Source organism: Pseudomonas sp. EA_65y_Pfl1_P113 (genome assembly GCF_963970525.1).
GTDB lineage: Bacteria > Pseudomonadota > Gammaproteobacteria > Pseudomonadales > Pseudomonadaceae > Aquipseudomonas > Aquipseudomonas tritici.
Map to the genome: position 1 here is coordinate 115,343 of NZ_CAXAQM010000011.1, position 57,671 is coordinate 173,013.

Annotated in this window: 46 protein-coding genes and 3 pseudogenes (2 of these 49 running past the window's edge); 32 read left to right on the forward strand and 17 right to left on the reverse strand. The window is 60.8% G+C overall.

Going from position 1 to position 57,671, the window contains the following annotated elements; all coding sequences use genetic code 11:
* Positions 1–910, reverse strand: partial view of a sodium/proline symporter PutP gene (gene putP, locus AACY52_RS12980; protein WP_339415593.1) — the 5' portion only. The gene continues 575 nt to the left of window position 1, outside the view; 910 of the gene's 1,485 nt are visible here — the first part of the coding sequence; the start codon lies at positions 908–910; the stop codon falls past the left edge of the window.
* Positions 911–1,371: 461 nt separating this feature from the next.
* Here putP and putA point away from each other — a divergent pair, with 461 nt between their 5' ends.
* Together putA and AACY52_RS12990 are read left to right on the forward strand one after the other, a co-directional pair.
* Positions 1,372–5,325: a trifunctional transcriptional regulator/proline dehydrogenase/L-glutamate gamma-semialdehyde dehydrogenase gene (gene putA, locus AACY52_RS12985; RefSeq protein WP_339415592.1), complete on the forward strand. Its 3,954-nt coding sequence runs from the start codon at positions 1,372–1,374 to the stop codon at positions 5,323–5,325.
* Between the two features lie 158 nt (positions 5,326–5,483).
* Positions 5,484–7,286: an acyl-CoA dehydrogenase gene (locus AACY52_RS12990; protein ID WP_339415591.1), complete on the forward strand. Its 1,803-nt coding sequence runs from the start codon at positions 5,484–5,486 to the stop codon at positions 7,284–7,286.
* Here the strand turns inward: AACY52_RS12990 and AACY52_RS12995 are convergent.
* Together AACY52_RS12995 and AACY52_RS13000 are read right to left on the reverse strand one after the other, a co-directional pair.
* Entirely contained in the window at positions 7,283–7,576 is a 294-nt protein-coding gene (locus AACY52_RS12995) for a cell division protein ZapA (RefSeq protein WP_314566837.1), read from the reverse strand. The two genes, AACY52_RS12990 and AACY52_RS12995, sit on opposite strands and share 4 nt — an antisense overlap.
* Positions 7,573–7,803, reverse strand: a complete 231-nt coding sequence (locus tag AACY52_RS13000; protein WP_339415589.1) for a hypothetical protein — start codon at positions 7,801–7,803, stop codon at positions 7,573–7,575. The genes AACY52_RS12995 and AACY52_RS13000 overlap by 4 nt, the downstream gene beginning before the upstream one ends.
* A 293-nt stretch (positions 7,804–8,096) precedes the next feature.
* Here AACY52_RS13000 and AACY52_RS32230 point away from each other — a divergent pair.
* The 5 genes and pseudogenes from AACY52_RS32230 to selO all read left to right on the forward strand — a co-directional run.
* Positions 8,097–8,852 (forward strand): annotated as a pseudogene (locus AACY52_RS32230) (MCP four helix bundle domain-containing protein); the annotation flags it as partial.
* Complete coding sequence (locus AACY52_RS32235; RefSeq protein WP_370468024.1) at positions 8,844–9,707, forward strand: methyl-accepting chemotaxis protein; 864 nt, start codon at positions 8,844–8,846, stop codon at positions 9,705–9,707. The pseudogene AACY52_RS32230 and the gene AACY52_RS32235, both read left to right, overlap by 9 nt.
* A 232-nt stretch (positions 9,708–9,939) precedes the next feature.
* The gene (locus AACY52_RS13010; protein ID WP_339427267.1) at positions 9,940–11,682 is read left to right on the forward strand and encodes a potassium/proton antiporter; all 1,743 of its coding nucleotides are present in this window, start codon (positions 9,940–9,942) and stop codon (positions 11,680–11,682) included.
* A gap of 52 nt (positions 11,683–11,734) precedes the next feature.
* Positions 11,735–15,118 (forward strand): mechanosensitive channel MscK, encoded by a 3,384-nt coding sequence (gene mscK, locus AACY52_RS13015; RefSeq protein ID WP_339415586.1) that lies wholly within the window; start codon positions 11,735–11,737, stop codon positions 15,116–15,118.
* A gap of 48 nt (positions 15,119–15,166) precedes the next feature.
* Positions 15,167–16,630 carry a protein adenylyltransferase SelO gene (gene selO, locus AACY52_RS13020; RefSeq protein WP_339427268.1) on the forward strand — a complete coding sequence of 488 codons (1,464 nt, stop codon included), beginning with the start codon at positions 15,167–15,169 and terminating at the stop codon, positions 16,628–16,630.
* A 5-nt stretch (positions 16,631–16,635) separates the two neighbouring features.
* Here the strand turns inward: selO and AACY52_RS13025 are convergent, their stop codons facing one another.
* Positions 16,636–17,037, reverse strand: coding sequence for a transcriptional regulator (locus tag AACY52_RS13025; RefSeq protein ID WP_339415827.1), 402 nt, complete (start codon positions 17,035–17,037; stop codon positions 16,636–16,638).
* Positions 17,034–17,329, reverse strand: a pseudogene (locus AACY52_RS13030) (type II toxin-antitoxin system HigB family toxin). The gene AACY52_RS13025 and the pseudogene AACY52_RS13030 overlap by 4 nt, the downstream one beginning before the upstream one ends.
* A 235-nt stretch (positions 17,330–17,564) precedes the next feature.
* On the opposite strand from AACY52_RS13030, the gene trxC reads away from it, so the two are divergent.
* The gene (gene trxC / locus AACY52_RS13035) at positions 17,565–17,999 is read left to right on the forward strand and encodes a thioredoxin TrxC (RefSeq protein ID WP_339415583.1); all 435 of its coding nucleotides are present in this window, start codon (positions 17,565–17,567) and stop codon (positions 17,997–17,999) included.
* 124 nt (positions 18,000–18,123) lie between these two features.
* On the opposite strand, the gene AACY52_RS13040 is transcribed toward trxC, so the two are convergent.
* On the reverse strand, positions 18,124–18,894 hold the full coding sequence (locus AACY52_RS13040) for a ParA family protein (RefSeq protein WP_339560541.1): 771 nt from the start codon (positions 18,892–18,894) through the stop codon (positions 18,124–18,126).
* A 304-nt stretch (positions 18,895–19,198) separates the two neighbouring features.
* Here AACY52_RS13040 and AACY52_RS13045 point away from each other — a divergent pair, with 304 nt between their 5' ends.
* From AACY52_RS13045 to AACY52_RS13140, 20 genes are read left to right on the forward strand one after another with little or no spacing between them, the layout of a single operon-like run.
* A complete protein-coding gene (locus AACY52_RS13045) occupies positions 19,199–19,918 on the forward strand; it encodes a beta-ketoacyl synthase chain length factor (RefSeq protein WP_339415581.1) in 720 nt (239 codons plus the stop codon).
* Positions 19,894–20,706 carry a 1-acyl-sn-glycerol-3-phosphate acyltransferase gene (locus AACY52_RS13050; protein ID WP_339427271.1) on the forward strand — a complete coding sequence of 271 codons (813 nt, stop codon included), beginning with the start codon at positions 19,894–19,896 and terminating at the stop codon, positions 20,704–20,706. The genes AACY52_RS13045 and AACY52_RS13050 overlap by 25 nt, the downstream gene beginning before the upstream one ends.
* Complete coding sequence (locus AACY52_RS13055; protein WP_339427272.1) at positions 20,684–20,953, forward strand: phosphopantetheine-binding protein; 270 nt, start codon at positions 20,684–20,686, stop codon at positions 20,951–20,953. The genes AACY52_RS13050 and AACY52_RS13055 overlap by 23 nt, the downstream gene beginning before the upstream one ends.
* A 9-nt stretch (positions 20,954–20,962) precedes the next feature.
* A complete protein-coding gene (locus tag AACY52_RS13060) occupies positions 20,963–21,217 on the forward strand; it encodes an acyl carrier protein (protein ID WP_003187949.1) in 255 nt (84 codons plus the stop codon).
* The gene (locus AACY52_RS13065) at positions 21,214–21,759 is read left to right on the forward strand and encodes a hypothetical protein (RefSeq protein WP_339415578.1); all 546 of its coding nucleotides are present in this window, start codon (positions 21,214–21,216) and stop codon (positions 21,757–21,759) included. Before AACY52_RS13060 ends, AACY52_RS13065 begins: the two co-directional genes overlap by 4 nt.
* Positions 21,756–23,426 (forward strand): AMP-binding protein, encoded by a 1,671-nt coding sequence (locus AACY52_RS13070; protein ID WP_339415577.1) that lies wholly within the window; start codon positions 21,756–21,758, stop codon positions 23,424–23,426. Before AACY52_RS13065 ends, AACY52_RS13070 begins: the two co-directional genes overlap by 4 nt.
* A complete protein-coding gene (locus tag AACY52_RS13075; RefSeq protein ID WP_339415576.1) occupies positions 23,419–24,153 on the forward strand; it encodes a glycosyltransferase family 2 protein in 735 nt (244 codons plus the stop codon). Before AACY52_RS13070 ends, AACY52_RS13075 begins: the two co-directional genes overlap by 8 nt.
* Positions 24,150–25,085, forward strand: coding sequence for a glycosyl transferase (locus AACY52_RS13080; RefSeq protein ID WP_339415575.1), 936 nt, complete (start codon positions 24,150–24,152; stop codon positions 25,083–25,085). Before AACY52_RS13075 ends, AACY52_RS13080 begins: the two co-directional genes overlap by 4 nt.
* Positions 25,069–26,610 (forward strand): aromatic amino acid ammonia-lyase, encoded by a 1,542-nt coding sequence (locus AACY52_RS13085; protein ID WP_339415574.1) that lies wholly within the window; start codon positions 25,069–25,071, stop codon positions 26,608–26,610. The genes AACY52_RS13080 and AACY52_RS13085 overlap by 17 nt, the downstream gene beginning before the upstream one ends.
* Positions 26,603–27,031, forward strand: coding sequence for an acyl-CoA thioesterase (locus AACY52_RS13090; protein ID WP_339427274.1), 429 nt, complete (start codon positions 26,603–26,605; stop codon positions 27,029–27,031). The genes AACY52_RS13085 and AACY52_RS13090 overlap by 8 nt, the downstream gene beginning before the upstream one ends.
* Positions 27,025–27,708: an outer membrane lipoprotein carrier protein LolA gene (locus AACY52_RS13095; protein WP_339415572.1), complete on the forward strand. Its 684-nt coding sequence runs from the start codon at positions 27,025–27,027 to the stop codon at positions 27,706–27,708. Before AACY52_RS13090 ends, AACY52_RS13095 begins: the two co-directional genes overlap by 7 nt.
* Positions 27,698–30,010: an MMPL family transporter gene (locus AACY52_RS13100; RefSeq protein ID WP_339415571.1), complete on the forward strand. Its 2,313-nt coding sequence runs from the start codon at positions 27,698–27,700 to the stop codon at positions 30,008–30,010. Before AACY52_RS13095 ends, AACY52_RS13100 begins: the two co-directional genes overlap by 11 nt.
* A 33-nt stretch (positions 30,011–30,043) precedes the next feature.
* On the forward strand, positions 30,044–31,291 hold the full coding sequence (locus tag AACY52_RS13105; RefSeq protein WP_339427276.1) for an NAD(P)/FAD-dependent oxidoreductase: 1,248 nt from the start codon (positions 30,044–30,046) through the stop codon (positions 31,289–31,291).
* Positions 31,288–32,022 carry a class I SAM-dependent methyltransferase gene (locus AACY52_RS13110; protein ID WP_339415569.1) on the forward strand — a complete coding sequence of 245 codons (735 nt, stop codon included), beginning with the start codon at positions 31,288–31,290 and terminating at the stop codon, positions 32,020–32,022. Before AACY52_RS13105 ends, AACY52_RS13110 begins: the two co-directional genes overlap by 4 nt.
* A complete protein-coding gene (locus AACY52_RS13115) occupies positions 32,019–32,501 on the forward strand; it encodes a hypothetical protein (RefSeq protein WP_339415568.1) in 483 nt (160 codons plus the stop codon). The genes AACY52_RS13110 and AACY52_RS13115 overlap by 4 nt, the downstream gene beginning before the upstream one ends.
* A complete protein-coding gene (locus tag AACY52_RS13120; RefSeq protein WP_339415567.1) occupies positions 32,498–33,664 on the forward strand; it encodes a beta-ketoacyl-[acyl-carrier-protein] synthase family protein in 1,167 nt (388 codons plus the stop codon). The genes AACY52_RS13115 and AACY52_RS13120 overlap by 4 nt, the downstream gene beginning before the upstream one ends.
* The gene (locus AACY52_RS13125) at positions 33,661–34,122 is read left to right on the forward strand and encodes a hotdog family protein (protein WP_339415566.1); all 462 of its coding nucleotides are present in this window, start codon (positions 33,661–33,663) and stop codon (positions 34,120–34,122) included. The genes AACY52_RS13120 and AACY52_RS13125 overlap by 4 nt, the downstream gene beginning before the upstream one ends.
* Positions 34,119–34,847, forward strand: a complete 729-nt coding sequence (fabG, locus tag AACY52_RS13130; RefSeq protein WP_339415565.1) for a 3-oxoacyl-ACP reductase FabG — start codon at positions 34,119–34,121, stop codon at positions 34,845–34,847. The genes AACY52_RS13125 and fabG overlap by 4 nt, the downstream gene beginning before the upstream one ends.
* Positions 34,847–36,073: a beta-ketoacyl-ACP synthase gene (locus tag AACY52_RS13135; protein WP_339415564.1), complete on the forward strand. Its 1,227-nt coding sequence runs from the start codon at positions 34,847–34,849 to the stop codon at positions 36,071–36,073. The genes fabG and AACY52_RS13135 overlap by 1 nt, the downstream gene beginning before the upstream one ends.
* A 26-nt stretch (positions 36,074–36,099) precedes the next feature.
* Entirely contained in the window at positions 36,100–36,543 is a 444-nt protein-coding gene (locus tag AACY52_RS13140) for a hypothetical protein (protein WP_339415563.1), read from the forward strand.
* Positions 36,544–36,700: 157 nt separating this feature from the next.
* On the opposite strand, the gene AACY52_RS13145 is transcribed toward AACY52_RS13140, so the two are convergent.
* The gene (locus AACY52_RS13145) at positions 36,701–37,594 is read right to left on the reverse strand and encodes a LysR substrate-binding domain-containing protein (protein ID WP_339415562.1); all 894 of its coding nucleotides are present in this window, start codon (positions 37,592–37,594) and stop codon (positions 36,701–36,703) included.
* 124 nt (positions 37,595–37,718) lie between these two features.
* Here AACY52_RS13145 and AACY52_RS13150 point away from each other — a divergent pair, with 124 nt between their 5' ends.
* The 3 genes from AACY52_RS13150 (at position 37,719) to AACY52_RS13160 (ending at position 40,978) form a co-directional block, all read left to right on the forward strand.
* On the forward strand, positions 37,719–38,996 hold the full coding sequence (locus tag AACY52_RS13150; RefSeq protein WP_339427277.1) for an MFS transporter: 1,278 nt from the start codon (positions 37,719–37,721) through the stop codon (positions 38,994–38,996).
* Positions 38,997–39,071: 75 nt separating this feature from the next.
* Positions 39,072–40,340 (forward strand): AAA family ATPase, encoded by a 1,269-nt coding sequence (locus tag AACY52_RS13155; RefSeq protein WP_339435790.1) that lies wholly within the window; start codon positions 39,072–39,074, stop codon positions 40,338–40,340.
* Complete coding sequence (locus tag AACY52_RS13160) at positions 40,337–40,978, forward strand: retron system putative HNH endonuclease (RefSeq protein WP_339427279.1); 642 nt, start codon at positions 40,337–40,339, stop codon at positions 40,976–40,978. The genes AACY52_RS13155 and AACY52_RS13160 overlap by 4 nt, the downstream gene beginning before the upstream one ends.
* A gap of 48 nt (positions 40,979–41,026) precedes the next feature.
* Here the strand turns inward: AACY52_RS13160 and hemE are convergent, their stop codons facing one another.
* The 10 genes and pseudogenes from hemE to pilM form a co-directional block, all read right to left on the reverse strand.
* Positions 41,027–42,094: a uroporphyrinogen decarboxylase gene (hemE, locus tag AACY52_RS13165; protein ID WP_339560542.1), complete on the reverse strand. Its 1,068-nt coding sequence runs from the start codon at positions 42,092–42,094 to the stop codon at positions 41,027–41,029.
* Positions 42,095–42,237: 143 nt separating this feature from the next.
* Complete coding sequence (locus AACY52_RS13170) at positions 42,238–43,656, reverse strand: FAD-dependent oxidoreductase (RefSeq protein WP_339415559.1); 1,419 nt, start codon at positions 43,654–43,656, stop codon at positions 42,238–42,240.
* A 32-nt stretch (positions 43,657–43,688) separates the two neighbouring features.
* On the reverse strand, positions 43,689–48,134 hold the full coding sequence (gene gltB / locus AACY52_RS13175; protein ID WP_339415558.1) for a glutamate synthase large subunit: 4,446 nt from the start codon (positions 48,132–48,134) through the stop codon (positions 43,689–43,691).
* 348 nt (positions 48,135–48,482) lie between these two features.
* Positions 48,483–50,036: an AAA family ATPase gene (locus AACY52_RS13180; protein WP_339427280.1), complete on the reverse strand. Its 1,554-nt coding sequence runs from the start codon at positions 50,034–50,036 to the stop codon at positions 48,483–48,485.
* A gap of 9 nt (positions 50,037–50,045) precedes the next feature.
* Positions 50,046–51,146, reverse strand: coding sequence for a 3-dehydroquinate synthase (aroB, locus tag AACY52_RS13185; protein WP_065875726.1), 1,101 nt, complete (start codon positions 51,144–51,146; stop codon positions 50,046–50,048).
* A 125-nt stretch (positions 51,147–51,271) separates the two neighbouring features.
* On the reverse strand, positions 51,272–51,790 hold the full coding sequence (gene aroK / locus AACY52_RS13190) for a shikimate kinase AroK (RefSeq protein WP_339415555.1): 519 nt from the start codon (positions 51,788–51,790) through the stop codon (positions 51,272–51,274).
* A gap of 4 nt (positions 51,791–51,794) precedes the next feature.
* Positions 51,795–53,051: pseudogene (locus AACY52_RS13195) on the reverse strand (type IV pilus secretin PilQ); the annotation flags it as partial.
* 138 nt (positions 53,052–53,189) lie between these two features.
* Positions 53,190–54,149, reverse strand: a complete 960-nt coding sequence (locus AACY52_RS13200; RefSeq protein WP_339415554.1) for a pilus assembly protein PilP — start codon at positions 54,147–54,149, stop codon at positions 53,190–53,192.
* Positions 54,146–54,700, reverse strand: coding sequence for a PilN domain-containing protein (locus tag AACY52_RS13205; protein ID WP_339415553.1), 555 nt, complete (start codon positions 54,698–54,700; stop codon positions 54,146–54,148). The genes AACY52_RS13200 and AACY52_RS13205 overlap by 4 nt, the downstream gene beginning before the upstream one ends.
* Positions 54,697–55,350: a type IV pilus assembly protein PilM gene (gene pilM, locus AACY52_RS13210; protein ID WP_339415552.1), complete on the reverse strand. Its 654-nt coding sequence runs from the start codon at positions 55,348–55,350 to the stop codon at positions 54,697–54,699. Before pilM ends, AACY52_RS13205 begins: the two co-directional genes overlap by 4 nt.
* 221 nt (positions 55,351–55,571) lie before the next feature.
* On the opposite strand from pilM, the gene AACY52_RS13215 reads away from it, so the two are divergent.
* Positions 55,572–57,671 carry the 5' portion of a penicillin-binding protein 1A gene (locus AACY52_RS13215; RefSeq protein WP_370468025.1) on the forward strand. Its footprint extends 360 nt past the window's final position, so 2,100 of the gene's 2,460 nt are visible here — the first part of the coding sequence; its start codon is at positions 55,572–55,574; the stop codon falls past the right edge of the window.

The window sequence follows — 57,671 nt, forward strand, 5'->3', positions numbered from 1 at the left end:
CTGCCACTTCCGGATGCGCCGAGAAGTAAGCGATGCCGAAGAAACCCACCGCCACGGTGCCGGCCAGGCACAGGATCATCCAGGTCATGGAGATGCGACGTGCCTTGGCAATTGACTTCACCGAATCCGCCGCCATGAAACGCGCAAGGATGTGCGGCTGGCCGAAGTAACCCAGGCCCCAGCCCATCAGCGAGACGATGCCGATGAAGGAGGTGTTTTTCAGCATGTTGAAGTTGTCAGGGTTCTTGGCTTCGATCGCCAGGAAGGCGGTGTCAACGCCCCCGGTGGCGAGCAGCACGATGATCGGCGTAAGAATAAGCGCGAAGATCATCAGCGTGGCTTGTATGGTATCGGTCCAGCTCACTGCCAGGAAACCACCGACGAAGGTGTAGGCAATGGTCGCTGCAGCACCGGCCCACAGCGCGGTCTCGTAGGACATGCCGAAGGTGCTTTCGAACAGGCGTGCACCGGCCACGATGCCGGAGGCGCAGTAAATGGTGAAGAACACCAGGATCACCACGGCGGAGATGATCCGCAGCAGGCCGCTTTTATCTTCGAAACGGCTGGAGAAGTAATCCGGCAGGGTCAGGGCGTCACCGTTGTGCTCGGTCTGGACCCGCAGGCGACCGGCGACGAACAGCCAGTTGAGGTAGGCACCGACGATCAAGCCGATGGCGATCCAGCTTTCCGACAGGCCGGACATGTAGATTGCGCCCGGCAGGCCCATCAACAACCAGCCGCTCATATCGGAAGCGCCGGCCGACAAGGCAGTCACCACGCTACCGAGGCTACGGCCGCCCAGGATGTAATCGGAAAGGTTGTTGGTGGAGCGATAGGCTATGAAGCCGATCAGTACCATTGCTGCGATATAGATCACGAATGTGATCAGGGTTGGATTACTAACGCTCATAAGAGTGACGCCCTGGCTTTGTTTTTATGTAGCGACGGTCTGTCAGACGACCACCCACTAAGAGTAGGTTAGACGTAGCTGCGTGCCGCGCATTTATGACTGACGTTTCCCCAGGAAAGCCGTCAGCCGATGAACCGACTCGCGGGAGTGGTTGCACCTTGGCCCCGAATGCTATTCAACAAACCAAATAAGGTGCAACCAGTTTCGCGAGAATAAGTTGCACCTTGATGCAAAAAGTGCAAAACACTCTGTTTTTGCTACTTTTCGGAGCAAGAACAGCCAATCTCAGAAGCAAACGCACCAAGACAGAGCCGATTCCGCCGGGGGCCATTTTATTTCATGTACCCGTGCGAAAATTTCATGCATAAAAAGGGTTGCACCCGGTTGCACCTCTGCATGCGCAAAGCTAATCTTGCCGCCAGCTGATGCCACTCGGTAGTGGCACCCATGAGGATAAAAAAATGGCTACGACCACCCTTGGGGTCAAACTTGACGACCCAACCCGCGAGCGCCTCAAGGCTGCCGCGACCTCCATTGATCGCACGCCGCACTGGCTGATCAAGCAGGCGATTTTCAATTACCTGGAGAAACTGGAGGGTGGTGCAACCCTGCCTGAGCTCAATGGCTTGAGCAGCAAGGACACAGACGACGCAGGCGAGGTCCAGAACGACCACGCCCACCAATGCTTCCTTGAGTTCGCCGAGAGCATTCTGCCGCAGTCCGTACTGCGCGCCTCGATCACCGCCGCTTACCGCCGCCCAGAGCCGGAAGTGGTGCCGATGCTGATCGAGCAGGCTCGCCTGCCAGCGCCTATGGCCGAGGCCACCAACAAGCTCGCCGCCTCGATTGCCGAGAAGCTGCGTAACCAGAAAAGTGCTGGCGGCCGTGCAGGGATTGTTCAGGGCCTGTTGCAGGAATTTTCCCTGTCTTCCCAGGAAGGCGTGGCGCTGATGTGCCTGGCCGAAGCGCTGCTGCGCATCCCGGACAAAGGCACCCGTGACGCACTGATCCGCGACAAGATCAGCACCGGCAACTGGCACCCGCACGTGGGCAACAGTCCATCGCTGTTCGTTAACGCCGCCACCTGGGGCCTGCTGCTGACCGGCAAATTGGTCGCCACGCATAATGAGGCAGGTTTGACCTCGTCCCTGAGCCGCATCATCGGCAAGAGCGGCGAACCGATGATCCGCAAGGGCGTCGACATGGCTATGCGCCTGATGGGCGAGCAGTTCGTCACCGGCGAAACCATCGCCGAAGCCCTGGCTAACGCGAGCAAATTCGAAGCCAAGGGTTTCCGTTATTCCTACGACATGCTCGGTGAAGCCGCGCTGACTGAGCACGATGCGCAGAAGTACCTGGCCTCGTACGAACAAGCCATTCACTCCATCGGCAAAGCCTCCCACGGCCGTGGGATTTATGAAGGCCCGGGCATCTCCATCAAGCTGTCGGCACTGCACCCGCGTTACAGCCGTGCTCAGTACGAACGCGTGATGGATGAGCTGTACCCGCGCCTGCTGTCCCTGACGCTGCTGGCCAAGCAATATGACATCGGCCTGAACATCGACGCCGAAGAAGCAGACCGCCTGGAGCTGTCGCTCGACCTGCTGGAACGCCTGTGCTTCGAGCCGCAACTGATCGGCTGGAACGGCATCGGTTTCGTGATCCAGGCCTACCAGAAGCGTTGCCCGTATGTGATCGACTACGTCATCGACCTGGCACGCCGCAGCCGCCATCGTCTGATGATCCGCCTGGTAAAAGGCGCGTACTGGGACAGCGAGATCAAGCGCGCCCAGGTTGAAGGCCTTGAAGGCTACCCGGTGTACACCCGCAAGGTTTACACCGACGTTTCCTACATTGCCTGCGCACGCAAGCTGCTGTCGGTGCCGGAAGTCATCTACCCGCAGTTCGCCACGCACAACGCCCACACACTGTCGGCTATCTACCACATTGCGGGTCAGAACTATTACCCCGGCCAGTACGAGTTCCAATGCCTGCACGGCATGGGCGAACCACTGTACGAGCAGGTTGTAGGCAAGGTGTCCGAGGGTAAGCTCAACCGTCCGTGCCGCGTGTACGCACCGGTGGGTACCCACGAAACACTGCTGGCTTACCTGGTACGTCGCCTGCTGGAAAACGGCGCGAACACCTCGTTCGTCAACCGCATCGCCGACCAGTCCATCTCGATTCAGGAGCTGGTGGCCGATCCAGTGGCCAGCATCGAGCAAATGGCTACGCTGGAAGGCGGCTTCGGCCTGCCGCACCCGCGCATCCCTTTGCCGCGTGACCTGTATGGCAGCGACCGCGCCAACTCGGCCGGTATCGACCTGGCCAACGAACACCGCTTGGCCTCGCTGTCCTGCGCCCTGCTGGCGACCGCTCACAACAACTGGAAAGCGGCGCCCATGCTCGGTTGCGCCTCCAGCAATGAAGCAGCGGCACCGGTACTGAACCCGTCCGACCTGCGTGATGTGGTCGGCCATGTGCAGGAAGCCACTGTCGAAGACGTCGACAACGCTATCCAATGCGCCATCAATGCAGGCCCGATCTGGCAGGCCACCCCGCCCGCCGAACGTGCCGCGATCCTGGAACGCGCCGCCGACCTGATGGAAGGCGAGATCCAGCCACTGATGGGTCTGCTGGCCCGTGAAGCCGGCAAGACCTTCGCCAACGCGATCGCTGAAGTGCGCGAAGCCGTGGACTTCCTGCGTTACTACGCCGTGCAAGCGCGTAACGATTTCACCAACGACGCCCACCGCCCACTGGGCCCGGTGGTGTGCATCAGCCCGTGGAACTTCCCGTTGGCGATTTTCAGTGGTCAAGTCGCCGCGGCACTGGCTGCCGGCAACCCGGTACTGGCCAAGCCTGCCGAGCAAACGCCGCTGGTGGCCGCCCAAGCCGTGCGCATCCTGCTCGAAGCCGGTATTCCGGAAGGCGTGCTGCAATTGCTGCCGGGTCAAGGCGAGAGCGTGGGTGCGCGCCTGGTCGGTGATGATCGCGTCAAAGGCGTGATGTTCACCGGCTCCACTGAAGTCGCACGCCTGCTGCAACGCAATGTCGCCGGTCGCCTGGATGCCCAGGGCCGTCCGATTCCGCTGATCGCCGAAACTGGCGGCCAGAACGCGATGATCGTCGACTCCTCGGCGCTGACTGAACAAGTGGTCATCGACGTGGTGTCCTCGGCCTTCGACAGCGCCGGCCAACGCTGCTCGGCCCTGCGCGTACTGTGCCTGCAGGAAGATTCAGCAGAGCGTGTGATCGAAATGCTCAAGGGCGCCATGGCGGAATGCCGCTTGGGTAACCCGGAGCGTTTGTCCGTCGACATCGGCCCGGTGATCGACGCCGAAGCCAAGGCCGGCATCGAGAAACACATTCAGGCCATGCGCGACAAAGGCCGCAATGTGTATCAGGTGGCTATCGCTGATGGCGAAGAGATCAAGCGTGGCACCTTCGTGATGCCAACCCTGATTGAGCTGGAAAGCTTCGACGAACTGCAACGCGAGATCTTCGGCCCGGTGCTGCACGTGGTGCGCTACAAGCGCAAAGAGATCGACCAGCTCATCGGCCAGATCAACGCTTCTGGCTATGGCCTGACCCTGGGCGTGCACACGCGCATCGACGAGACCATCGCCAAGGTGATCGACAACGTCAATGCCGGTAACGTCTACGTGAACCGCAACATCGTCGGCGCCGTGGTCGGCGTGCAACCGTTCGGCGGCGAAGGCCTGTCGGGTACTGGCCCGAAAGCCGGTGGCCCGCTGTACCTGTACCGCCTGTTGTCGACGCGCCCTACGGATGCCATTGAGCAATCCTTCGTACGCGGCGACGCATTGGCCGCGCCGGACGTGCGCCTGCGCGATGCCATGAGCCAGCCGCTGACAGCCCTGAAAACCTGGGCCGACAGCAATAAGTTCAGCGACCTGAGCGCCCTGTGCAGCCAATTCGCCGCGCAATCGCAAAGCGGTATCACCCGCCAACTGGCCGGCCCGACCGGCGAGCGCAACAGCTACGCCATCCTGCCCCGCGAGCACGTACTGTGCCTGGCGGACGTGGAAGGCGACCTGTTGACTCAACTGGCGGCGGTATTGGCGGTGGGCGGTTCGGCGGTATGGCCAGAAACCGAGCTGACCAAGGCGTTGTTCTCACGCCTGCCTAAAGACATTCAGGCGAAGATCAAGCGCGTGGCCGACTGGACCAAGGATGAAGTAGTGTTTGACGCGGTTCTGCATCACGGTGATTCCGACCAGCTGCGAGCGGTGTGCCAGCAAGTGGCCCAGCGCGGTGGCGCAATTGTTGGGGTGCATGGTTTGTCGCAAGGCGAAACGGCGATTGCGCTGGAGCGTTTGGTGATTGAGCGTGCGTTGAGTGTTAACACGGCGGCGGCGGGTGGCAATGCCAGCCTGATGACTATCGGTTAAGCAGCAGCCGCCAGTTTAAGCTACAAGCTGCAAGTAAAAGCACGCCGCTCTTACTTGTAGCTTGAAGCTTGTGCCGCCCCATCACCCCCATCTATCTTCCTTCCCCGTTTTTATCAGCGCTCCTAGACTGCGGCATACTTTTCTACAGGTAATCCGCCATGTCCGAGACGCTGCTCAGTTCCCGCAATCTGGCTTTCGAGCTCTACGAAGTCCTCGATGCAGAGGGCCTGACCCAGCGCGAGCGGTTTGCCGAGCACAATCGCGAAACCTTCGATGCGGCCATCAGCACCGCGCGCAACATCGCCGAAAAGTATTTCGCCCCCCACAACCGCAAGAACGACGAGAACGAACCGCGCTACGAGAACGGCGCAGCCATCCTGATCCCGGAAGTCAAACCGGCGGTGGATGCCTTCCTTGAAGCCGGCTTCCTCAACGCGGCCCGCAGCTTCGAAGCAGGCGGCATGCAACTGCCCACCCTGCTGTCTCAAGCCTGTTTTGCGCACTTCCAGTCAGCGAACGCGGCGTCCACTTCCTACCCATTCCTGACCATGGGCGCCGCCAACCTGATCGAAAGTTTCGGCACCGACGATCAGAAACAACGCTTCCTGCAACCGATGATCGACGGCCGATTCTTCGGCACCATGGCCCTGACCGAACCCCATGCGGGCTCGTCGCTTTCGGATATTCGTACGCGCGCGGAGCCTTCGGCTGACGGCACCTATCGACTCAAGGGCAACAAGATCTTCATCTCCGGTGGCGACCACCCGCTGTCGGAAAACATCGTGCACATGGTGCTGGCCAAGCTGCCGGATGCGCCCGCTGGGGTGAAGGGCATTTCGTTGTTTATCGTGCCCAAGTTCCTGGTCAACGACGATGGCAGCCTGGGCGAGCGCAACGACGTGCTGCTGGCGGGGCTGTTCCACAAGATGGGCTGGCGCGGGACTACGTCAACCGCGCTCAACTTCGGCGATAACGGTAGTTGCGTCGGCTATCTGGTGGGCAAACCGCACCAGGGTCTGAGCTGCATGTTCCAGATGATGAACGAAGCGCGCATCGGCGTCGGCATGGGAGCGGTGATGCTCGGTTATGCCGGCTACCTCTACTCGCTGGAATACGCCCGCGAACGCCCGCAAGGTCGCCTGCCCGACAGCAAAGACCCCACAACGGCTCCGGTCTCGATCATTCAGCACGCAGACATCAAGCGCATGCTGCTGACCCAAAAATCCTACGTGGAAGGCGCCTTCGACCTTGGCCTCTACGCTGCACGGCTGTTCGACGACACCACCACCCTGGAAACCGAAGCTGAGCGCAAGCACGCCCACGAACTGCTGGACCTGCTCACGCCTATCGTCAAATCCTGGCCTTCGGAGTTCTGCCTCAAGGCCAACGAACTGGCAATCCAGATTCTCGGCGGCCATGGCTACACCCGCGAGTACCCGGTGGAACAGTACTACCGCGACAACCGCCTGAACCCGATCCACGAAGGCACGCACGGGATCCAGTCCCTGGATTTACTGGGGCGCAAGCTCGCGCAGAACGGCGGCGCGGGGTTGAAGCAACTCATACGACTGATTGCCGAAACCGGTGCACGGGCGCAGGAATACCCAAGCCTGACCGCACTAAGGGAACCGCTGGAACAGTTGGTCAACCGCCTGCAAAGCGTCACCATCGGCCTGCTGACGGATCTCGCCCAAGGCAAGGTCAACAGCAGCCTGGCAAACTCGGCGCTGTACTTGAAGGTGTTCGGGCATACGGTGATTGGCTGGCGCTGGCTGGAACAGGCGATTCGCGCCGAAGAAGGATTGGCCAAGGGCAATGCGGCGGATGTGGCCTTTTATAAAGGCAAGCTCCAGGCCGCCCGGTACTTCCTGACCTGGGAAGTACCGAGCTGCCATCATGAACTGGCAATTCTGGAGGCACGCGATGACACGTGCCTGGGCATGCAGGATGAGTGGTTCTAAGGCGTACCGATCGCCTTGGAAATCACATCGACCGTGGCGCTGACTTGCTCTTGGTAACGGTCGAGTTCCTGCTGGTGAGCCTGCTGCATTTCGATCTGCTCGGCGCACAGGTTCAGCGCCGCCAGCACCAGTAGTTTGTCACCGATCAGGGTCGGGTACTTTTTCTTGGTGGTGGCAAGGGACGCCTTGAGCAGGGTCACGGCGTGCATCAGGGTTTTGTCTTCCCCGGCCGGAGCCTTGATCGAGTAATCCTCTCCGAGAATCGAAACGACCTTTATCCCTTCACTCATGCGTTGACAGGCCCTGCGCTCACACGCTCAACCAGCGCCTGGATACGGGCGGCGGTAGCGCCGTGCTTTTCTTCCTGCTCCATCAGGTTCAGTTGCAGGCTGTCGTTCTCATCCTTGGCGCGGGCCAATTCCGCTTTGAGGGATTCGGTGGTGCCCAGCAGATCCTGATTTTGTTGTACCAAGTCGCTGACGAGTTGTTCCAATTGGCTGAGGGATGCTTCTAACATTTTGATTTCTCTGGCTTTTCAAAGGGCGGTGACGATAAAGAAAATTCACCTCGGATGCCAGGGTTATCCCTGGCGCGCAGCCCGATTTTTAAGGGCCGGGCCGCACTTTCGAGCCTTAGTGACTGCAATTACCCGATCTGGTTCCTGAATCGGCCAAGACCCTCGTCAGGTGCGACAAAAACGCACACGCCCCTTTAGACTTTAGTCGTAAGACCGATAGAGAGGCACACACCGTCTCATGGTCGCACGGATCGCGCGTTCCCCCAGGATTCCCCCCCATGTCGCTTCGTAATATGAATATCGCTCCGAGAGCCTTCCTCAGCTTCGCGTTTATCGGCGCGTTGATGCTGTTTCTCGGTATTTTCGCGTTGAATCAGATGAGCAAGATCCGTGGCGCCACCCAAGACATCACCCTGTCCAGCGTGCCGAGCATCCGCGCCCTCGATGAATTCACCCAACTCACCTTGCGCCTGCGGGTGCTGTCCTATCGCTTGCTGACCAACCGCGAGCCGGACGTTCAGCAAAAGACCCTGGAAGCCTTCGAACTGCGCAACCAGCAGATCCGCACCGCGCAGGGCATTTACGAAAAACTGATCGACAGCAGTGAAGAGCGCTCGATCTACGACGAGTACATGCGCCTGCTTGCCCAGTACCAACAGATTGAAGCGCGCATGAAGAGCCTGTCGCGCGCCAACCAGATCGAAGAGCTGCGCACCCTGCTCAACACTGAGCTGTTGAGCAACTCCGAGCAGGTCAACACCGTGCTCAACCGCCTGCTGGACTACAACAACAAGGCCGCCCTTAACACCAACCAACAGGCCGAAGACCATTACAACATGGCCTTCAACTGGGTGATTGGGCTGCTGATTATCGCCACGACACTGACGATGCTGTTCGCCTGGCTGCTGACCCGCAGCATCACCCTGCCCATTTCCCAGGCACTGGAAGCGGCGGAAGAAGTGGCCGAAGGCAACCTGACGCGCCCGATCAAAGTCGACGGCAACGACGAAGCCGGGCGCCTGCTGGCCGCCATGGCCAAGATGCAGGACAAACTGCGCGACACCCTGCAACGCATCGCCGGTTCCGCTACCCAACTCGCATCAGCTGCCGAAGAGCTGAACGCGGTCACCGACGAAAGCGCCCGCGGCCTGACTCAGCAAAACACCGAAATCGAACAAGCCGCCACTGCGGTGAATGAGATGACCAGCGCTGTCGAAGAAGTCGCACGCAATGCGGTGAGCACCTCCGAAGCTTCGCGCAACGCCACCACCTCTGCCGGTGATGGCCGTGATTTGGTGCAGGAAACCGTCAGCGCCATCGAACGCATGAGCGGCGACGTACAGGCCACCGCCACGCTGATCGGCGACCTGGCCAATGAGTCGCGCGATATCGGCAAGGTGCTCGACGTGATTCGCGGCCTGGCGGACCAGACCAACCTGCTGGCCCTTAACGCTGCGATTGAAGCGGCGCGCGCCGGTGAAGCCGGACGAGGCTTTGCGGTGGTTGCCGACGAAGTACGCGCACTCGCCCATCGCACCCAGCAGTCGACCAGCGAAATCGAGCGGATGATCGGCAGCATCCAGGCCGGTACAGAGCATGCGGTGGATTCGATGCGCAACAGCACGGAACGCGCTGAGTCGACCCTGAACATCGCCAAAGGCGCGGGGATGTCGCTGGACACGATCAATACCGCGATTGTCGAGATCAACGAGCGCAACCTGGTCATCGCCAGCGCGGCGGAAGAACAGGCACAAGTGGCGCGGGAAGTGGACCGTAACCTGGTGAACATTCGCGATCTGTCGGTGCAGTCGGCGACCGGTGCCAGCCAGACCAGCGCGGCGAGCAGTGAGCTCTCACGGTTGGCGGTGGACTTGAATGGGATGGTGGGGCGATTCCGCCTCTAACTGACTCGCCTCAGTCAAAATGGGGGAGCGGGCTTGCGCGCGAATGCAGTGGTTCAGTCAGCCTATCTTTAGCTGATGTACCGCATTCGCGAGCAAGCCCGCGCCCACATTAGATCTACATGAATCAGAAGAACCTTTTTGACAGCGCAGCAATTCAACAGGTTAGAATCGCTGGCACGCAGACTGCATGGTCAGTTTGCGCCCCGTCTTGTTTGCTCATGGAGTACTGCCTTTGAATGCGACGACCATCAACAGCCTGTTCTTGATCGGCGCGTTGCTGGTGAGTGCGAGCATTCTGGTGAGTTCTCTTTCGTCCCGCCTGGGGATTCCGATCCTGGTGATCATCCTGGCCGTGGGGATGCTGGCCGGCGTTGATGGCGGCGGCATCATTTTCGATAACTACCCGACCGCCTACCTGGTGGGCAACCTCGCCCTGGCGGTGATCCTGCTCGATGGCGGCTTGCGTACCCGGGTCGCAAGTTTCCGTGTGGCACTCTGGCCGGCGTTGTCACTGGCCACGGTGGGGGTGTTGATTACCACCGGCCTCACCGGTATGGCTGCGGCCTGGCTGTTTGACCTCAATATCATCCAGGGCCTGTTGATCGGTGCCATCGTCGGCTCCACGGACGCCGCAGCGGTATTCTCGCTGTTGGGCGGTAAAGGCCTCAACGAGCGGGTCTCCGCCAGCCTGGAAATTGAATCCGGCAGCAACGACCCGATGGCGGTGTTCCTCACTGTCACGTTGATCGACATGATTGCCAGTGGCCAGACCGGCCTGCACTGGAGCCTGCTGACGCACCTGCTCCGCGAGTTCGGCATCGGCGGTATCGTCGGCTTGGGCGGCGGCTGGCTGATGCTGCAGATGGTCAACCGGATCAGCCTGGCCAACGGCCTGTACCCGATCCTGGTGATCGCCGGCGGCCTGTTCGTCTTCGCCCTGACCAACGCCCTGCACGGCAGTGGCTTCCTCGCCGTTTACCTGTGTGGCCTGGTGATCGGCAACCGCCCGGTGCGCAGCCGTCACGGCATTTTGCATATGCTCGACGGCATGGCGTGGCTGGCTCAGATCGGCATGTTTTTGGTGCTGGGCCTATTGGTCACGCCCCACGAATTGCTGCCCATTGCCCTCCCGGCGCTGGGCCTTGCACTGTGGATGATCCTGTTTGCGCGGCCGCTGTCGGTGATGGTTGGCCTGCTGCCGTTCAAGGCGTTTCACGGCCGCGAAAAAGCCTTTATCGCCTGGGTCGGCCTGCGCGGTGCGGTCCCGATCATTCTGGCGGTGTTCCCGCTGATGGCCGGCCTGCCGCATGCGCAGCTGTACTTCAACCTGGCGTTCTTTATCGTGCTGGTCTCGCTGCTCGTGCAGGGCACAAGCCTGCCGTGGGTGGCCAAGCTGCTCAAGGTCACCGTACCGCCGGACCCGGCGCCGATCTCCCGTGCGGCCTTGGAAGTGCATGTCACCAGCGAGTGGGAGCTGTTCGTCTACCGCCTGGGCGCAGAAAAATGGTGCATTGGCGCCGCCCTGCGTGAGCTGAAAATGCCTGAGGGCACGCGGATCGCCGCCCTGTTCCGCGGTCAACAACTGCTCCATCCGTCGGGTAGTACGGTGCTGGAAGTCGATGATTTGCTCTGTGTGATCGGCCACGAACACAACCTGCCGGCCCTGGGCAAACTCTTCAGCCAGGCGCCGCAACGCGGTTTGGATTTGCGTTTCTTCGGCGACTTCGTACTGGAAGGCGACGCCCAGCTGGGCGCGGTTTCCGCCCTGTACGGCTTGAAGCTGGAGGGCATCGACCCGGACATGCCGCTGAGCCGCTTCATCACCCAGAAAGTCGGCGGTGCGCCAGTCGTAGGCGACCAGGTGGAGTGGAACAACACCATCTGGACCGTCGCTGTCATGGACGGGAACAAGATCGGCAAAGTCGGCGTCAGATTCCCCGAAGGAAGTCGCCCGGGTCCCGGACTCTTCCTCTAAACTGCGGGGCGACAGCTCGCCCCCATTTTTTCATTTCGCTCGACCGGTCTCTATGCCAACTCTGCGCACATTTCTCGCCACTGCCCTGCTGGGCTTGACCCTCTGTGTCGGTACCGTCCACGCGGCCGACCCGCCCAGCGCCGACGCCATCCAGCAAACCCTGGACAAACTGCCCGACCGTAAGCTGCCCGACGCCGATATGAAAGCGTTGCAGGCGATCCTGCAACAGACCCTGACGTACCTGGACAATAAGCAGGACTATGAGCAGCGCCTCATCGACCTCAAGCGCCAGCTGGAAGACGCCCCGCGCCAGACCACAGAGAACCAGCGCGAACTGACGCGGCTCAAGGCCACCAAGGTCGTCCCGGTCGCCCAACGCTACGCCACCCTGCCGGTACCGCAGCTCGAGCAATTGCTGGTGCAGCGCAGTACCCAGCAGGGCGACCTGCAAAAAGAGCTGGCCGACGCCAACAGCCTGTCCATCGCCGCCCAGACCCGGCCCGAGCGCGCCCAGACTGAAATCAGCAGCAGCCAGACGCGCATCCTGCAGATCAACTCGATCCTCAAGGCCGGCAAAGACAACGGCAAAACCCTCAATGCCGATCAGCGCAACCAGCTCAACGCTGAACTCGCCGCCCTGAACGCACTGATCCCCTTGCGCCGCCAGGAACTGGCAGGCAACAGCCAACTGCAAGACCTGGGCAACAGTCAGCACGACCTGATCCAGGAAAAAACCGCGCGCCTGGAGCAAGAAATCCAGGACCTGCAAACCCTGATCAACCAAAAGCGCCTGGCCCAATCCCAGCAGACCGTCACCCAGCAATCCATCGAAGCGCAAAAAGCTGGCGGCAGCAGCCTGCTGGCCACGGAAAGCGCGGCCAACCTCAAGCTCTCCGACTACCTGCTTAAAAGCACTGACCGCCTCAACGACCTGACCCAGAAAAACCTGCAAACCAAGCAGCAACTGGACACAGTCACCCAGAGCGATTCGGCCCTGGACGAGCAGATCAACGTGCTCAAGGGCAGCCTGCTGCTGTCCAAGATCCTCTACAAACAGAAACAGGCGCTGCCGCGCCTGACGGTAGACCGTGACCTGGCGGATGACATCGCCAACATTCGCTTGTATCAGTTTGAGGTCAACCAGCAGCGCGAGCTGATCAGCTCGCCCAGCGCCTATGTGGATAACTTGCTGGCTAACCAGGCGCCAGAAGATGTCACCCCGCAACTGCGCCGCACGTTGCTGGAACTGGCCATCACCCGCAGCGACCTACTGGAGCGCCTGAGCCGAGAGCTGAGCTCGCTGCTGAATGAATCCATCACGTTGCAACTGAACCAGAAACAACTGCTCAGCACCGCCACCGCACTGCGGGCGACGCTGGATGAGCAGATGTTCTGGATCCCCAGCAACAAGCCGCTGGACACCGAGTGGCTGGAAACTGTCCCGGCGCACCTGAGCAAGCAAGTCGCCACCCTGCCCTGGGCCTCCAGCATCAGCGAATTGTATGACGGCCTGACCCAGCGCCCGCTGCTGTTCCTGCCACTGCTGCTGGTGATCGGTGCCCTGCTGTGGCGACGCAAAGCCCTGTATCAGCGCCTGAGCAAGGTCCACCTGGACATCGGCCACTTCAAGCGCGACAGCCAGTGGCACACGCCGCAGGCCATCCTGATCAATATCCTGCTGGCGATGCCGGTGGCGCTGGGCCTGGCGCTGTGCGGCTATGCACTGCAAATTGACGCCCGTGGGCAGAACGCCAACCTCGGCGCAGCGTTGCTGCAAATCGCCCAGGCCTGGCTGGTCTTCTACACCGCTTATCGCATCCTGGCGCCGGGTGGCGTGGCGCAATTGCACTTCCGCTGGGAAAAACCCCAAGTCGAATTCCTGCAAGGCTGGATACGCAAGCTCGGTCTGGTGGTGCTGGCGCTGGTGGCCGTCGTGGCGATCGCCGAGCACCAGCCGGCGGCGCTGGCGGACGATGTGCTGGGCATTGGCGTGGTGCTCACGTGCTATGCGCTGATGGCCTGGTTGCTGGGTCGCCTGCTGCTCAACAGCCCAACCCATGAAAAAGCCTCACTGTTTCGCAAGGCCATCGGCCTGCTGTTTACCGCCTTGCCCGTCGCCCTGTTTATCGCCGTGTGCTTTGGCTATTACTACACCGCGCTCAAGCTCAGCGACCGCTTGATCAACACCCTGTACCTGCTGATGTTCTGGCTGGTGATCGAGGCCACCTTTGTACGCGGCCTGGGCGTTGCGGCGCGGCGACTGGCCTATGCGCGGGCACTGGCTAAACGCCAGGCCGCCAAGGAAGCCGGTGAAGGCGAAGCGGTGATCGAAGAGCCGACCCTGGACATCGAGCAGGTCAACGAGCAGTCGATGCGACTGATCCGCCTGGCCTTGCTCGGCGGCTTTATCGCGGCGTTGTACTGGGTGTGGTCGGACCTGATCTCGGTATTTTCCTACCTGGACAACGTCACCCTGTACGAATACACCAGCGGCACGGGTGCGAATATCAGCATGGTGCCGATCAGCATCGGCGATTTCATCGGCGCGTTGATCATCATCGGCATTACCTTCGCACTGGCGCGCAACCTACCCGGTCTGCTCGAGGTGCTGGTACTGTCCAAACTGGAGCTGGCCCAAGGCAGCGCCTACGCGACGACCACGCTGTTGTCGTATGTGATTGCCGGCATCGGTTTTGTCTCCACCCTCTCCACCCTTGGCGTGAGCTGGGACAAGTTGCAATGGCTGGTGGCGGCGCTGTCCGTGGGGTTGGGCTTTGGTATGCAGGAGATCTTCGCCAACTTTATCTCCGGCATCATGATCCTGTTCGAACGCCCGGTGCGCATCGGCGACACCATCACCATCGGCAACCTGTCGGGCACGGTGAGCAAAATCCGCATCCGCGCCACGACGATCACCGACTTTGACCGCAAGGACATCATTGTCCCGAACAAAACCTTCATTACCGGGCAACTGATCAACTGGTCGCTGACCGATACCATCACCCGGGTCACCCTGAAGCTGGGCGTGGACTACGGCTCCGATCTGGACTTGGTGAAGGAGTTGTTGCTCAAGGCTGCCAGGGAAAACCCACGCGTGTTGAAGGAACCGGAACCGCTGGTGTACTTCCTCAACTTCGGTGAAAGCGCCCTCGACCACGAACTGCGCATGCACGTGCGCGACCTGGGCGACCGCAACCCCGTGCTGGATGAGGTCAACCGCTACATCAACCGTGAGTTCAAGAAACAGCACATCAACATCTCGTTCCGGCAGATGGAGGTATACCTCAAGAACATGCACGGCAAGGAATACAAATTGGTGCCTGCCGAAGACGAGCACAAGACCATGGCCGTGCCTGCCCCTGAGCAGGACGCCCCCGAGCCGCCACCCGGCAAAGTCGACGATGCGCCGGAGCCGCCGCCGAGCAAACTCGACTAACGGTGCTATCCCCAGCAGAATGCCAGGACATTCTGCTGGAGATGGCCGGTGAAAGCCCTCGACGAACTGACCTTCGACAACCGCTTCGCACGCCTGGGCGACGCGTTCTCAACCCACGTACTGCCTGAACCCCTCGACGCACCGCGTCTGGTAGTGGCGAGTAACGCTGCCATGGCATTGCTCGACCTCGACCCGGCCGTGGCCGAAACGCCGGTGTTTGCCGAGCTGTTTGGCGGGCACACGCTGTGGGCCGAAGCGGAGCCACGGGCGATGGTCTATTCCGGGCATCAGTTCGGTGGCTACACCCCGCAATTGGGCGATGGCCGTGGGTTGTTGCTGGGTGAGGTGTATAACGAGGCCGGCGAGCACTGGGACCTGCACCTCAAGGGTGCCGGTATGACGCCTTACTCACGCATGGGTGATGGGCGCGCCGTGTTGCGGTCTTCGATCCGCGAGTTTTTGGCCTCCGAAGCGCTGCATGCGCTGGGTATCCCCAGCAGTCGCGCACTGTGCGTGATCGGCTCCGATACCCCGGTGTGGCGTGAGAAGCAGGAACGCGGCGCGATGGTGCTGCGCATGGCGCCGAGCCATATCCGCTTCGGGCATTTCGAGTATTTCTATTACACCAAAAAGCCCGAACAGCAGGCGCTTTTGGCCGAACACGTATTGAACCTGCATTACCCCGAGTGCCGCGAACAACCAGAGCCTTACCTGGCCATGTTCCGCGAAATCGTCGAGCGCAACGCCGAATTGATCGCCAAGTGGCAGGCGTATGGCTTTTGCCATGGCGTGATGAATACCGACAATATGTCGATCCTGGGCATCACCTTCGACTTCGGACCGTTTGCGTTTCTCGATGACTTTGATGCGCACTTCATCTGCAACCACTCCGACCATGAAGGACGTTACTCCTTCAGCAACCAAGTGCCGATTGGGCAGTGGAACCTCAGTGCATTGGCACAGGCGTTGACGCCGTTTATCAGCGTCGACGCCTTGAAAGAAACGCTTGGGCTGTATCTGCCGTTGTATCAGGCGAATTACCTGGATTTGATGCGTCGCCGCATGGGGCTGACCACCGCTGAAGACGATGACCAGAAGCTGGTGGAGCGCTTGTTGCAACTGATGCAGAACAGTGGCGTTGATTACACGCTGTTCTTCCGCCGCCTGGGAGATGAGTCGGCGGCGCTGGCCGTGGCACGACTGCGCGACGACTTCGTCGACCTCGCCGGGTTTGATGCCTGGGCTGAGCTGTACAAGGCCCGCGTTGCGCGGGATGGGGAATATAGCGAAGAGCAGCGCCGCAAGCGGATGCACGCGGTGAACCCGCTGTACATCCTGCGCAACTACCTCGCGCAGAACGCAATCACTGCGGCCGAGTCGGGCGATTACAGCGAGGTGCGGCGACTGCACGAGGTGCTGAGCAAGCCGTTTGGGGAGCAGCCTGGTATGGAGCAATACGCACAGCGGCCGCCAGATTGGGGCAAGCATTTGGAGATTAGTTGTTCGTCGTAAACGCCTCAGATAAAGGTTTCTACTGATACGCCGAAGCGTTCAGCCAGCCAACGAATTTGCCGTATGTTGAGTTGGCGCTTTCCGCTCAACACCTCAGAGACGACCGATTGGGCGCCGACGCCCGGCAGGTCGCTCTGAGTGAGATTGTGTTCGCGCATCATGTATCGCAGCACATCGGCGCCGCTGGCGACGGGCATTGGGCGATGCTCATGATCGTAGGCTTCGATCCAGTCGCTGAGGATATCTACCAAGCTCATCAGCGGACTGTCCTCATTTTCGCCGATCAGGCTCAATAACTCGTCCAACCCACATACCAGAGCGTCGTAGTCTTCCTCGTTTTCTGGTTTGCGCATCACGGGTGAAACAAATTGCCAGTGTTCGGCAGCTACTCGCATAAGCGCGCTCATCTGTTGTTTTCCTTCCATTTATCTTTCTCATAGTCGCGGTGATCAAGCAGATGCTTGATGTAGATGCGCTGCGCCCGATACTCCACGCCAGCAATCAACCTCAAGTTGTTGCCTCCAATATCGAAAATGTGAAACTCCCCGACCTTATCCGTGGCAGGGAACATGGCTTTCATCGCCGCGAAATCTTTGGGGTAATTTCGCCTCATTACCCGATACCACTGATCCAACGCTGTTGCTGAACGTGGCCACTTTTCCTTCGCTTCCCAGATCCTTTCTCGCTGATCACTCGCATGCAACATCCTTATCGCATCTTGCTATGAAGGTTAAACCCGAATTCCGAATATCTCAATTTGCGATAATCGCAAACAGACCGATGGTTCAAAACAGAACAGGCTCTGACAGCCTAGACAGCTGCCCACATCAGCACGGGCAAAACTGTGAGTGGATGAGTCCCCCCTCTCCCCGCCTTGATAAACACCTCGCCCGACTCCAGATACAGTCCATTGGCCACATCGAAGGAGCCCACCATGTCCGAACCTCTTGTAATCCCCTGCCCTCATTGCAACGGCCTCAACCGCATCCCCGGCGAACGCCTGAGTGACGCGCCCAAATGCGGGCGCTGCAAGCAGCCGGTGTTGTTGAGCAAGCCTTTCGAGTTGAAGCAAGGCGACTACGCCAGCCAGATCAAGGGCGACCTGCCCTTGCTGGTGGATGTGTGGGCCGACTGGTGCGGGCCGTGCAAGTCATTCGCGCCGGTGTTTGAGCAGGCCGCTGGGCAGCTGGAGGGCAAGTGCCGGTTGGCAAAGCTCGACAGTGAGGCCAATCAGCAGTTGTCGGCGCAGTTGGGGATTCGTTCGATTCCCAGCTTGATTCTGTTCAAGAATGGCCGCGAAGTGGTGCGTCAGAGCGGGGCGTTTCCGTTGCCGCAGTTGATGAGTTGGTTGCGTAGCCAGGGCGTCTAAACACGGTCGAATGTGGGAGCTGGCTTGCCTGCGATGACGGTGTGTCAGGCATTCTCTCTATTGAATGCTCCGGCCTCATCGCGGGCAAGCCCGGCTCCCACAAGGTTCTACGTTGCCTTTCAGGTCACGCGTTTTCCAGCAGGTTATGCAATTCCACAAACTGCTGCGTCAGCTTATGCCGAGGGTCGAGATGGATCAGCGGCTTGTTCTCCTGATGCGACTCACGCATGCGCACGGAGCTGGTCAGGTACACCGACAGCACCGGCAACCCTTCTGCAATCAACTCATCGAGCATCTGCTGCGGCAAGCTCGCACGCGCCTGGAACTGGTTGACCACGATACCTTCCACTTCCAGGCCTTCGTTGTGGTCTTCCTTCAATTCTTCGATTTCAGCCAGCAGGCCGTACAGTGCCTGGCGGGAGAAGCTGTCGCAATCAAACGGTATCAGCACGCGATCGGCAGCAATCAGCGCCGAAACCGCATAAAAATTCAGCGCCGGCGGCGTATCCAGGTAAATCCGGTCGTAGTCTTCGCTCAGTTCGTCCAACAGCTTTCGCAGCTTGTTGATCTTGTGCTTGGCTTCAAGCTTGGGCTGCAGGTCTGCCAATTCCGCAGTGGCGGTGATCACATGCAGGTTGTCGAAAGGGGTTTCGTAGATATCGACTTTGTTTTTCTTGGAGAACGGCCCGGAAGACAGGGTTTGCTTGAAAAAATCCGCGATACCCATGGGGATGTCGTCGCCGGTCAGCCCGGTGAGGTATTGGGTTGAGTTGGCTTGTGCATCGAGGTCCACCAACAGGGTTCGATAGCCTTCACTGGCGCTGACCGCCGCCAGGTTGCAGGCGATGCTGGACTTGCCAACGCCGCCTTTTTGATTGAACACCACGCGCCGCATGGAAAAACCTCCGTGTATCAATGAATGCAGGAGTGTAGAGGGCTTAAGCGAATGTTCGCTACCTCGTTCATCCATCCCCGACAAACGAACAGGAAGGGCCCGACAATCCAAATCGGCGTGGGGTAAAGGACAATCTGTAAATCATCCCAACCAAATTGTTATCAGCCGTGAACAATTTTTTACCAATATTTGCTAGAACCCCACGGCACCCGGATAATGCGCGCCATTCGGCTATTGCTCCCTGTCCCGGTATTCGGGGCCACAAGTCGCACATGGAAGCCCGCAGGGGCGGGATACTTTCTCAGTGATCACTTTCAACATCGCCCAATGGCGCGCCTGGGCCCCTGGACTGGAAAGCACGGATGAATGGCGTGCCTGGTGCCAGGCCCCGGTGTCTCTGCCTGTCAGCGAAGCCTGCCCCGACGTCTCGTTCCTGCCAGCCATGCAACGCCGCCGGCTGAGCCGCCTGGCGCGCATGGCGTTCAGCGTAGGCTGGCCGCTGGCCGAGGGCTTGCAGGACTTGCCACTGGTGTTTGTTTCCCGGCATGGCGAGACCCCGCGCACCCTCGACATTCTCAGCGACCTGGCCAACGACCAGCCACTGTCGCCAACCCAGTTCAGCCTGTCGGTGCATAACGCGGTGATTGGCCTGTGGTCGATCCTGCGCAATGAAACCAGCGAAATGACCGCCCTCGCGGCCGCGGGCGATGGCCTGGAACACGGCATGCTCGAGGCCGCCGCGCTGCTCAACGAAGGCGCGCCGGCCGTTTTGCTGGTGATTACCGAAGAACTGCCGCCCGAGGCCTACGCCAGCTGGATCGTTGACGCACCCTTTCCTTACGCCCTCGGCCTGTTGCTGACACCGGGCGACGAGTGGCAGTTGGAACTCAGCACCCGCACTGTCCAACTCACTCAAACCCAGTGGCCCCATGCCCTGAACCTGCTGCGCACCCTGCTCACCGAACAGGTCGCCTGCCAACATGCCTGGAAGAACCGCGTATGGAACTGGCAACGCAAACCCTGAACGACAAACCGCGAGACGCCTACTATTGGCGTCTGTTCGCCACCGCTGCCAGTTTCGCGCTGTTTGGCTTCGGAGGGCTGTGCCTGCGGTTGCTGGTGTTTCCCCTGCTCAGTTGCCTGCCAGGCAGCGCAGCAAGCCACAGGCGCCGCGCCCGCCACACCATCAGCTGGCTGTTCTGGTTCTTTATTCGCTTGATGCAACGCGCCGGCGTGCTGACCTATAGCGTCGACGGCGCGGAAAAACTCGGGCGCCCGGGCCAGATGATCATCGCCAACCACCCGTCGCTGATCGATGTGGTGTTTCTGATCGGCCTGGTGCGCCAGGCCAATTGCGTGGTCAAGCAGAGCCTGTGGCAGAACCCCTTTACCCGCGGGCCAGTGCGCGACGCGGGCTACATCAGCAACGACGGCAGCGCTGAAATGCTCGATGCCGCCGCCGATGCCCTGCGCGCAGGCCAGACCCTGATCATTTTCCCCGAGGGCACCCGCACCACACCCGGCGCGGCGCCTGCCTTTCATCGCGGCGGCGCCGCCATTGCGCTGCGGGGTGCGACAATCATCACCCCCGTGGTGATCAAGGTCAGCCCCACGACGCTGACCAAGGCCGAACCCTGGTATCGCATCCCGAAATGCCGCGTGCACTTCAGTTTGCGGGTGGGTGCCGATATAGAACCACAGGCGTTCGCAACACTGGGCCCCGCGCCCCAAGCCTCACGCAAGCTCAACGATTACCTGCACGACTATTTTTTTAAGGAGCTCGCCGAAGATGAGCGACAGACACTGCCTTGAGCACGACATAAAGATGCTGATCATCGAGGCCCTGGGCCTTGAAGACATCAGCGTCGACGACATCGGTAGCGAGCAAACCCTGTTCGGCGAAGGCCTCGGCCTGGATTCGGTAGACGCCTTGGAACTGGGCCTGGCAATCCAGAAAAAGTACGGCATCAAGATCGATGCCGACGCCAAGGACACCCGCAATCACTTCACCAACGTGGCCAGCCTTGCGGCGTATGTCACGGACAGACAGGCAGCTTGAGACCGGACCATGCAAACTCGTGACGATATCTTCAACACCTTGCGCGATGCCTTGGTGGAACTGTTTGAACTGCCGCCGGAACGCGTCACCCTTGACGCCAACCTGTACCAGGACCTGGAAATCGACAGCATCGACGCCGTCGACTTGATCGACCATATCAAGCGCCAGACCGGCAAGAAGATCGCCGCCGAAGAATTCAAGGCGGTACGGACCGTGAACGACGTGGTTGAGGCGGTTTACCGTCTGGTCCAGCCGGCCGCATGAGCCGGCTGATCGGCCTTGGCCTGTTGCTGGCGGGGCTGCTGTACCCATTTGCGGTGTATTACGGCACCGAGCACTTTGCACCGTGGCAATTCGGCCTGCTGCTGGGCGGCCTGTGGCTGCTGCGTGGGCTGACCGGTGCCCGACGCCCCGGCAGCCGCTGGATGGCGTTGGCGATCATCGTGTTTTGTTTAGCGCTGGCCTGGTTCGATAACCCGCAACTGTTGCGCTGGTACCCGAGCCTGGTCAGCGCGTTCATGTTGTCGCTGTTCGGTTTGAGCCTGAAATACGGCCCACCGATGGTCGAGCGCCTGGCGCGCATGACCGATCCGGTGTTGCCGCCCCACGCCATTGTGTATACCCGCCAGGTTACCGTGGTGTGGAGCGTGTTTTTTCTGTGTAATGGCCTGCTCGCCACTGCCCTCACCCTGTGGGCGCCGCTGAGCTGGTGGACGTTGTACAACGGCTTGATCGCCTACGGGCTGATGGGGCTGTTGTTTGCCGTGGAATGGCTGGTACGACAAAGGGTTCGAGGCCGCGTATGAATGGGTTGAAACTTGAGCACTTGCTGCTTGAGCCGCTGCAACAGCGTTTGGTCACCACCGAGCCTGAGATGAGTCATGCACAGCTGTGGGAGCAGTCCCTGAGCCTGGCGGCGGGCCTGCAAGCGCGGGGTACCCAGCGCCTGGCCGTGTACCTGGAAGATGCCGGCCTGCTGGCAATTGCTCTGCTGGGCGCATGGCGGGCCGGGGTCAGCGTGCTACTGCCCGCCGATTTGCAACCTCAAACCCGCCAACGCTGGGACGAGTCCGTTGATGCCTGGCTGACCGAAGCGGCTGACCTGGACGCGCTGTTTCAAACACCACTGCGCCCAGCCGCCCTTGATCTGGACAGCTGCCAACTGAGCCTGTGCACCTCCGGCTCCAGTGGCGAACCCAAGCGCATCGACAAGACGCTGCGCCAGCTGGCTAACGAAGTTGAGGCGCTGGAAACCCTGTGGGGCCCGGACCTTAAAGACGCCTGCATCATCGGCAGCGTGGCCACTCAACATATCTACGGCTTGCTGTTCCGAGTGCTCTGGCCGCTGTGCGCCGGGCGCACCTTTGTGCGCAAGCAGTTGGCTTTCCCTGAAGACATGCAGCGCGCGAGCCGCGAGCACGGACAATTTGCCTGGGTCGCCAGCCCAGCACTGCTCAAGCGCATGGGCGATAACCTCGACTGGCCGGCACTGAGCCAGGTGTCGCGGGTGTTTTCGTCCGGCGGCGCGCTGCCAGTGGACGCTGCCGGCAGCCTTTACGACCGTTTGCAGCAGTGGCCCACGGAAATCCTCGGCAGCTCGGAAACCGGCGGCATCGCCTGGCGCCAGGGTGCGCAGCCTTGGCAGCCGTTTGCCGACGTGCAACTGAGTCAGGATGCAGACGGCGCGCTGCGCATCGCCTCAAAGTATCTGCCTGAAGGGCATATCGAACAGACCGCCGACGCCGCGCGCATTCACGCCGATGGCCGTTTCGAACTGCTGGGCCGCTTGGATCGCATCGTCAAACTGGAAGAAAAACGTATTTCCCTGCCCATGCTAGAACACGCACTGATGGCCCATCCGTGGGTCGCCGAAACCCGCCTGGGCGTGGTGCAGGAAAACCGCGCCTCCCTCGGCGCCCTGGTGGTGCTGAGCGACGAGGGCCTGCATGCCCTGCGCAATCAGGGCCGGCGCACGCTCACCCAAACCCTGCGCCAACACTTGAGCCAGCATTGCGAAGCGCTGGCTCTGCCGCGTCGCTGGCGTTTGCTGAGGCAGTTACCGCTGAACAGCCAAGGCAAGCTGCCCCAGGCCGACGTCGAGTCGCTGCTGTTGGCGCCGCGCCCCAAGGCGCCCGACGTACTGGAGAAAGTCGAAGCCAACGGCGAATGGACCGCACAACTAAGCGTCCCGCCGGACCTGGCCTATTTCAGCGGGCACTTCCCGGTCACGCCGGTGCTGCCGGGCGTGGTGCAGGTGGAATGGGCGTTCAACCTGGGCCAGCAACTGCTCGATTTGCCGCCGACCTTTGCCGGAATGGAAGTGCTCAAGTTCCAGCAACTGGTACGCCCCGGCGACGCGATTGAACTGCACCTGCGCTTCGACCGGGAGCGCGGCAAGTTGTACTTCGCCTACCGCAACGGCGTCGCCGCCTGCTCCAGCGGCCGGATTTTGCTGAAGGCCGCGCATGCATAACCCGTGCGCCCTGATCCCGGTCTACAACCACGAAGCCGCCGTGCCGGCCGTGGTCCACAGCCTGTTGAACAGCGGCCTGCCCTGCCTGTTGGTGGACGACGGCAGCAGCCCCACCTGCGCGGCAGTGCTGGCGCAACTTGCCACCCTGGATAACGTCACCCTGCTCACCCTGCCCAACAACCAGGGCAAAGGCGGCGCGGTGATGGCGGGCTTTCGCGAAGCCGCACGCCTGGGCTTCAGCCACACGCTGCAAGTGGACGCCGACGGCCAGCACGACCTGCGCGAAGTCGAGACGTTTGTCGACACCTCGCGCAGGCACCCCGATGCGATTATCTGCGGCTACCCCGAATACGACGACAGCGTGCCCAAGGGCCGTTTGTACGCGCGCTACCTGACCCACGTGTGGGTGTGGATCAACACCTTGTCGCTGCAGATTCGCGATTCGATGTGCGGCTTTCGCGTGTACCCACTGGCGCCGGTGCTGGCGCTGATGGACTCGGCCTACATTGGTACGCGCATGGACTTCGACTCGGACATCCTGGTGCGCCTGGCCTGGCGCAACCAGCCGATGCGCTGGCTGCCAACCCAGGTGCACTACCCCGCTGACGGCTTGTCGCACTTTCGTTTGTTCCGCGACAACGTCCGTATCTCGGCCATGCACACCCGACTGTTCTTCGGCATGCTGATCCGTGCGCCGATGATCCTGTGGCGACGGTGGCAGGCATGAGCGATCGCAACAAACACTGGGCTGACCGTGATGAACGCGGCAGCTATTGGCTGATGAAGCTCACGGCCTTCGCCGCCAAGGTACTCGGCCGTCGGGTATTGAGCCCGCTGCTGTACGGGATCGTCCTGTACTTCTTCCTGTTCGGCCGCACGGCGCGCCAGAGCGCCTGGCAATACCAGCAGCGCCTGGCCGACTGGAGCGGGCGTGATGACCTGCGCCCCACCCACAGGAAAGTCTTCGGTCAGTTCATGGCGTTTGCGGACTCAATGCTCGATAAGCTCGACGTGTGGAACGGCAAATTGCGCCTGGAGCAGATCGACATTAACGACCCGGCGCAATTGCGCGGGCACCTGCGCGGTGAACGTGGGCAGATGCTGGTGGGTGCGCACCTGGGCAACCTCGAAGTGTGCCGCGCCCTCGCGGAGATCGGTGAAAAAGTCACCATGAACGTGCTGGTGCACACCAAGCACGCCGAACAATTCAACCGCCTGCTGGGCGAAGCCGGCGCGAGCCACTTGCGCCTGATCCAGGTCAGCGAGCTGGACCCGGCCACCATGCTGCTGCTCAGCCAGCGCCTGGACGACGGCGAGTGGCTGGCGATTGCCGGCGACCGCGTGCCGCTGCACGGTGGGCGCACGGTGCGCGTGGATTTCCTCGGCCATGACGCCGCCTTCCCCCAAGGCCCCTGGCTGCTGGCCGGCCTGCTCAAGTGCCCGGTGAACCTGCTGATGTGCCTCAAGCACAACAACCGCTATCGCCTGAGCATTGAACCTTTCGCCGAACGGGTCGAATGGAAACGCAACACCCGCGAGCAGGTCATAGCCCTGTGGACCGCGCGCTACGCTGCACGCCTGGGCCAGTTTTGCCTGGAAGCGCCCCAACAATGGTTCAACTTTTACCCTTTCTGGAAGACCGATGACGACGCATCTTGAGCCAGTAACCTTTGGCGAACGCGCTTTGCGCATCGAAGACGTGCTGGCCCTGGCCAATCGTCAGGTGCCCACCCAATTGCAAGACGATGCCGCGTATCGCCAGCGCATTGCCAAGGGCGCGCAGTTCCTCGACTCGCTGCTGGACAAGGAAGGCGTGATCTACGGCGTGACCACCGGCTACGGCGATTCGTGCGTGGTGGCGGTGCCGTTGCAGCACGTCGAGGCGCTGCCGCGTCACCTGTACACCTTTCACGGTTGCGGCCTGGGCAAGTTGCTCGACGCCCAAGCGACCCGCGCCGTGCTGGCCGCGCGTTTGCAGTCGCTGTGCCACGGCATGTCCGGTGTGCGCGTGGAACTGCTCGAGCGCCTGCATGCCTTCCTTGAACACGACGTGCTGCCGCTGATCCCGGAAGAAGGCTCGGTGGGCGCCAGCGGTGACCTGACGCCGCTGTCCTACGTGGCCGCGACCCTGTCCGGCGAGCGCGAAGTGATGTTCCGTGGCGAACGCCGCCAGGCTGCCGACGTGCACCGCGAGCTGGGCTGGGAACCACTGGTACTGCGGCCCAAGGAAGCGCTGGCGCTGATGAACGGCACCGCTGTGATGACCGGCCTGGCTTGCCTGGCCTTCGCCCGCGCCGACTACCTGCTGCAACTGGCCACGCGCATCACCGCACTGAACGTGGTGGCGCTGCAAGGCAACCCGGAACACTTCGACGAGCGCCTGTTCGCCGCCAAGCCGCACCCGGGGCAGATGCAAGTCGCCGCCTGGCTGCGCAAAGACCTGGCGATTGACGCACCGACCGCGCCGCTGCATCGCCTGCAAGACCGTTATTCGCTGCGCTGCGCACCCCACGTGCTCGGGGTGCTGGCCGACAGCCTGAACTGGCTGCGTTCGTTCATCGAGATCGAGCTGAACAGCGCCAACGACAACCCGATCATCGACGCTGAAGAAGAGCGCGTATTGCACGGCGGGCACTTCTACGGCGGGCATATCGCCTTCGCCATGGACAGCCTCAAGACCCTGGTGGCCAACGTCGCCGACCTGCTTGACCGCCAGCTCGCGCTGCTGGTGGACGTGCGTTACAACCACGGCCTGCCGAGCAACCTGTCCGGCGCCCCGGCTGACCGCGCGATGATCAACCATGGCTTCAAGGCCGTGCAGATCGGCACCAGCGCCTGGACCGCCGAAGCGCTGAAAAACACCATGCCTGCCAGCGTGTTCTCGCGCTCCACCGAGTGCCATAACCAAGACAAGGTGAGCATGGGCACCATCGCCGCACGCGATGCGATCCGCGTGCTGGAGCTGACCGAACAGGTCGCCGCCGCTACCTTGCTCGCCGCCAACCAAGGCGTTTGGCTGCGGGCCCAGGCTGAGGATGCACGCGCGCTGCCACCGGCATTGGCGGCGATGCACGAAGAACTCGCCAAAGATTTCCCGCCGGTCATCGAAGACCGTGCCCTGGAAGGTGAACTGCGCCTGTGCCTGCAACGCATCGCCGAGCAACACTGGAGGCTGCATGCGTAGCCCCGGCGTACTGCATTGCGACACCGAAATCCTGGTGCCGTTTTTTGACGTCGACACCATGAATGTCGTGTGGCACGGGCATTACGTGAAGTACCTGGAAGTGGCGCGCTGCGCGCTACTGGACCAGATCGGCCATAACTACACGGCGATGCTCGAGTCCGGCTACGCCTGGCCGGTGATCGACATGCAACTGCGTTACGTGCGCGGTGCTGTGTTCGGCCAGACCATTAACGTGCGCGCCAGCCTGGTGGAGTGGGAGAACCGCTTGAAGGTCAATTACCTGATCACCGACCTCGCCAGCGGCGAGCGTTTGACCCGTGCCAGCACCGTGCAAGTGGCCGTGGAAATCACGACCCGCGAGATGCAATTGGCCTCGCCAAAAGTATTCACAGACGCCATAGAAAGGGCCTTGAAATGCTGACCCCTGTGGGAGCGGGCTTGCCCGCGATGGACGTTAACGATAACGCGGGCCGCCTGACACTGCGCGGCGCTCTCAGGCTCTTCGCGAGCAAGCTTGCTCCCACAGGGGTTGCGCTGTTGCTGAGCTTTAATGCCCACGCCTTTGATCTGCAACAACTCAGCGATCAGCTTGCAAAACCCTCAGTGATCCACGGCAGCTTCACCCAGGAAAAACACCTGCGTGCCCTGCCCCAACCCTTGGTCAGCAAAGGCACCTTCGTCCTCGCCAAGGACCACGGCCTGCTGTGGCTGCTGAAAACCCCGCTGCAACAGGACTACCGCATCAGCGCACAAGGCATCGCCCGCCGCGACGCCAATGGCTGGCAACTGCTGCCAAACAAGAGTGCCGGCGCCGAGCAGAACCGTTTGTTCCTCGCCGTGCTCCAGGGCGACAGCAGCGGCTTGCAGCGTGACTTCGAATTGCAGTTGCACGGCGAGGCCAAGCAGTGGCAATTGACCCTGATTCCGCGCTCGCTGCTGCTCAAGCAAGTCTTCAACCGGATCAACATCGACGGTGGCGATCTTGTGCAAAAGATCGAATTGCTCGAAACCCAAGGCGACAGCACCGTGCTGCGCATGCAGGACAGCACTGCCAACCAGCCGTTGAGCGACGCGGAGCAACACGACTTTGCCCAGTGAGCGCCTGCTGCCGCGCCTTTTCCTGATCCTGCTGGTGGCGGTGCTTGCGCTGGCCGGCTGGCAGTGGCGCCACGGCGCGCCGTTGTCCGCCAACCTGATGGAGCTGGTGCCGGGCAACACGCCGGACGCCCTGGAGCAACAAGCCGAACAGCGCATGCAGGAACCGCTTAACCGCCAAATACTGGTGCTGGTGGGCCATGCCGACCGCCAACAAGCGGTCGCCGTGGCGCAACAATTGGGCGAGCGCTGGCAAGCCAGCGGGTTGTTTGAAAAAGTGCAGTGGAACCTGCAAGCCGACTTGCCGGCGCTACGCGAGCAATTGCTGCGCGGTCGCCTGGCGATGCTCTCGACCACGGACCGCGAGCAGCTGATCAACCAGCCCGACGCGTTTATCCAGCAACGCGTGCAAGCCCTGTTCGACCCCTTTACCGGGTTCAGCCTGGTGCCCAGCCAGGATGACTGGCTGGGGCTGACCGGGCGTATCCAGAACAGCCAACCGCAACAGGGCTCAGTGCAATTGGATATCGGCAGCGGCGCGTTGGTCGCCGACGCTGACGGCAAGCGTTGGGTGCTGCTGCGTGCGAGCACCACCGGCAATGCCTTTGACATGAACCTGCCGCTGCAAGTGGCGCAGTTGCTCCAGGCCAGCCGCGAGCAGGCAGGCCAGCAAGGCGCGCAACTGCTCGCCGCCAGTGGCTTGCTGTATGCGGCCAATGGTCAGCAGCAAGCCACGCGGGAAATCACCTGGGTCGGCGGCGGCGCTACCGTCGGCATCCTGTTACTGCTGTTGCTGGCGTTCCGACGCTGGCGCGTGTTGCTGGCTTTTGTGCCGGTGCTGGTGGGCATACTGTTTGGCGCGGTGGCCTGTGTGGCGCTGTTCGGGCACATGCATGTGATGACCTTAGTGCTCGGCTCCAGCCTGATCGGCGTGGCGGTGGATTACCCGCTGCACTACCTGTCGAAAAGCTGGAGCATGCGCCCATGGCGCAGCTGGCCGGCGTTGCGCCTGACCTTGCCCGGCCTGAGCCTGAGCCTGGCGACCAGTTGCATCGGTTACTTGGCGCTGGCGTGGACGCCGTTCCCGGCGTTGACACAGATCGCGGTGTTCTCCGCCGCCGGGCTGGTGGGCGCTTATTTGTCCGCCGTGTGCCTGTTGCCGGCGCTGCTCAAGGGCGTCGAGCTGCGCCCGGCGCAATGGCCGCTGCGTATCGCCGAAGGCCTGTGGCGGCTGCGCGCCTCGCTGCTCAAGCGCGTGCCGAGCCCGGTCTTGCTGGCGCTGCTGGTGCTGTTTTGCGCCGGTGGCCTGTGGCAGTTGAACAGCAAAAACGATATCCGCCAGTGGATCGGCGCGCCGCCGCAATTGCTGGAAGAAGCACAGGCCGTCGCGCGGATTACCGGGTTCCAACCCACCAGCCAGTTTTTCCTGGTGCGGGCGCAGGATCAGCAGCAGTTGCTGGAGCGCCAGCGCGCACTCGCGCAGCGCCTGGATCAATTGGTAAACATGGATAAGCTCAAGGGCTATCTGGCGCTCAATCAACTGGTCAGCCTGCCCGCCGAGCAGCAACAAGTGCGCGACGCCTTGAATAAACTGCCGCAGCACTGGCAGCCATTGCTGGACCTTGGCGTACCGGCCAGCGCCCTGCAAGCTGAGGTGAGGCAACTGCAAGCGTTGCCTACGCAAGATATCGACGCCGCACTGGCAGGCCCATTGGCCGAGCCTTGGCGCACCCTGTGGCTGGGCCCGGTGGACGGCGGCGTGGCAGCAATGGTTAGCCTGCAAGGCTTGAACAACCCGGCGCTGCTGCGGGTGCAAGCAGTGGATTTACCCGGCGTGCAACGGGTGGACCGCCTGGGCGACTTGAACCGCGTGTTCGCCGACACGCAAATCAGCGCCGCCGAATTGAAATTGATGTCGTGCGTGCTGATCGTGCTCTTGCTGATCCTGCCCTTCGGGTTTGGCGGTGCCTTGCGCATTGTCGCCCTGCCGCTGCTGGCGGCCCTGTGCAGCCTGGCCAGCCTCGGTTGGCTGGGCCAGCCGCTGACGCTGTTCAGCCTGTTCGGCTTGCTGCTGGTCACGGCGATCAGCGTCGACTACGCGATCCTGATGCGCGAGCAAATCGGCGGTCCGGCGGTCAGCCTGCTAGGCACATTGCTGGCGGCTATGACAACCTGGTTGTCGTTTGGCCTGCTGGCCGTATCCAGTACACCGGCAGTGAGTAATTTCGGCTTATCGGTCAGCCTGGGCCTGGCCTTCAGCTTTATGCTGGCACCCTGGGCCGGGCAACAGAGGCACGCCTTATGAATGTGATTAATGCCAATGTGGCAAGGAGCCCTCGTGCCCACAGTTGAAATGGAACGTCGCCAGGTGGTGGTGATCGGTGCCGGTCCGTCCGGGGCCATCGCCGCTGCGCTGTTAAAGCGCAAAGGCCATGATGTATTGATCATCGAGCGCCAGCATTTTCCCCGCTTCTCGATTGGCGAAAGCCTGCTGTCCCACTGCATCGACTTTATCGAAGAAGCCGGCATGCTCGACGCCGTACAGGCGGCGGGTTTCCAAGTGAAAACCGGTGCCGCATTCGCCTGGGGCGAGCGCTACAGCGCGTTTGATTTCAGCGATACGTTCAGCAACGGCAAGCCCACCACCTTCCAGGTGCAGCGCGGCGAGTTCGACAAGTTGCTGGCGGATCAGGCAGCCGTTCAGGGCGTAGAGATCCGCTACGGCGAAACCATCGTCGGTGTGGATTTCAGCGGCGAGTGCCGCTACCTGCACGTACGTCGCGAAAACGGCAGCGAGTACCACCTCAAGGCCAAGTTCGTGCTCGACGCCAGTGGCTACGGCCGTGTGTTGCCGCGCCTGCTGGACCTGGACGTACCGTCGACTTTTCCGGTGCGCCAGGCCGTATTCACCCACGTTGAAGACCGCATCGAACACCCGGGCTTCGACCGTACCAAGATCCTCGTAACCACCCACCCGACCCAGCGCGATATCTGGTTCTGGACCATCCCGTTCAGCGACGGCCGCTGCTCGGTGGGCGTGGTCGCGGCCAAGAGACATTTCGACGGCCGCGACGGCGACCTCGATGCCTGCCTGCGGGGCTTTATCGATGAAACCCCGAGCCTGTCCGGCGTGCTGCAAAACGCTGTGTGGGATACGCCGGCGCGCACCATCGGCGGCTATTCGGCCAACGTCAAAACCCTTCACGGCCCAGGCTTTGCACTGCTGGGCAACGCGGCGGAATTCCTCGACCCGGTGTTTTCCTCCGGGGTAACCATCGCCATGCGTTCGGCGAGCATGGCCGCCGGCGTGCTGCACCGTCAGCTCAAAGGTGAAACCGTCAACTGGCAGACCGAGTTTGCAGAGCCGTTGAAGCGAGGTGTCGATACCTTCCGCTGCTACGTCGAAGGCTGGTACGCCGGGACCTTCCAGGATGTGATTTTCCATCCGGACAGCTCGCCGGAGATTCGTCGGATGATCAGCGCGATCCTCGCCGGCTACGCGTGGGATGAACGCAACCCGTTTGTCAGCGAGCCCAAGCGACGGTTGCGCATGTTGTCGGAGATTTGTGCGAGTGAACCGGTATGAGCAGCCAGTATTTAAGTAAGAACTACGTCGAAGAAACCAAATTTGGCCTCTGGTTCCTGCGCAGTCACACCTGGCAGCATCGCGTGTTACGCGTGGCGATCAACGACTTGCGCAGCCTGTTCACGGAGCCATTGCCTGAGGCGCCGGTACTGCTGGACGCCGGTTGCGGTCAGGGCAAATCCTTCACGCTGTTGCAGCAGGTATTTGCGCCTTCACGGTTGATCGGCCTGGACGCAGACCCCCACAGCCTGGAGTTGTGCCAGGTTGAGGCCACGCGCCAAGGGTTGAGCGTCGAGCTGATCGGCAGCGACTGCGCCACCCTCGACGTGCCAGACGCCAGCGTCGACATCCTGTTCTGTCACCAGACCTTCCACCATCTGGTTGAACAGCACCGCGCCCTCAAAGAGTTCTATCGTGTACTCAAGCCCGGCGGCTATCTGCTGTTTGCCGAGTCCACCGAAGCCTATATCGACACCTGGGTCATCCGTTGGCTGTTTCGCCACCCCATGCACGTGCAGAAAAGCGCCGAAGAGTACTTGCAGATGCTCCGCGAGCAGGGCTTCGAGTTTGGCCCGCAGAACGTCTCGTACCCGTATTTGTGGTGGAGCCGCTCCAGCGACTTCGGCCTGCTCGAGCGCTGGGGCCTGCGCCAGGCGCCACCAGTGGGCCAGCGCGAAGAAACCCTGGTCAACTGCGTGGCACGCAAACCCCTGGCGAGTACTGCCCCATGATACGCATGCTGTTGATGGGCTGCCTGTTGCTGCTGAGTGCCTGCGCCAGCCAGCCACCGCTGCCCGAGAAAACGCCGGTCCTGGCCCTGCCGCTGCAGCTGCATGTGCAGCGCCTGGCCGACGGCCAGAGCCAGGACTGGCTGCTGGTGATCCAGCGCGAAGGCGCGGCGATTCGGTGGTCGATGATGGACCCGCTGGGCATCCCACAGGCCCGGCAAAAGCTGATCAATGGCGAGTGGCAGGCCGATGGCTTGCTGCCGCCCAATCCGCAGGCCAGGGAGCTGTTTGCCGCATTGCTGTTTGCGCTGACATCGGCAAATGACGTGCGCGCGCTTTACCCCAGCGCGCAGGCGATGGACCTGACGCGCACCCTGCCGGGGCATTGGCAGATCGTGTATCAATCGTCCGAGGTCTTCAGCGTGAACATGACGGGGAAGCCCTTGAGCTACCGCATCACGCCGCTCGGGGCTGCCCGATGACCGCCTACCTCAACGCCCTGGGCATAATCTGCGCCCTCGGCCGTGGCAAGGCCGAGGTCAGCCGCAGCCTGTTTGCCGGTGACTGCTCGGGCATGCGCGCCGAAAGCGGCTGGGTGCCGGAGCGCGTGCTGCCGGTGGCCGGTGTGCACGGCGAACTCGCCACCATCCCGCTAGAACTGGGCCAGCAGAGCAGCCGCAATAACCAGTTGCTGCTGGAAGCAGCGTTGCAGATCGAAGACGAGATCCGACAGGCGATCAATACCCACGGCACATCACGGGTGGGTATTGTGCTCGGCACCAGCACCTCGGGCATCGACGAAGCCAGTCGCGGGATTGCCCATTACCTGCGGGAAAACCAGTTCCCCGGCGACTACGACTACCAGCAACAGGAACTCAGCGCCCCGGCAAACTTCCTCGCGGACTGGCTGCAACTGAGTGGCCCGGCCTACGTGATCTCCACCGCCTGCACCTCCAGCGCCCGCGCGCTGATGAGTGCCCAGCGCCTGCTGGACCTGGGCGTGTGCGATGCAGTGATCTGCGGCGGCGTCGACAGTTTATGCAAGTTGACCCTCAATGGCTTTACCGCGCTGGATGCCGTGTCGAACGAGCGCTGCAACCCGTTTTCGGCGAACCGCAACGGCATCAATATCGGCGAAGCAGCGGTGTTGTTCCTGATGAGCAAGGAACCGGCGCCGATTGCCCTATTGGGCAGCGGCGCGAGTTGCGATGCGCACCATATTTCCGCGCCCGAACCCTCCGGCAAAGGTGCTCTGAAATCAATGTGCAAGGCGCTAACCAGCGCAAAGTTGCAGCCCGAACAGATCGGTTATCTGAACCTGCACGGCACCGCCACCCAGCATAACGACGCCATGGAAAGCCTGGCCGTCGCCAGCCTATTCCCGGAAGGCGTGCCCTGCTCGTCGACCAAACCCATGAGCGGGCATACCCTGGGCGCAGCCGGCGCCCTGGAAGCGGCGTTCTGCTGGTTGAGCCTGGTCCATAAGCGGGTGCCGCCGCATGTATGGGACGGCCAGCCCGACCCGGCACTGCCCGCCCTGCAGTGGGCGCAGGCCGCGCAAGCCCTGGAAAAACGCTGCCTGATGAGCAATTCGTTTGCCTTCGGCGGCAACAATGTCAGCCTGATTATCGGAGAGGCCCCATGATCGATTGGCCACTCGCCGAACTGCTGCCCCATGCCGGCGACATGATCCTGATCGACCAGGTGCTGTCGTTCGATGAAGAGCAGATTCACACCCGCGCGACCATCAAGCCCGGCGGCCTGTTCAACCGCCCGGACGGCAGCCTGCCGGCCTGGGTCGGCATCGAGTTGATGGCACAAAGCGTCGCCGCCTATGCCGGTTGCCGCGCCCGCCAGAAAGGCAAAGCGGTGGAACTGGGCTTCCTGCTCGGCACACGTAAGTTCGAGTGTAACGTGGAGCACTTCCCGGCAGACGCCGAGCTGACGATCCACGCCCTGCGCTCCCTGGAAGACGACAACGGCATGGGTGTGTTCGAATGCCACCTTACCGGCAGCGGTATCCAGGCCAGCGCCCGCTTGAATGTATTTCGACCGCCCCAGGCGGCCACCTATTTAGATGAATCGAAGGACGAAACGCCATGACTGAATCCGTACTGGTCACCGGCTCCAGCCGTGGCATCGGCCGCGCCATCGCACTGCGCCTGGCACAGGCCGGGCATGACATCGTGCTGCATTGCCGCAGTGGCCGTGCCGAAGCCTGCGCGGTACAGGCCGAGGTTGAAGCCCTGGGACGCCAGGCGCGGGTGCTGCAATTCGATGTGGCGGATCGCGCGACGTGCAAGGAAATCCTTGAAGCCGACGTAGAGCAACACGGCGCCTATTACGGCGTGGTGCTCAACGCCGGTCTGACCCGTGACGGTGCGTTTCCGGCGCTGTCGGAAGACGATTGGGATGTGGTGATGCGCACCAATCTCGACGGTTTCTACAACGTCCTGCACCCGGTGATGATGCCGATGATTCGTCGTCGCGCCGCCGGGCGCATTGTGTGCATCACCTCGGTTTCCGGGTTGATCGGCAACCGTGGCCAGGTTAACTACAGTGCCTCCAAAGCCGGGTTGATCGGTGCGGCCAAGGCCCTGGCCATCGAACTGGGCAAGCGTAAGATCACCGTCAACTGCGTCGCACCCGGCTTGATCGACACCGCGATGCTGGATGAAAACGTACCGGTGGAAGAGCTGATGAAGATGATCCCGGCGCAGCGCATGGGCACGCCTGAAGAGGTGGCCGGCGCAGTGAACTTCCTGATGTCGACCGAAGCCGGCTACATCACGCGCCAGGTCCTGGCGGTGAATGGAGGCTTGTGCTGATGAAACGCGTCGTAGTGACCGGTATGGCCGGCATGACCTCCCTGGGCGGTGATTGGGCGACCATTGCCGCCAACTTCCGCGCCAACCGCAGCGGCATCCGGCGCATGGACGAGTGGGACCGTTTTACTGAATTGAACACCCGCCTGGCCGGGCCAATCGACGATTTTGTCGTGCCCGCGCACTGGACGCGCAAGCAACTGCGCAGCATGGGCCGGGTGTCGCGCCTGGCGGTGTGGGCCGCGGAGCAGGCGTTGCAGGACGCCGGTTTGCTCGGCGATGAGTCGATCAAGGACGGGCGCATGGGCGTGGCCTGCGGCTCGTCCACCGGCAGCACCGACGAGATCAAGGCGTTCGGCAACATGCTGCTGAACTCGGTGGCCGAGGGACTGAATGCCAACTCCTACGTGCGCATGATGCCGCACACCACGGCGGCGAATATCAGCATCTTCTTTGGCCTCACCGGACGGCTGATTCCTACGTCAAGCGCCTGCACCAGCGGCAGCCAAGGCATCGGCTATGCCTATGAGGCGATCAAGTTCGGCCGCTTGCCATTGATGCTCGCCGGCGGCGCCGAAGAACTGTGCCCCACCGAAGCCATGGTGTTCGACGCGCTCTACGCCACCAGCCTGAAAAACGACGCGCCGCAAACCAGCCCACGCCCCTATGACAGCGGGCGCGATGGCCTGGTGATCGGCGAAGGCGGCGGGATGCTGGTGCTCGAAGAACTGGAACACGCCCTGGCGCGGGGTGCGCATATCCACGCCGAGCTGGTGGGCTTTGGCAGCAACGCCGACGGCCAGCACACCACGCGTCCGGAGCAGAAAACCATGCGCCGCGCGATGGAACTGGCCCTGGAAGATGCCGGGCTTGAGCCTTCCGCGATTGGCTACGTGAACGGTCATGGTACTGCCACCGACCAGGGCGACATCGCCGAGACGCAGGCCACCAGCAGCCTGTTCGGCGCCCGCATGCCCATCAGTTCACAGAAGAGCTTTCTCGGTCACACCCTGGGTGCGTGCGGCGCACTGGAGTCGTGGTTCAGCATCGAGATGATGAACCGCAACCAGTACGTACACACCTTCAACCTGGATTCAGTGGACCCGCAATGCGGCGAGCTGGATTACCTGCAAGGTGAATTCCGCGAGATGCACAACGATTACGTGATGAACAACAACTTTGCCTTTGGCGGCGTCAACACCTCGCTGATCTTCCGCCGCTGGTCCTGACTTTTTAATCGATTGGTGAATACGCAATGTCTTCCTTGCTACGCGCGACCCTGATCACCCTGGCCTTGCTGACCACCGCTGGCTGCACCAGCAAACCAGTGCTCAACACCCAGCACGACCTGCCGGCCACTGCCCAGGTCAGCGAAGAGAAAATGAAAACGGTGATCGTCAACGCCCTGCAAAAGCGCGAATGGACGGTACAACGCCTGAGCCCGCAATTGGTGCAGGCCGAGATCACCGTGCGTAACCAGTACTACGCCGCCATCGACATCCGCTACACCCGCAACAGCTACGCCATCACCTACCGCGACAGCCGCGAACTGGGCTACAAAGACGGCAAGATCCATCGCAACTACAACCGCTGGGTGAGCATGCTGGACCGCGACATCATGGCGGCGTTGCGCAGTAATGGCGTGAGTGAGTCTGGGAATGCGGCGCAGTTGTTTGAGCAGACGGGCACTTCGAAATAAAACTGGCGCTCGCTGCGCGCCAGAAACGACAAAGATCAAAGGTGGGAGTTGGCTTGCCTGTGATGCGGACGACTCGATGGATCAGGTATGCCGAGGGGATGCTATCGCAGGCAAGCCAGCTCCCACATCGATCTGCTTCGCTTTGAAGTACGCGTTCTTACTGAGCGGATTTACGCGTCAACAACTCCACAAACGCCGCTGCCATCGGCGTCTGCGCGCCTTTTCGCTGCACCAGCCACACCGCCGTCACCGCCTCCGGATCCAGCAGCGTGCGATACACCACCCCGTCGATCCGTATGCGCTGATAGGAGGCCGGCAACACCGACACGCCCAGCCCCGCCGCGACCAGGCCAATGATGGTCATCGCCTCCCCCGCTTCCTGGGCAAAGTGCGGGCTAAACCCGGCGTCACGGCACAGGCTGAGCAACTGCGCGTAGAGCCCACTGCCATAGCTACGCGGGAAAAACACGAACGGTTCTTCCGCCAGCTGCGCCAGGTGCAGGCCATGCTCACTGCCAGCTACCAATGGATGGCCGGCGTTCATTACGGCCACCAGCGGTTCGCGCATCAGCTCGACCACACTCAATGAATCCGGCAACGGCAATGGCCGCATCAGCCCGACCTGAATAGACTCATCCACCAGCGACTCGGCCACCTCGGTGCTGCTCATCTCCTGCAGATTGAGGTGCACCGCCGGAAACGCCTGGCGAAACGCAAAGATCGCTTGGGGAATGCTGGAGTTAAACGGTGCCGATGACGTGAAGCCGATCTTCAATTCGCCCAGCTCACCCAACTGCGCCCGGCGCGCCACGTCCGCCGCTTTGTCGACCTGAGCCAGCACCAATCGCGCCTCATGCAGGAACAACCGTCCCGCCTCGCTCAGCTCGACCCGACGATTGGTACGCTCAAACAAACGTGCACCCACTTCCTGTTCCAGCGCCTGAATCTGCTGGCTCAGCGGCGGCTGCGAGATGCCTAGCACCTGCGCAGCCCGGCCAAAGTGCAGTTCTTCGGCGACGGCAATGAAGTACCGCAAGTGACGCAATTCCATACAGGCCTCATTAGGTCGTAAAAGATATCAAACAGGTCGAACAATATATTGGAAAGAATCATTAGCCAGCTATATTCTTTTTTGCATGGCCGGTCCTGGCACGCTCTTCCTCCCCGAGGTCCCCGTGAATTCTGCTGTCGCTCCACTCGCTCAAGAAGTCCCGCCCACTGCCCTGGATGAGGTGGTGGCCCAGCTCAATGACGCGTACATCGAAAAAGGCACACCGATGTTCATGCGTACGGTACTCGCGCTGTTCTCCGGGGGGTTCGCCACCTTTGCCCTGCTGTATTGCGTGCAACCGATGATGCCGGCGCTGTCCCACGAGTTTTCCATCAATGCAGCGCAAAGCAGCCTGATCCTGTCCGTGTCCACTGCGATGCTCGCGCTGGGCCTGCTGATTACCGGGCCGATTTCCGACACCCTGGGACGTAAACCGGTGATGGTCGCCGCGCTGTTCTGCGCGGCGCTCGCGACGATTGCCAGTGGTTTGATGCCTTCCTGGGAGGGGATTTTATTCATGCGCGCGCTGGTGGGCCTGTCACTGAGCGGCCTGGCCGCCGTGGCCATGACCTACCTGAGCGAGGAAATCCACCCGCAGCACATCGGCCTGGCCATGGGCCTGTACATTGGTGGCAACGCGATTGGCGGCATGAGCGGGCGCCTGATCATCGGCGTGTTGATCGACTTCGTCAGTTGGCACACCGCAATGCTGATCATTGGCGCCCTGGCGCTGATCGCCGCCACGGTGTTCTGGAAAATCCTCCCCGAATCGCGCAACTTCCGCGCCAGCAGCCTCAAGCCGCGCAGCCTGGTGGACGGTTTTGTCATGCACTTCAAGGACGCGGGCCTGCCGTGGCTGTTCCTTGAAGCGTTCCTGCTGATGGGTGCGTTCGTGACGATGTTCAACTACATCGGCTATCGCCTGCTGGCCGATCCCTACGGCCTGAGCCAAGCCGTGGTCGGCCTGCTGTCGCTGGTCTACCTCTCGGGGATCTACAGCTCAGCGAAAATCGGCTCCCTGGCCGACCGCCTCGGCCGCCGTCGCGTATTGTGGGCCACCATCGTGCTGATGCTTGCGGGCATGACGCTGACCTTGTTCACACCGCTATGGCTGATCGTGCCGGGCATGCTGATCTTCACGTTCGGCTTCTTCGGCGCCCACTCGGTGGCCAGCAGCTGGATCGGCCGCCGCGCGGTGAAGGCCAAGGGGCAGGCGTCTTCGTTGTACCTGTTCTGCTACTACGCGGGATCGAGTGTGGCGGGGACGGCGGGTGGGTTCTTCTGGCACTATGCCGAATGGAACGGGATTGGGGCGTTTATCGTGGCGTTGTTGATTGGAGCGTTGCTGGTGGCGTTGAAATTGGCGAAGTTGCCGCCGTTGCAAGGTGCAAAAAGCACGTAACACCTGCGCCTCTAGCGGTTCTGCCGGGCCAAGGTACACTGACGGCATTCGTCAGCCTTGGTAAAGGAAAGCCAGATGCGCCTGGACCAGCTTCATATTCAGAATTTTCGTTGCTACGATGAGGCCACTTTTGACTTCCAACCCGGGTTTAATCTGGTCGTGGGGGTTAATGGGAGCGGCAAGACTTCGTTGCTGCAAGCGGTGGCGTCAAGCCTTTGCAACTTCTCAGGCGCCATGGGCAGACACGAGGCCCATATATCAGATCAAGATGTACGGTTTACCGTTCAGCAATTCAATGACCGTTTCAGGTATGAGCACATCTATCCACTGGTGTTGAGTGCTACAGGTTCTGCATTTGGCCTCACCAATTGGAAGATTTCCAAGGATCGTAAAGACCAGTCACAAAGCCACAACTATGAAATTCATACGACCCTCTCAAAAAAAATCGATCACCTAGATTCAGAGCATATCTTCGATCTTCCACTGTTTACTTTCTACCGAGCTAACCGCCGATGGACATCGGCCCAAGTGTCTCCCGAACTTGCAGCGACACAGAAATCGTCAAGACTCGATGCGTATGTAGATTGGTTTGATGCAGCTGTAAATTTACAAAATTTTGAAAGTTGGTTCATAGGAAAAACTCTAGAACGCTTACAACGTATTTCCCGATCAGACTCTTCACGGGATTTTGACGATGAGCTTCATTGGGTAAATACAGCGCTAAAATTTGCATTACCTGACTCGAAAGGCATTGAGTACGACTTGGGGCTTCGTACGTTGCTAGTGCATGTCGACGAACAGATTAGTTTGCCTTTTAGCAGTTTAAGCGATGGGCAACGCGGCATGATCGCTCTGGTTTCAGATATTGCCAGACGTATGTGTCTCCTAAACCCTCACATGGGAAGTCGAGTTTTAGAAAACACCTATGGCATCGTTATTATTGATGAGCTCGATATCCACCTGCATCCCGGATGGCAGCGCAGTATTGTTTCAGCGCTGAAAAACGCATTCCCGAAGATCCAATTTATTGCTGCCAGTCACTCACCGCAAATAATCGGTGGTTTGAAGCCTGGTGAAATCATGCTCTTGAATAAAAGGGATGCCTCACACCCTCACGTTTCCTACGGACTTGACTCCAGCAGAGTTCTGGAGGAAATCATGGGAGTCTCCGAACGCGAACCAGAAATTGAAACGCTCCTCAGCGAACTCTTCAGTACCCTCGAAGACAATGACTTTAAAAAAGCCAAAGCTCAGCTTCAAGCACTCAAGGAAAAAGCTCCCGGCCTTCCCGAGTTCTTAAGAGCTGAGGCGCTTCTTAAGCGTAAGGAGATGATTGGTCGATGAAGCGAGTTATCAAAGGCACTGAACCTGCATCATTTACCGAGTGGAAGTCGATGGCGAATGAAGCGTGGTCTCCCACCTATTCAGAGCTACGACATCCACAGAAAAAAGAGCTACATGCCAGCCTGCTGACCGAACAAGGTTATGCCTGTTGTTATTGCGGAGACAAAATCACCCTGGACTCGAGCCATATTGAACACTTTCGCCCCCAGAAAAACCATAGTCATTTGGACTTGGAATACACCAATCTCCACGCATCCTGCCAAGGTGAAACGGAAACGCCCAAGCCGGCACATTGCGGCCATAGCAAGGGGAGTGACTTCTGCGAAGATTCTCATATATCTCCGCTAGAGGATAACTGCGAAAGCCGTTTCAGATTTACATTACTGGGTGAAATCAAAGGCAGTAATGACGATGTTTCTGCCGAAGCTATGATCGAACTGCTCGCACTTGACATTGAGTTCTTGAATAGCCGCCGCAAGGAAAAGCTGGAAGGTGTTTTCGATAACGACTTTCTAGCTGATTTCACGATTGAGGAGCTGGAGAAAATCATCCAGCGATCTCGTCAGCCCCTCAGCGGTCAACATGAAGCTTTCGATCATGTCGTTGCCCGCTACGCGGAGCAGCTACTCGGACATTAACCAACAAAAACGCCCGGCATAAACCGGGCGTTTTCTATTGTGCGACGATCACTCGTGGTATTGCGCCGACAACTCGTGCACCGCACGCAGGAAGGCACCGGCATGTTCCGGGTTCACTTCCGGCGTAATGCCATGACCGAGGTTGAATACATGCCCGGTGCCCTTGCCGTAGCTGGCGAGGATACGGCCGACTTCGGTGCGGATCGCTTCCGGCTTGGCGTACAGCACGGTCGGGTCCATGTTGCCTTGCAGCGCCACACGGTTGCCCACGCGCTGACGGGCTTCGCCAATGTCGCACGTCCAGTCCAGGCCGAGTGCGTCTGCACCTGCGTCAGCAATGCTTTCCAGCCATAGGCCGCCCCCTTTGGTGAACAGGATGACCGGAACCTTGCGGCCTTCGTGTTCGCGGATCAGGCCGCTGACGATTTTGCGCATGTAAGCCAAGGAGAACTCCTGGTAGGCCGCCGCCGACAGGTTGCCGCCCCAGGTGTCGAAGATCTGCACCGCTTGCGCGCCAGCCATGATCTGGCCGTTGAGGTAGCTGGTAACCGACTGTACCAGCTTGTCCAGCAGCAAGTGCATGGCTTGCGGGTTGTCGTAAAGCATGGCCTTGGTCTTGCGGAAGTCTTTCGACGAACCGCCTTCGACCATGTAGGTGGCCAGGGTCCATGGGCTGCCGGAGAAGCCGATCAGCGGCACGCGGCCGTTGAGTTCACGGCGGATGGTGCTGACGGCGTCCATCACGTAGCCCAGGTCCTTGTGCGGGTCCGGGATCGGCAGGGCTTCGATGTCGGCCAACGTGCTGACGACTTTCTTGAAACGCGGGCCTTCGCCGGTTTCGAAGTACAGGCCTTGGCCCATGGCGTCAGGGATGGTGAGGATGTCGGAGAAGAGGATGGCCGCGTCCAGTTGCGGATAGCGGTCCAGTGGCTGCATTGTGACTTCGCAGGCGAACTCCGGGTTCATGCACAGGCTCATGAAGTCGCCGGCGTGGGCGCGACTGGCGCGGTATTCCGGCAGGTAGCGACCGGCCTGGCGCATCATCCACACGGGGGTGACGTCCACGGGTTGCTTGAGCAGGGCACGAAGGAAACGGTCGTTCTTCAGGGCAGTCATGTCGGCATCCGCAAAAAAAGTGCGGGCATTTTCTCAGAGCCAGAAGGAGAAAGACAGTGACTAGCGACAAGCTACAAGCGGCAAGTTAAAAGCGCATTTGCTTTCACTTGCCGCTTGCAGCTTGAAACTGGCAGCTAACATCGCTAGACGTTCAGGTAATCCAGAATCCCTTCGGCAGCGTTACGGCCTTCGAAGATCGCGGTCACTACTAGGTCAGAACCGCGCACCATATCGCCACCGGCAAAAATCTTCGGGTTGCTGGTCTGGTGCTTGTACTGGCCTTGTTCCGGGGCTACAACGCGACCCTGGCTGTCGGTCTGAATCTCGAACTGCTCGAACCACGGCGCCGGGCTTGGGCGGAAGCCGAAAGCGATGACAACGGCGTCAGCCGGGATGATCTCTTCAGAACCCGGGATCGGCTCAGGGCTGCGACGGCCACGGGCGTCCGGTTCGCCGAGACGGGTCTCGACCACCTTCACGCCTTCGACGCGGTCTTCACCGACGATAGCGATCGGCTGGCGGTTGTAGAGGAATTTCACGCCTTCTTCCTTGGCGTTCTTCACCTCTTTGCGCGAGCCGGGCATGTTGGCTTCGTCACGACGGTACGCACAGGTCACCGATTTGGCGCCCTGGCGGATCGACGTGCGGTTGCAGTCCATCGCGGTGTCACCACCGCCGAGCACCACAACCTTCTTGCCTTTCATGTCGACGAAATCTTCCGGCGACTTTTCAAAGCCCAGGTTGCGATTCACGTTGGCGATCAGGAAGTCCAAAGCGTCATGCACACCCGGCAGGTCCTCACCGGCAAAGCCGCCCTTCATGTAGGTGTAGGTGCCCATGCCCATGAACACGGCATCGTATTCGGCGAGCAACTGCTCGATGGTCACGTCTTTGCCGATCTCGGTGTTCAGGCGGAATTCAATGCCCATGCCGGTGAACACTTCACGCCGGTTGCTCAGTACGGTTTTTTCCAGCTTGAACTCGGGGATGCCAAAGGTCAGCAGGCCACCGATTTCCGGGTTCTTATCGAACACCACCGGGGTTACGCCACCCCGTACCAGCACGTCGGCGCAGCCCAGGCCAGCAGGCCCGGCACCGATGATCGCGACGCGCTTGCCGGTCGGCTTGACCTTGGACATGTCCGGGCGCCAGCCCATGGCGAACGCGGTGTCGGTGATGTACTTCTCGACCGAACCGATGGTTACCGCACCGAAGCCATCGTTGAGGGTGCACGCCCCTTCACACAGACGGTCTTGCGGGCACACCCGGCCGCACACTTCCGGCAGGGTATTGGTCTGGTGCGACAGCTCGGCGGCGGCGAGGATGTTGCCCTCGGCCACCAACTTGAGCCAGTTGGGAATGAAGTTGTGCACCGGGCACTTCCATTCGCAATACGGGTTACCGCAACCCAGGCAGCGGTGGGCCTGGTCGGCCGAGTGCTGGGGTTTGAAGGGTTCGTAGATTTCCACGAACTCTTTCTTGCGTTGACGCAACAGTTTCTTCTTCGGATCTTTGCGCCCGACATCGATGAACTGGAAGTCGTTATTCAGACGTTCAGCCATGTTAAAACCTCATCAAACTCTTCAGGCGCATGTCACTGCGGGTTGGCACGGATGCTGGAAAGCAACGATTTCAGGTTGGCCGCCTTGGGCTTGACCAGCCAGAAACGACGCAGGTAATCATCGAGGTTTTCGGCGAGGTTACGACCCCATTCGCTGCCGGTTTCCTCAACGTACTCGTCCAGCACGTGCTGCAAGTGGTTCCGATAGGATTCCATGGCTTCGCCGCTGATCCGCTGGATCTCGACCAACTCGTGGTTGACCTTGTCGACGAAGGTATTGTCCTGGTCGAGCACGTAGGCGAAACCGCCGGTCATGCCTGAACCGAAGTTGTAACCGGTCTTGCCCAATACGGCTACAAAGCCCCCGGTCATGTACTCGCAGCAGTGATCGCCAGTGCCTTCCACCACGGTGTGAGCACCGGAGTTACGCACGGCGAAACGCTCACCGGCGGTACCGGCGGCGAACAACTTGCCACCGGTGGCGCCGTACAAGCAGGTGTTGCCGATGATGGCACTGTCCTGGCTCTTGTAGACGCTGCCTTTAGGCGCAACGATCACCAGCTTGCCGCCGGTCATGCCCTTGCCCACGTAATCGTTGGCATCGCCTTCCAGGTACATGTGCAGACCACCGGCGTTCCACACGCCAAAGCTCTGGCCCGCAGTGCCGTTGAAGCGGAAGGTAATTGGCGCCTTCGCCATGCCTTGGTTGCCGTGCTTGCGCGCGATTTCGCCGGAGACGCGTGCGCCGATGGAACGGTCGCAGTTGCAGATATCCAGGGCAAATTCGCCACCGCTGGCGTCGTTGATCGAGGCGCCGGCCATTTCGACCATCTTCTCGGCCAACAGGCCTTTGTCGAAGGGTGGGTTGCGGTCCACTTGGCAAAACTGTGGCTTGTCTGCCGGGATGTGGTCGCTGCCCAACAACGGCGTCAGGTCCAGGTGCTGTTGCTTGGCGGTCTGGCCTTCGAGGATCTCCAGCAGATCGGTGCGCCCGATCAGCTCTTCCAACGAACGCACGCCCAGCTTGGCCAGCCACTCACGGGTTTCTTCGGCGACGTAGGTGAAGAAATTCACCACCATGTCGACGGTGCCGATGTAGTGATCCTTGCGCAGCTTCTCGTTCTGCGTCGCCACACCGGTGGCGCAGTTGTTCAGGTGGCAGATGCGCAGGTATTTGCAGCCCAGGGCAATCATTGGCGCAGTGCCGAAGCCGAAGCTTTCAGCGCCGAGGATTGCAGCCTTGATCACGTCGAGGCCGGTTTTCAGGCCGCCGTCGGTCTGCACACGGACTTTGCCGCGCAGGTCGTTGCCGCGCAGGGTCTGGTGAGTTTCAGCCAGGCCCAGTTCCCATGGCGCGCCGGCGTACTTGATGGAGGTCAGCGGGGATGCGCCGGTGCCGCCGTCGTAGCCGGAGATGGTGATCAGGTCGGCATAGGCCTTCGCGACACCCGCGGCAATGGTGCCCACACCGGCTTCCGCGACCAGTTTCACCGAGACCAGGGCCTGCGGATTGACTTGTTTCAGGTCGAAAATCAGCTGCGACAAATCTTCAATCGAGTAGATATCGTGGTGCGGTGGTGGCGAGATCAGCGTCACGCCCGGCACTGCGTAACGCAGCTTGGCGATCAAACCGTTGACCTTGCCGCCGGGCAGTTGGCCGCCTTCGCCAGGCTTGGCGCCTTGGGCGACTTTGATCTGCAGCACTTCGGCGTTGACCAAGTACTCCGGGGTTACACCGAAACGGCCCGTCGCCACCTGTTTGATTTTTGAGCTTTTTAGGGTGCCGTAGCGCGCCGGGTCTTCACCGCCTTCGCCGGAGTTGGAACGCGCACCCAGGCGGTTCATGGCTTCGGCCAGGGCTTCGTGGGCCTCAGGCGACAAAGCACCGAGGGAAATACCCGCGGAGTCGAAGCGCTTGAGGATCGATTCCAGCGGCTCGATTTCGCTGATGGCCAGCGGCGTGTCCAGGGTTTTCACTTTGAACAGGTCACGGATCATCGACACCGGGCGGTTATCCACCAACGCAGTGTATTGCTTGAACTTGGCGTAGTCGCCCTGCTGCACGGCGGCTTGCAGGGTGCTGACCACATCCGGGTTGTAGGCATGGTATTCGCCACCGTGCACGAACTTGAGCAGGCCGCCTTGTTGGATCGGCTTGCGCGCGCTCCAGGCTTCCGCGGCCAGGGCTTTCTGTTCGGCTTCGATGTCGACGAAACGCGCACCCTTGATGCGGCTTGGCACGCCACGGAAGCTCAAATCGCAGACTTCTTCGGACAGGCCGATGGCTTCGAACAACTGCGCGCCACGGTACGAAGTGACAGTGGAGATACCCATCTTCGACAGAATCTTCAACAGGCCCTTGGTGATGCCTTTACGGTAGTTCTTGAACACCTCGTAGAGGTCGCCCAGCACCTCACCGGTACGGATCAAATCACCGAGCACTTCGTACGCGAGGAACGGGTACACCGCCGAAGCGCCAAAGCCGATCAACACCGCAAAGTGGTGCGGGTCGCGGGCTGTGGCAGTTTCGACGAGGATGTTGGAGTCGCAACGCAGGCCTTTTTCGGTCAGGCGGTGGTGTACCGCACCGGTTGCCAGGGATGCGTGGATCGGCAGCTTGCCCGGCGCGATGTGACGGTCGGTCAGCACGATCTGGGTACGACCGGCGCGCACGGCTTCTTCGGCCTGGTCGGCGACGTTGCGCACAGCGGCTTCAAGGCCAAGGCTCTCGTCGTAGTTCAGGTCGATGATCTGGCGGTCGAAGCCTGGGCGTTCCAGGGTCATCAGCGAACGCCACTTGGCCGGGGACACGACCGGCGAGCTGAGGATCACGCGGGAGGCGTGCTCAGGCGATTCCTGGAAGATATTGCGCTCGGCACCGAGGCACACTTCCAGGGACATCACAATGGCTTCGCGCAGCGGGTCGATCGGCGGGTTGGTCACCTGGGCGAACTGCTGGCGGAAATAGTCGTACGGCGTACGCACACGCTGGGACAGCACGGCCATTGGCGTGTCATCGCCCATGGAGCCGACCGCCTCGTAGCCTTGCTCACCGAGCGGACGCAGCACCTGGTCGCGCTCTTCAAACGTGACCTGGTACATCTTCATGTACTGCTTGAGCTGGTCGACGTCGTAGAAAGCCGAACCGTGGTCGTTGTCTTCCATGGTCGCCTGGATGCGCAGGGCGTTCTTGCGCAGCCATTGCTTGTACGGGTGACGGGACTTCAAACGGTTGTCGATGGCGTCGGTGTCGAGGATCTGCCCTGTTTCGGTGTCCACGGCGAGGATCTGGCCAGGGCCTACGCGGCCTTTGGCGATGACGTCTTCCGGCTTGTAGTTCCACACGCCGATTTCCGACGCCAGGGTAATGAAACCGTTGGTGGTGGTGACCCAACGCGCCGGGCGCAGACCGTTACGGTCGAGCAGGCACACCGCGTAGCGGCCGTCGGTCATTACCACACCAGCCGGGCCATCCCACGGCTCCATGTGCATCGAGTTGTACTCATAGAACGCCCGCAGATCGGGGTCCATGGTCTCGACGTTCTGCCACGCAGGCGGAATGATCATGCGCACGCCACGGAACAGGTCGATGCCGCCGGTGACCATCAACTCGAGCATGTTGTCCATGCTGGAGGAGTCGGAACCCACACGGTTGACCAGCGGGCCGAGCTCTTCCAGGTCCATCAGGTCGTTGGCGAACTTGGTGCGACGGGCCACGGCCCAGTTGCGGTTGCCGGTGATGGTGTTGATCTCGCCGTTGTGGGCGAGGAAGCGGAATGGCTGGGCCAGCGGCCATTTCGGCAGGGTGTTGGTGGAGAAGCGCTGGTGGAACACGCAGATTGCGGTTTGCAGGCGCTCATCGCTCAGGTCTGGATAGAAGGCGGTGAGGTCCGCCGGCATCATCAGGCCTTTATAAATGATGGTCTTGTGCGAAAAGCTGCAGATGTAGTGCTCGGTATCGGCGGCGTTGGACACGGACGAACGACGACGCGAGGTGAACAGCTTGATCGCCATGTCCTGGTCGCTCAGGCCATCGCCAGCGATGAACACTTGTTCGATCTGCGGCAGGCGCTCAAGGGCCAGGCGGCCGAGCACGCTGGTGTCGATCGGCACTTTGCGCCAGCCAACGAGTTGCAGGCCCGCAGCGAGGATCTCGCGGTTCATGTTCTCGCGAGCGGCCTCGGCTTTAACCGGGTCCTGGTTGAAAAACACCATGCCCACGGCGTACTGCTTGGGCAGGTCGACCGCGAAATGCTGTTTGGCGATGGCACGCAGGAACTGGTCGGGCTTTTGAATGAGCAAGCCACAACCGTCACCGGTCTTGCCGTCGGCGTTGATCCCACCACGGTGGGTCATGCAGGTCAGGGCCTCAATGGCCGTTTGCAGAAGGGTATGACTGGGCTCGCCCTGCATATGGGCTATCAGGCCGAAACCACAGTTATCCTTGAATTCATCGGGTTGATACAGACCTGCTTTCATAGACACTTTCTCACCAGGCTGCCTCTTATACCGAGGCAAATTTCTTTTCAATTCAACCGGTTACCTTCCACGCCGAACGTACGCCGGCTTAGCGGGGGCAAAAGGGAGGTCATTGTACACACCGACACAGACGCTCACAAATTTAGCGACGAAATGTCGCAAATCTATGTCGCATTTATGAAAGGTTTAAAGCGATATGCTGTGCTAGTCAAAACTTTTTTAATTCTGACCGCTACGACTCAAAAGCTACGTGACGCAGACACCACAAAGCGCGCGGCCTTCAGGGCTGCACGCTGTTGTAGTTTTTTGAGGTGCCGGGAGGGCGGCCTGGGTAAGGCCGCCGGACCTTCAGCGAGTTGTTGCGAGTTCTTGTTGAACGCTGGCAACAGTGCGAGGCCAAGGTTTACCAGCCTGAACCTTCGCTGGCAAGGATTTGATCGCGGAATCTGCGGCAGCGCGGCTGGAGAAGCTGCCGTAGGTGATCACGTAGAGAGGCTTGCCGTTAAGCATTTTCTTGAAATAACGGTACTCGCCGCCCTGCTCTTTCACGAACGCCTGGGCATTGGCTTCCGAGCTGGTGCCAAGGATCTGCACCACGAAGTTGCCGGTTGGCTGGCTGGCGTACCAGCTGCTGCCAGCGGCGCCGGCTTTGGCGACAGTGGCGGCTGGTTTTTCAGCAGGCTTGGCAGCCGGAGCTGGCTTGGCGGCAGGTGCTGGCGCGACCGGCTTGGTCACTGGCGCAGGCTTGGCAGTGGCCACCGTAGGCGCAGGTGTTGGCGTGGCAGCCGGCTGGCCCGCTGGCACGCCCGCAGGTGGTGCGGTGGTGGTCACGGTCGGCGGCGTAGCGCTGGAACCTTCCACCGGCACACCGTCGTCACCTTCGGCAATGCCACCCGCTTCTTCAGCGAGCGGGCCGCGCATGACGGGCTGGCCGACCATCGGCAGGTTGGTCGGTTGGCCGGAGTTGGCAAACTCAACGTTTGGCGTGGGCTTACCCAGTGGCAACTGCGCCTGTTCGGTTGGCGCGCCGGCAGTGGTCGGTGCTTTGCTGCGACCCGGGATCAACCAGGCAGCCGCTACAGCGACCACGACAACGGCGGAAATCGCCAATACGTGCTTCTTAGGCATAGTGAACCCCATCTTTGGACGCTTGACCGCGGTGCGGCTGGCAATCATGGCTTCGATCATGGCATCGCGGGCAACCTGATTGATGTTGCCAGGCCAGCCGTCGGAGCTTTCGTGAATATCAGAGATCTGCGCAGCGGAGAAAAGTTCGATACCCGCCCCGGCGCCCTCCAGGCGTTGAGCCAGGTATTCGCGAGTTTCTTCCTCTTCGTACGGCTGCAGCTCGATGACGTGGAACAGCTCCTGATCACCACTGATCTGCTCGAGGTCGGCGATCAACGACGACTCGCCAAACAGGAACACGTGCGGGCGACCTTCCGGCGTACCCGCCGCCAGCGCCAACAGCGCTTCCAGAGCCGATTCGTCGAGCTGCTCGGCGTCATCCACCAGCAGGTAGACTTCCTGGCCGGTCAGACCGAGCTGCACAACCTGCTTGAGGATCGCGTTCGGCTCGGCTGTGGCCACGTCCAGCGCCTGGGCAACCTGGCGCAACACGCCGGCCGCATCACCGGCACCACGGGCTGACACCACCACACTCTGTACCGACTGCTTGTTGGTGCTAGCCACCAGGGCCTGGCGCAGCAGCGTCTTGCCGCTGCCCAACGGGCCGGTCACGACCAGCAGCAGTTGGCTGTAGCGCGCCAGGTGATGCAACTGACCAAGCACCGGTTTGCGCTGGGCCGGGAAAAATTTGAAACCAGGCACCCGTGGAGCAAAGGGGTCGTGGCTTAACTGGTAGTGGCCGAGGAACGCCTCGTCGGCATGCAAACTAGTCATCGGGTCTGATTAACCTTTCAGCTGAGCCAGGGCACGGTAATCCGCTCCCAGCGTGGCTTGTAAAATCTCTTTTGGATAATCGTCGGTCACTACCGCTTCGCCCATGTGGCGTAGCAGCACCAGTCGCAGTCGACCGTCGATCACTTTCTTGTCTATCGCCATATGTTCGAGGAAGTCCGCCTCAGTCATCTCCTCAGGCGGGATGACCGGCAAACCGGCGCGCTGGAACAGGTGGATACCGCGATCACGCTCCTGGGCGCTGATCCAGCCCAAGCGCTGCGACATCTCCAACGCCATCACCGTGCCAGCAGCCACGGCCTCGCCATGTAGCCACACACCATAGCCCATGTGCGTTTCGATCGCATGGCCGAAGGTATGGCCCAGATTTAACGTGGCCCGCACACCGGACTCCCGTTCGTCGGCATTCACCACCAGCGCCTTGGCGGCGCAGGAACGGGAAATCGCTTCGGTCAGTGCCACCTGGTCGAGGTTGCGCAATGCGTCTACATGCTCTTCCAGCCAGGTCAGGAATGGCTCGTCGCAGATCAACCCATACTTGATGACTTCCGCCAGGCCAGCCGACAACTCGCGCGGTGGCAGGGTGTTGAGTGTCGCGGTGTCGATCAGCACGGCTTGAGGCTGATAGAACGCGCCCACCATGTTCTTGCCCAGCGGGTGGTTGATACCGGTCTTGCCGCCCACCGACGAATCGACTTGGGACAACAGAGTGGTCGGCACCTGGATAAAGTCCACGCCACGCTGGTAACAGGCGGCTGCGAAGCCGGCCATATCACCGATCACGCCGCCGCCCAAAGCAATCACCGTGGTGCGGCGGTCATGGCGTGCGGTCAGCAAGCCATCAAAGATCAGTTGCAGGGTTTCCCAGTTCTTGTGGGCTTCGCCGTCGGGCAAGATCACAGAAATAACCGAGTACGCCGACAGGCTGCGGCTCAAACGCTCAAGATACAGCGGCGCGACCGTTTCGTTGGAGATGATCGCCACTTGCCGCCCGGCAATGTGCGGTGCGAGCAACTCGGGCTGGTCCAGCAGACCTTCGCCAATATGGATCGGGTAGCTGCGCTCGCCTAGATCGACCTTAAGTGTCTGCATGTGTCCCCGCGTTAGAGATGTATTGACGACCGGCAACGTCAAGATCTGACATCACCTGATGGCTCTACGCCACACCCCGCAGGGTGATAGCGCGCCGCCGAGAATAGCGCATTTCGGGCCCAGCTTTAACGGGGTGGCAGCCGTTGCAGACGCTCGAGAATGTCGAGGACCACCATCCGAGGGGGCCGCTCATCGGTTTCCACCACCAGATCGGCGATCTCCCGGTACAGCGGATCGCGCAGCATGAGCAGGTCCCGCAGGGTTTTTTCCGGGTTGGCCGTACGCAGCAATGGTCGATTGCGATCGCGGGCGGTGCGGCCCACCTGCTGCTCGACTGACGCATGCAGATAGACCACCCGACCACCGGCATGCAGCGCGCGGCGGTTTTCGTCGCGCATCACCGCGCCACCGCCAGTCGCCAACACCACGCCATCGCAGCCACACAGCTCGGCGATCATCGCCTGCTCGCGGTCACGAAAGCCCAGCTCGCCTTCCTTATCGAAGATCCATGGGATATTGGCACCCGTGCGCAATTCAATTTCCTTGTCGGAATCTTTGAATGGCAGGCGCAGCTCTTTGGCCAGCAAACGGCCGATGGTGCTTTTTCCAGCTCCCATCGGTCCTACAAGAATCAAATTTCGCACAGAATCAACGACTCACAGCAATCGCCTGGTTATTCATAATACGCGGAGTCAGGAATACCAGCAGCTCGGATTTTTTCTCCGCCAGCACATCGCGCCGGAAAAGGCGGCCAAGATACGGCACATCGCCCAAAAATGGCACTTTATCTACCACTTTGCTTTGGGTATTGGAGAAGACCCCGCCGATAACAATGGTCTCGCCATCCTTCACTAACACCTTGGCATTGACCTCGTTTTTCTTGATCGGCGGCACGTCGTTGAGTTTGTTCAAGTAATCGGGCTCATCCTTGGTGACCTTGACCTCCATGATTACGCGGTCGTCGGGGGTGATTTGCGGGGTGACCTCCAGCGACAGCGACGCCTCCTTGAACGACACTGAAGTGGCGCCACTGGAACTGGATTCCTGATAAGGAATCTCGGTGCCCTTGAGGATGCGCGCGGTTTCCTTGTCGGAGGTGACCACTTTGGGTTGCGAAACGATTTCTCCGTTGCCGGTTTTCTCCATGGCGGTGAGTTCCAGGTCCAGCAGCAGGTTATCGGTGATAAAGGCGATGCCCAGGCCCGAGGTGCCGGTCAGCGAACCCAAATCGACAAAGGGTGAGCTGGGTGGGTTCTCAGGCGGTTCCGCACCTTCAGACTGAGGCTTGGGGATACCTCCCGCGCCCCAGTTTCCGCGATTCAGCCGGCCACCCCAGCGCGCGCCCAGGCTTTTGTCGTAATCGACATTGGCCTCGACAATCCGCGCTTCAATCATTACCTGGCGCACCGGAATATCCAGCTGAGCCACGATCCGCCGCAGCTCCTCCATCCGTTCCCCGGTCTGGTAGGCAATGATGTTGTTGGTACGATCATCGACCGCCACCGAGCCACGCTCATCGGTGACGCCCTCAAGGCCCGTGACTGATTGGAACAGCTTGGCCAGGTCCGCCGCCTTGGCGTAGTTGACTTGCAACAGCTCACGGCGCAACGGCGCCAGTTCGGCCATTTGCTTGCGCGACTCAAGGGTCAGCAGCTCACGCGCGGCCAACTCCTCGGCAGGCGCCACCAGTAATACGCCGGACTTTACCCGCTTATCCAACCCCTTGGCTTGCAGCACCAGGTCCAGCGCGTGGTCCCAGGGCACATCCTTGAGGCGCAGGGTGATCGAGCCCTGCACATCGTCGCTCGCTACCAGGTTGAGGCCCGCCACATCGGCAATTTGCTGCAACGCGGTACGTAACTCGATGCTCTGGAAGTTAAGGTTCAGCTTGTCGCCTGTGTAGGCGCTTGACATGGCGCTGCCGGGAGGCGGCAACTGGATCAAATCCACGCGACTGGGCACAGCACTAGCCATCGGTGCCGTGAACGCTATCCATAGCGCCACACCGACGGACGAAAAAGTCCTTTTCATTGTTTGATTCCGTTATGAGTTGAGGTTTAACACCAGCGTTCGGGGACGCTCGATCCAGGCGCCCTGACCATCAGGAAACAGCTCGACCAGTTCTATGTAACCTTCGTGGATGGCAGTGATACGCCCATGGTCCGGCCCCAAGTAGTCACCGACCGCCAGGCGGTGCACGTTGGATGCCGCACGCAGCAGGGCGAAAGCTCGCACCCCAAGGGACAGCGTGCCGACCATTTCAAACTGTTCCATAGGTAGACTTTCCAGTACACCACGTGGCCGGGCGAGGTCTGGCGCGCGGGCTGGCCGACCAGACACGTGGTCTACCTGAATGGCAAGCAATTGAAAAGGATCGCGCAGCCCCAATGAGTCGTAGACAAACGGCTGCCCTTGCCCGCCTCGCCCACCGCCCTGGGCATGCCAGTAAGTCTTGGCCAGCAGGTCAAGGCGTAAAAGCTTGCCATCACGCCTAAAGGCCACATCGTGCACCGTGGCGATGCGCGACAGGCCACCCAGGCCACTCAGGAACATCGCGAGGTCGTGATAAGCGCCCGCGACACCGATCTGCACAGGTTGTTCGTGATAGAACGGACGCGACAACTCATCCAACGGGGTGACGCTCTCAACCAGCAAACCATTGGCCAGTGCCAGACGCGCAACGTCTTCCAGCAAGCCGGGCATTTCTGACTCGCTCGGCAATGCCTGCAAAAGCTCATCGACCTTCGCCTGCATCAACTGAAGCTGTTGCGTGCGCGCCTCAAGGCTGGCAGCCAGGACAGTTTTTTGTGCGACTTGCTGCTGCAGGGCCACTTCCCGCGCCTCAACTTGATGTAACCGCGCCCGCGAAGGACTCAGGTACGTCAGGTCACCCACCACAAACACCAGACCCGTCAGCGCACAGCCCAACAGGGCCTTGCCGGGTAAGGGCCATTTTGCAGCGTTGTGAGTGAGTGCAGAAAGATTGAGCCTCAGCAGGCTCAAGGTTGAGCCTCGGTGGACTCTCCCTGACGGACCATCAGCTGGAACTCATTGTTGCCGCGCGCGCCATCCGTCCGCACATGTTGCAGCCGCGTCGAATGGGCGCCTTGCGCGGCCTCCAGGCGGCGCATCAACCGGGCGATGTCCTGGCTGGATTCAGCGCTGCCGCTGATACTTACCGTATCGCCCTTCGCCAGCACTTCATGCAGGTGTACACCGTCAGGCACCGCACGCGCCAACTGATCCAACAGCTGAGCACCATTCGAGCGGGCATCGTGCAGGTCTTGCACGACCTTCATGCGCTGCGCCAGTTGCTGGCTTTGCTCCTGCAGGTCATCGATGGTCTTGATGCGCGAATCCAGGCCGGTGATTTCCTTGCCCAGATGGTCATTGCGAGTCACCTGACGATCAATGGCTTGGTCGATCACCTGATCCGCCAGCCACACAGTCCCCAGTGCCGCACAAGCGAACGCCAGCAAACACGCCAGCAAATTCTTGCGACGCCGCTCTGCCAGCGACTGGCGCCAAGGCAGTAGGTTGATTCGTGTCTTCAAGCGAAACTCCTCAGGGCCAACCCGCAAGCAATTCCCATCCCTTGGGCATCCACGGCCCATTGTGCACTATCCACTCGATGGCTCGGCGTGAAGCTTGCGAAATCCTGACTGCAAGCGCGCGCCAATGCAAACGCGTCGACATCGACCACCTTCGGCACCAGCCCCGCCAGGGCCAAAACTGCCTCGCGGGCTTCCACCTGATCCTTGAGGCATGCAGCGAGCAGTACCTCGACACGGCCTGGGTCAAGTGCAGTCGGCCCGCGCACCTGAAAGTCGATGGCCACCTCATCCAATGGATAAGGAATGTACTGGTCTGCCTCCATCTGGATCATCCAGGTCATCTCATCGTCTGTGAGCCCCGCTTCCATTTCGATCATCCGCGTGATCACCGAAGGCCCGGCCACAGAGGCGGCAGCACCACGGGCCGACGTCGATAACCGCGACAACGCACTGCGCAAGGTGCGCCCTACACCTTCGAGATCGAGGAATGTGCCGTCGACCACCGTGTGCGCAGGCAATGCCTGTGTAACATAGCCTTGAACGTTGAACCCCGAAACTGAGCGACCCAGCTCGATCAGCCGGATGCTCGTGTCATTGATGTCAACACCTAGCAAGGTGTCGGCTTTTCGCGTGAAAAATCCCTTTCTCATAAAACTCCCTAAAACTTTGTCTGTCATACCGCCTGATTGCCGTTGTGCACTCTGCATTCGGTCGACTTGTTGAACCGGCGCGAATGACGCCCCAAGTCGAAAAATGCTTTAATGCCCATCGCTTTTTCCCGCTATTTATCTGCAGCTCGGGTCGATCCATCGTTTGCCATGCATGCCCCGACGCCTAACTCATTCTTTTCTCTGGAAATCCAAAAGCCTTGATTCGTCTGCTGAAGTTTTTCGGGTACTCCATTGTCGCCATCGTTTGCGGGCTGCTGCTCGTGCTCAGCGGGGCCTACCTCTACCTTAGTCCGGGTTTACCCTCCGTAGAGGCCCTTAGAAGCATCCAGTTGCAGATTCCTTTGCGGGTCTACAGCAGCGATGAAAAACTGATCGCGGAGTTCGGCGAAATGCGCCGCACACCGATTCGTTTTGCCGATATTCCACCCAATTTCATCAACGCCCTGCTGTCGGCCGAAGACGATAACTTTGCCAACCACTATGGCGTCGACCCAAGCAGCCTGCTGCGTGCGGCGACACAATTGGTAAAAAGCGGACACATTCAGTCCGGCGGCAGCACCATCACCATGCAAGTGGCGAAGAACTTCTTCCTCACCAGCGAGCGCAGCTTTTCGCGCAAGGCCACGGAGATCCTCTTGGCACTGCAGATTGAGCGCCAGTTGACCAAGGACGAGATCCTCGAGCTGTACGTCAACAAAATCTACCTGGGCAACCGTGCCTATGGGATTGAGGCGGCTTCGCAGGTCTACTACGGCAAGTCAATTCGTGATGCCAGCCTGGCGCAGATGGCCATGATTGCCGGCCTGCCAAAGGCCCCATCACGCTTCAACCCCCTGGCCAACCCGGCACGCAGCAAAGAACGCCGCGACTGGATCCTGGGGCGCATGTACAAGCTGGGCAAGATCGACCAGGCCGCTTACGAAAGCGCCATCGCCGAGCCATTGAACGCCTGCTACCACGTGCAGACGCCGGAAGTGAACGCACCCTATATCGCCGAAATGGCGCGCGCCGAGATGGTCGGCCGCTACGGCAGCGAGGCCTACACCGAAGGTTTCCGTGTGACCACCACCGTGCCGAGCAACCTGCAGGACATCGCCAATGAGTCGGTGCATTCCGGCCTGATCACCTACGACCAGCGCCACGGCTACCGCGGCCCTGAATCGCGCCTGCCGGGCAAGACCCTGAGCGCCTGGACCACCGAGCTGGGCAAGCAACGTGCGATCAGCGGCCTGGAGCCGGCGATCGTCACCCAAGTGAACAAGGATGGCGTGCAGGTGCTGACCCGCACGGGTGAAGCCCATGTGGCATGGGACAGCATGAAATGGGCGCGCCCTTTCCTGAACACTAACAGCATGGGCGCAATACCCAAGCAGCCGTCTGACGTCGCGCAGGTGGGTGACTTGATCCGCGTGCAACGCCAGAAGGACGACACGCTCAAATTCAGCCAGGTGCCATTGGCCCAGGGCGCTCTGGTGTCTCTGGACCCGCAGAACGGTGCAATCCGCGCGCTGGTGGGTGGTTTCTCGTTCGAGCAGAGCAACTATAACCGTGCGACCCAGGCCAAGCGCCAGCCCGGCTCGAGCTTCAAGCCGTTCATCTACAGCGCCGCACTGGACAACGGCTACACCGCCGCCAGCCTGGTCAACGATGCCCCGATCGTGTTTGTCGACGAGTACCTGGACAAAGTCTGGCGCCCGAAGAACGACAACAACACGTTCCTCGGCCCGATCCGCATCCGCGAGGCGTTGTACAAGTCGCGTAACCTGGTGTCGATCCGCCTGCTGCAGGCGATGGGCGTGGGCAAGACCATCGATTACATGACGCGCTTTGGCTTTGCCAAATCCGACATGCCGCCAAACCTGTCCCTGGCGCTGGGCACCGCGACCCTTACGCCGATGGAAATCGCCACCGGCTGGAGTACCTTTGCCAACGGCGGCTACAAGATCGCGCCGTACCTGATCGACAAGATCGAAAGCCGCAACGGCGACACCCTGTTTACCGCCAACCCGCCGCGAGTGCCGGGGGATGTGGTCAACGGCGTAGCCGCGAATGATGGCCTGGCGGCCCCGAGTAATGGCGGCATCACCATTGAGCCAACCCCAGGTGCTGCGCCAACTGCCAACGCCGCTGCAACCGAACCGCAGGCGCCAGCCGTGGCCGAGCGCATCGTCGATGGCCGTACCACTTATATCCTCAACAGCATCCTTGAAGACGTGATCAAGAAGGGCACCGGCCGCCGCGCCCTGGCCCTTGGCCGCGCCGATATCGCGGGCAAGACCGGCACCACCAACGAGTCCAAG

What these genes read in the sequence shown, in the direction of transcription:
- AACY52_RS13180 (WP_339427280.1), bottom strand. Translation starts at nt 50,036, where the DNA reads ATGACTAGTTTGCATGCCGACGAGGCGTTCCTCGGCCACTACCAGTTA.
- AACY52_RS13125 (WP_339415566.1), top strand. Translation starts at nt 33,661, where the DNA reads ATGATCGATTGGCCACTCGCCGAACTGCTGCCCCATGCCGGCGACATG.
- putA (WP_339415592.1), top strand. Translation starts at nt 1,372, where the DNA reads ATGGCTACGACCACCCTTGGGGTCAAACTTGACGACCCAACCCGCGAG.
- AACY52_RS13040 (WP_339560541.1), bottom strand. Translation starts at nt 18,894, where the DNA reads ATGCGGCGCGTGGTGTTCAATCAAAAAGGCGGCGTTGGCAAGTCCAGC.
- AACY52_RS13085 (WP_339415574.1), top strand. Translation starts at nt 25,069, where the DNA reads ATGACGACGCATCTTGAGCCAGTAACCTTTGGCGAACGCGCTTTGCGC.
- AACY52_RS13110 (WP_339415569.1), top strand. Translation starts at nt 31,288, where the DNA reads ATGAGCAGCCAGTATTTAAGTAAGAACTACGTCGAAGAAACCAAATTT.
- AACY52_RS13120 (WP_339415567.1), top strand. Translation starts at nt 32,498, where the DNA reads ATGACCGCCTACCTCAACGCCCTGGGCATAATCTGCGCCCTCGGCCGT.
- AACY52_RS12990 (WP_339415591.1), top strand. Translation starts at nt 5,484, where the DNA reads ATGTCCGAGACGCTGCTCAGTTCCCGCAATCTGGCTTTCGAGCTCTAC.
- AACY52_RS13160 (WP_339427279.1), top strand. Translation starts at nt 40,337, where the DNA reads ATGAAGCGAGTTATCAAAGGCACTGAACCTGCATCATTTACCGAGTGG.
- AACY52_RS13090 (WP_339427274.1), top strand. Translation starts at nt 26,603, where the DNA reads ATGCGTAGCCCCGGCGTACTGCATTGCGACACCGAAATCCTGGTGCCG.
- AACY52_RS13155 (WP_339435790.1), top strand. Translation starts at nt 39,072, where the DNA reads ATGCGCCTGGACCAGCTTCATATTCAGAATTTTCGTTGCTACGATGAG.
- AACY52_RS13115 (WP_339415568.1), top strand. Translation starts at nt 32,019, where the DNA reads ATGATACGCATGCTGTTGATGGGCTGCCTGTTGCTGCTGAGTGCCTGC.
- AACY52_RS13135 (WP_339415564.1), top strand. Translation starts at nt 34,847, where the DNA reads ATGAAACGCGTCGTAGTGACCGGTATGGCCGGCATGACCTCCCTGGGC.
- AACY52_RS13095 (WP_339415572.1), top strand. Translation starts at nt 27,025, where the DNA reads ATGCTGACCCCTGTGGGAGCGGGCTTGCCCGCGATGGACGTTAACGAT.
- AACY52_RS13065 (WP_339415578.1), top strand. Translation starts at nt 21,214, where the DNA reads ATGAGCCGGCTGATCGGCCTTGGCCTGTTGCTGGCGGGGCTGCTGTAC.
- aroB (WP_065875726.1), bottom strand. Translation starts at nt 51,146, where the DNA reads ATGCAGACACTTAAGGTCGATCTAGGCGAGCGCAGCTACCCGATCCAT.
- AACY52_RS13080 (WP_339415575.1), top strand. Translation starts at nt 24,150, where the DNA reads ATGAGCGATCGCAACAAACACTGGGCTGACCGTGATGAACGCGGCAGC.
- AACY52_RS13075 (WP_339415576.1), top strand. Translation starts at nt 23,419, where the DNA reads ATGCATAACCCGTGCGCCCTGATCCCGGTCTACAACCACGAAGCCGCC.
- fabG (WP_339415565.1), top strand. Translation starts at nt 34,119, where the DNA reads ATGACTGAATCCGTACTGGTCACCGGCTCCAGCCGTGGCATCGGCCGC.
- AACY52_RS13170 (WP_339415559.1), bottom strand. Translation starts at nt 43,656, where the DNA reads ATGGCTGAACGTCTGAATAACGACTTCCAGTTCATCGATGTCGGGCGC.
- AACY52_RS13145 (WP_339415562.1), bottom strand. Translation starts at nt 37,594, where the DNA reads ATGGAATTGCGTCACTTGCGGTACTTCATTGCCGTCGCCGAAGAACTG.
- AACY52_RS13070 (WP_339415577.1), top strand. Translation starts at nt 21,756, where the DNA reads ATGAATGGGTTGAAACTTGAGCACTTGCTGCTTGAGCCGCTGCAACAG.
- AACY52_RS12995 (WP_314566837.1), bottom strand. Translation starts at nt 7,576, where the DNA reads ATGAGTGAAGGGATAAAGGTCGTTTCGATTCTCGGAGAGGATTACTCG.
- AACY52_RS13140 (WP_339415563.1), top strand. Translation starts at nt 36,100, where the DNA reads ATGTCTTCCTTGCTACGCGCGACCCTGATCACCCTGGCCTTGCTGACC.
- gltB (WP_339415558.1), bottom strand. Translation starts at nt 48,134, where the DNA reads ATGAAAGCAGGTCTGTATCAACCCGATGAATTCAAGGATAACTGTGGT.
- AACY52_RS13000 (WP_339415589.1), bottom strand. Translation starts at nt 7,803, where the DNA reads ATGTTAGAAGCATCCCTCAGCCAATTGGAACAACTCGTCAGCGACTTG.
- AACY52_RS13055 (WP_339427272.1), top strand. Translation starts at nt 20,684, where the DNA reads ATGAGCGACAGACACTGCCTTGAGCACGACATAAAGATGCTGATCATC.
- AACY52_RS32235 (WP_370468024.1), top strand. Translation starts at nt 8,844, where the DNA reads ATGCAGGACAAACTGCGCGACACCCTGCAACGCATCGCCGGTTCCGCT.
- mscK (WP_339415586.1), top strand. Translation starts at nt 11,735, where the DNA reads ATGCCAACTCTGCGCACATTTCTCGCCACTGCCCTGCTGGGCTTGACC.
- pilM (WP_339415552.1), bottom strand. Translation starts at nt 55,350, where the DNA reads ATGAGAAAGGGATTTTTCACGCGAAAAGCCGACACCTTGCTAGGTGTT.
- hemE (WP_339560542.1), bottom strand. Translation starts at nt 42,094, where the DNA reads ATGACTGCCCTGAAGAACGACCGTTTCCTTCGTGCCCTGCTCAAGCAA.
- trxC (WP_339415583.1), top strand. Translation starts at nt 17,565, where the DNA reads ATGTCCGAACCTCTTGTAATCCCCTGCCCTCATTGCAACGGCCTCAAC.
- AACY52_RS13050 (WP_339427271.1), top strand. Translation starts at nt 19,894, where the DNA reads ATGGAACTGGCAACGCAAACCCTGAACGACAAACCGCGAGACGCCTAC.
- AACY52_RS13025 (WP_339415827.1), bottom strand. Translation starts at nt 17,037, where the DNA reads ATGAGCGCGCTTATGCGAGTAGCTGCCGAACACTGGCAATTTGTTTCA.
- AACY52_RS13060 (WP_003187949.1), top strand. Translation starts at nt 20,963, where the DNA reads ATGCAAACTCGTGACGATATCTTCAACACCTTGCGCGATGCCTTGGTG.